Origin of the sequence: Streptomyces sp. NPDC044571 (assembly GCF_040647115.1) — a bacterium.
Classification (GTDB): domain Bacteria; phylum Actinomycetota; class Actinomycetes; order Streptomycetales; family Streptomycetaceae; genus Streptomyces.
On sequence record NZ_JBEZBN010000016.1, the window covers coordinates 44,194 to 99,265 of the forward strand.

Annotated in this window: 53 protein-coding genes, 9 tRNA genes, 1 other RNA gene and 1 pseudogene (1 of these 64 cut by a window edge); 32 read left to right on the top strand and 32 right to left on the bottom strand. The window is 72.1% G+C overall.

Annotation, left to right across the window (positions count from 1 at the left end; all coding sequences use genetic code 11):
* The 5 genes from AB0B01_RS11140 to AB0B01_RS11160 form a co-directional block, all read right to left on the bottom strand.
* A partial coding sequence (locus AB0B01_RS11140; RefSeq protein WP_361715762.1) for a DEAD/DEAH box helicase occupies window positions 1-2,001 on the bottom strand: 2,001 nt, incomplete at its 3' end.
* Window positions 2,002-2,266: 265 nt separating this feature from the next.
* Window positions 2,267-2,785 carry a hypothetical protein gene (locus AB0B01_RS11145; protein ID WP_361715765.1) on the bottom strand — a complete coding sequence of 173 codons (519 nt, stop codon included), beginning with the start codon at window positions 2,783-2,785 and terminating at the stop codon, window positions 2,267-2,269.
* A 170-nt stretch (window positions 2,786-2,955) separates the two neighbouring features.
* The gene (gene crcB / locus AB0B01_RS11150) at window positions 2,956-3,330 is read right to left on the bottom strand and encodes a fluoride efflux transporter CrcB (RefSeq protein WP_361715768.1); all 375 of its coding nucleotides are present in this window, start codon (window positions 3,328-3,330) and stop codon (window positions 2,956-2,958) included.
* Window positions 3,327-3,800 (bottom strand): CrcB family protein, encoded by a 474-nt coding sequence (locus tag AB0B01_RS11155; RefSeq protein ID WP_361715771.1) that lies wholly within the window; start codon window positions 3,798-3,800, stop codon window positions 3,327-3,329. The genes crcB and AB0B01_RS11155 overlap by 4 nt, the downstream gene beginning before the upstream one ends.
* Window positions 3,797-4,147: a metallopeptidase family protein gene (locus tag AB0B01_RS11160; RefSeq protein ID WP_361715774.1), complete on the bottom strand. Its 351-nt coding sequence runs from the start codon at window positions 4,145-4,147 to the stop codon at window positions 3,797-3,799. The genes AB0B01_RS11155 and AB0B01_RS11160 overlap by 4 nt, the downstream gene beginning before the upstream one ends.
* Window positions 4,148-4,251: 104 nt before the next feature.
* Here AB0B01_RS11160 and AB0B01_RS11165 point away from each other — a divergent pair.
* The 3 genes from AB0B01_RS11165 (at window position 4,252) to AB0B01_RS11175 (ending at window position 4,535) form a co-directional block, all read left to right on the top strand.
* Window positions 4,252-4,324, top strand: a tRNA-Glu gene (locus AB0B01_RS11165).
* 38 nt (window positions 4,325-4,362) lie between these two features.
* Window positions 4,363-4,436 (top strand) — tRNA-Asp (locus AB0B01_RS11170).
* A 22-nt stretch (window positions 4,437-4,458) separates the two neighbouring features.
* Window positions 4,459-4,535, top strand: a tRNA-Phe gene (locus AB0B01_RS11175).
* Between the two features lie 35 nt (window positions 4,536-4,570).
* On the opposite strand, the gene AB0B01_RS11180 is transcribed toward AB0B01_RS11175, so the two are convergent.
* Genes AB0B01_RS11180 through AB0B01_RS11190 form a run of 3 tightly spaced genes read right to left on the bottom strand, consistent with a single transcriptional unit; the run spans window position 4,571 to window position 6,658 of the window.
* A complete protein-coding gene (locus AB0B01_RS11180; protein ID WP_361715776.1) occupies window positions 4,571-5,422 on the bottom strand; it encodes a cytochrome c biogenesis CcdA family protein in 852 nt (283 codons plus the stop codon).
* Window positions 5,419-6,162: a thioredoxin domain-containing protein gene (locus AB0B01_RS11185; RefSeq protein WP_361715779.1), complete on the bottom strand. Its 744-nt coding sequence runs from the start codon at window positions 6,160-6,162 to the stop codon at window positions 5,419-5,421. The genes AB0B01_RS11180 and AB0B01_RS11185 overlap by 4 nt, the downstream gene beginning before the upstream one ends.
* Window positions 6,163-6,220: 58 nt before the next feature.
* Window positions 6,221-6,658, bottom strand: coding sequence for a hypothetical protein (locus AB0B01_RS11190; RefSeq protein ID WP_361715782.1), 438 nt, complete (start codon window positions 6,656-6,658; stop codon window positions 6,221-6,223).
* 111 nt (window positions 6,659-6,769) lie between these two features.
* Here AB0B01_RS11190 and hrpA point away from each other — a divergent pair, with 111 nt between their 5' ends.
* Window positions 6,770-10,693 carry an ATP-dependent RNA helicase HrpA gene (gene hrpA / locus AB0B01_RS11195; protein WP_361715785.1) on the top strand — a complete coding sequence of 1,308 codons (3,924 nt, stop codon included), beginning with the start codon at window positions 6,770-6,772 and terminating at the stop codon, window positions 10,691-10,693.
* Window positions 10,694-10,754: 61 nt separating this feature from the next.
* Window positions 10,755-10,828 (top strand) — tRNA-Asp (locus AB0B01_RS11200).
* A 471-nt stretch (window positions 10,829-11,299) separates the two neighbouring features.
* On the opposite strand, the gene bldC is transcribed toward AB0B01_RS11200, so the two are convergent.
* Both bldC and AB0B01_RS11210 read right to left on the bottom strand, forming a co-directional pair.
* Window positions 11,300-11,506, bottom strand: a complete 207-nt coding sequence (gene bldC, locus AB0B01_RS11205) for a developmental transcriptional regulator BldC (protein ID WP_003949541.1) — start codon at window positions 11,504-11,506, stop codon at window positions 11,300-11,302.
* 567 nt (window positions 11,507-12,073) lie between these two features.
* Complete coding sequence (locus AB0B01_RS11210) at window positions 12,074-12,928, bottom strand: hypothetical protein (protein ID WP_361715788.1); 855 nt, start codon at window positions 12,926-12,928, stop codon at window positions 12,074-12,076.
* Window positions 12,929-13,111: 183 nt separating this feature from the next.
* On the opposite strand from AB0B01_RS11210, the gene AB0B01_RS11215 reads away from it, so the two are divergent.
* Window positions 13,112-14,227, top strand: a complete 1,116-nt coding sequence (locus AB0B01_RS11215) for a Glu/Leu/Phe/Val dehydrogenase dimerization domain-containing protein (protein ID WP_361715791.1) — start codon at window positions 13,112-13,114, stop codon at window positions 14,225-14,227.
* A gap of 280 nt (window positions 14,228-14,507) precedes the next feature.
* Entirely contained in the window at window positions 14,508-14,771 is a 264-nt protein-coding gene (locus AB0B01_RS11220) for a DUF3073 domain-containing protein (protein WP_361715794.1), read from the top strand.
* 114 nt (window positions 14,772-14,885) lie between these two features.
* Here the strand turns inward: AB0B01_RS11220 and purM are convergent, their stop codons facing one another.
* Together purM and purF are read right to left on the bottom strand one after the other, a co-directional pair.
* A complete protein-coding gene (gene purM / locus AB0B01_RS11225; protein ID WP_361715797.1) occupies window positions 14,886-15,956 on the bottom strand; it encodes a phosphoribosylformylglycinamidine cyclo-ligase in 1,071 nt (356 codons plus the stop codon).
* A gap of 115 nt (window positions 15,957-16,071) precedes the next feature.
* On the bottom strand, window positions 16,072-17,589 hold the full coding sequence (gene purF, locus AB0B01_RS11230) for an amidophosphoribosyltransferase (protein WP_361715800.1): 1,518 nt from the start codon (window positions 17,587-17,589) through the stop codon (window positions 16,072-16,074).
* 148 nt (window positions 17,590-17,737) lie between these two features.
* On the opposite strand from purF, the gene AB0B01_RS11235 reads away from it, so the two are divergent.
* Window positions 17,738-17,833, top strand: coding sequence for a putative leader peptide (locus AB0B01_RS11235; RefSeq protein WP_361715803.1), 96 nt, complete (start codon window positions 17,738-17,740; stop codon window positions 17,831-17,833).
* Between the two features lie 114 nt (window positions 17,834-17,947).
* Entirely contained in the window at window positions 17,948-19,369 is a 1,422-nt protein-coding gene (locus tag AB0B01_RS11240; protein WP_361715806.1) for a sulfatase-like hydrolase/transferase, read from the top strand.
* A gap of 34 nt (window positions 19,370-19,403) precedes the next feature.
* Here the strand turns inward: AB0B01_RS11240 and AB0B01_RS11245 are convergent, their stop codons facing one another.
* From AB0B01_RS11245 to purS, 6 genes are all read right to left on the bottom strand, one after another.
* Window positions 19,404-20,240 carry an META domain-containing protein gene (locus tag AB0B01_RS11245; RefSeq protein ID WP_361715809.1) on the bottom strand — a complete coding sequence of 279 codons (837 nt, stop codon included), beginning with the start codon at window positions 20,238-20,240 and terminating at the stop codon, window positions 19,404-19,406.
* A gap of 36 nt (window positions 20,241-20,276) precedes the next feature.
* A complete protein-coding gene (locus AB0B01_RS11250; protein ID WP_361715812.1) occupies window positions 20,277-21,068 on the bottom strand; it encodes a sterol carrier family protein in 792 nt (263 codons plus the stop codon).
* A gap of 10 nt (window positions 21,069-21,078) precedes the next feature.
* A complete protein-coding gene (locus tag AB0B01_RS11255; protein WP_361715815.1) occupies window positions 21,079-22,275 on the bottom strand; it encodes a hypothetical protein in 1,197 nt (398 codons plus the stop codon).
* 170 nt (window positions 22,276-22,445) lie between these two features.
* Entirely contained in the window at window positions 22,446-24,695 is a 2,250-nt protein-coding gene (gene purL, locus AB0B01_RS11260) for a phosphoribosylformylglycinamidine synthase subunit PurL (RefSeq protein ID WP_361715818.1), read from the bottom strand.
* A complete protein-coding gene (gene purQ, locus AB0B01_RS11265; protein ID WP_361715821.1) occupies window positions 24,692-25,372 on the bottom strand; it encodes a phosphoribosylformylglycinamidine synthase subunit PurQ in 681 nt (226 codons plus the stop codon). The genes purL and purQ overlap by 4 nt, the downstream gene beginning before the upstream one ends.
* 2 nt (window positions 25,373-25,374) lie before the next feature.
* On the bottom strand, window positions 25,375-25,620 hold the full coding sequence (gene purS / locus AB0B01_RS11270) for a phosphoribosylformylglycinamidine synthase subunit PurS (protein ID WP_356845514.1): 246 nt from the start codon (window positions 25,618-25,620) through the stop codon (window positions 25,375-25,377).
* A 348-nt stretch (window positions 25,621-25,968) separates the two neighbouring features.
* Here purS and AB0B01_RS11275 point away from each other — a divergent pair, with 348 nt between their 5' ends.
* The 6 genes from AB0B01_RS11275 to AB0B01_RS11300 all read left to right on the top strand — a co-directional run bounded on the left by AB0B01_RS11275 (window position 25,969) and on the right by AB0B01_RS11300 (window position 28,644).
* Window positions 25,969-26,286 (top strand): Lsr2 family protein, encoded by a 318-nt coding sequence (locus AB0B01_RS11275; RefSeq protein ID WP_361715824.1) that lies wholly within the window; start codon window positions 25,969-25,971, stop codon window positions 26,284-26,286.
* Between the two features lie 88 nt (window positions 26,287-26,374).
* Window positions 26,375-26,446, top strand: a tRNA-Gly gene (locus AB0B01_RS11280).
* Window positions 26,447-26,528: 82 nt separating this feature from the next.
* A tRNA-Gly gene (locus AB0B01_RS11285) sits at window positions 26,529-26,601 on the top strand.
* A 101-nt stretch (window positions 26,602-26,702) separates the two neighbouring features.
* Window positions 26,703-27,938: a histidine kinase gene (locus AB0B01_RS11290; protein WP_361715827.1), complete on the top strand. Its 1,236-nt coding sequence runs from the start codon at window positions 26,703-26,705 to the stop codon at window positions 27,936-27,938.
* Window positions 27,935-28,546: a response regulator transcription factor gene (locus tag AB0B01_RS11295; protein WP_361715830.1), complete on the top strand. Its 612-nt coding sequence runs from the start codon at window positions 27,935-27,937 to the stop codon at window positions 28,544-28,546. The genes AB0B01_RS11290 and AB0B01_RS11295 overlap by 4 nt, the downstream gene beginning before the upstream one ends.
* Window positions 28,547-28,568: 22 nt before the next feature.
* Window positions 28,569-28,644 (top strand) — tRNA-Gly (locus AB0B01_RS11300).
* 95 nt (window positions 28,645-28,739) lie between these two features.
* On the opposite strand, the gene AB0B01_RS11305 is transcribed toward AB0B01_RS11300, so the two are convergent.
* From AB0B01_RS11305 to ffs, 6 genes are all read right to left on the bottom strand, one after another.
* A complete protein-coding gene (locus AB0B01_RS11305) occupies window positions 28,740-29,642 on the bottom strand; it encodes a phosphoribosylaminoimidazolesuccinocarboxamide synthase (RefSeq protein ID WP_361715833.1) in 903 nt (300 codons plus the stop codon).
* Between the two features lie 75 nt (window positions 29,643-29,717).
* Window positions 29,718-31,193 (bottom strand): N,N-dimethylformamidase beta subunit family domain-containing protein, encoded by a 1,476-nt coding sequence (locus tag AB0B01_RS11310; RefSeq protein WP_361715836.1) that lies wholly within the window; start codon window positions 31,191-31,193, stop codon window positions 29,718-29,720.
* A 186-nt stretch (window positions 31,194-31,379) separates the two neighbouring features.
* Window positions 31,380-33,032 (bottom strand): hypothetical protein, encoded by a 1,653-nt coding sequence (locus AB0B01_RS11315; protein WP_361715839.1) that lies wholly within the window; start codon window positions 33,030-33,032, stop codon window positions 31,380-31,382.
* Between the two features lie 288 nt (window positions 33,033-33,320).
* Window positions 33,321-34,574 carry a phosphoribosylamine--glycine ligase gene (gene purD, locus AB0B01_RS11320; protein ID WP_361715842.1) on the bottom strand — a complete coding sequence of 418 codons (1,254 nt, stop codon included), beginning with the start codon at window positions 34,572-34,574 and terminating at the stop codon, window positions 33,321-33,323.
* 60 nt (window positions 34,575-34,634) lie between these two features.
* Complete coding sequence (locus AB0B01_RS11325) at window positions 34,635-36,854, bottom strand: DNA polymerase III subunit gamma and tau (RefSeq protein WP_361715845.1); 2,220 nt, start codon at window positions 36,852-36,854, stop codon at window positions 34,635-34,637.
* A gap of 95 nt (window positions 36,855-36,949) precedes the next feature.
* Window positions 36,950-37,044, bottom strand: an RNA gene (gene ffs / locus AB0B01_RS11330) — signal recognition particle sRNA small type.
* Between the two features lie 119 nt (window positions 37,045-37,163).
* Between ffs and AB0B01_RS11335 the strand changes: the two genes are divergently transcribed.
* Window positions 37,164-37,251, top strand: a tRNA-Ser gene (locus AB0B01_RS11335).
* Between the two features lie 259 nt (window positions 37,252-37,510).
* A pseudogene (locus tag AB0B01_RS11340) lies at window positions 37,511-37,773 on the top strand (hypothetical protein).
* 22 nt (window positions 37,774-37,795) lie between these two features.
* Here AB0B01_RS11340 and AB0B01_RS11345 read toward each other — a convergent pair.
* Together AB0B01_RS11345 and AB0B01_RS11350 are read right to left on the bottom strand one after the other, a co-directional pair.
* Window positions 37,796-38,215: a TOBE domain-containing protein gene (locus AB0B01_RS11345; RefSeq protein WP_361715848.1), complete on the bottom strand. Its 420-nt coding sequence runs from the start codon at window positions 38,213-38,215 to the stop codon at window positions 37,796-37,798.
* A 91-nt stretch (window positions 38,216-38,306) separates the two neighbouring features.
* On the bottom strand, window positions 38,307-39,125 hold the full coding sequence (locus AB0B01_RS11350; protein ID WP_361715851.1) for a VOC family protein: 819 nt from the start codon (window positions 39,123-39,125) through the stop codon (window positions 38,307-38,309).
* A gap of 141 nt (window positions 39,126-39,266) precedes the next feature.
* Between AB0B01_RS11350 and AB0B01_RS11355 the strand changes: the two genes are divergently transcribed.
* A complete protein-coding gene (locus AB0B01_RS11355) occupies window positions 39,267-39,815 on the top strand; it encodes an HhH-GPD-type base excision DNA repair protein (protein ID WP_361715854.1) in 549 nt (182 codons plus the stop codon).
* A gap of 75 nt (window positions 39,816-39,890) precedes the next feature.
* Here the strand turns inward: AB0B01_RS11355 and opcA are convergent, their stop codons facing one another.
* Window positions 39,891-40,823 (bottom strand): glucose-6-phosphate dehydrogenase assembly protein OpcA, encoded by a 933-nt coding sequence (opcA, locus tag AB0B01_RS11360; protein WP_361715857.1) that lies wholly within the window; start codon window positions 40,821-40,823, stop codon window positions 39,891-39,893.
* Window positions 40,824-40,964: 141 nt separating this feature from the next.
* Entirely contained in the window at window positions 40,965-42,554 is a 1,590-nt protein-coding gene (locus AB0B01_RS11365) for a helicase HerA-like domain-containing protein (RefSeq protein ID WP_361715860.1), read from the bottom strand.
* Between the two features lie 88 nt (window positions 42,555-42,642).
* Here AB0B01_RS11365 and AB0B01_RS11370 point away from each other — a divergent pair, with 88 nt between their 5' ends.
* The gene (locus AB0B01_RS11370) at window positions 42,643-42,939 is read left to right on the top strand and encodes a type II toxin-antitoxin system VapB family antitoxin (protein WP_114058229.1); all 297 of its coding nucleotides are present in this window, start codon (window positions 42,643-42,645) and stop codon (window positions 42,937-42,939) included.
* A gap of 165 nt (window positions 42,940-43,104) precedes the next feature.
* Window positions 43,105-43,776 (top strand): LytR C-terminal domain-containing protein, encoded by a 672-nt coding sequence (locus AB0B01_RS11375; RefSeq protein WP_361715863.1) that lies wholly within the window; start codon window positions 43,105-43,107, stop codon window positions 43,774-43,776.
* Between the two features lie 128 nt (window positions 43,777-43,904).
* Here AB0B01_RS11375 and upp read toward each other — a convergent pair whose 3' ends face one another.
* On the bottom strand, window positions 43,905-44,540 hold the full coding sequence (gene upp, locus AB0B01_RS11380; RefSeq protein ID WP_361715866.1) for a uracil phosphoribosyltransferase: 636 nt from the start codon (window positions 44,538-44,540) through the stop codon (window positions 43,905-43,907).
* Between the two features lie 271 nt (window positions 44,541-44,811).
* Here upp and AB0B01_RS11385 point away from each other — a divergent pair, with 271 nt between their 5' ends.
* From AB0B01_RS11385 to AB0B01_RS11430, 10 genes are all read left to right on the top strand, one after another.
* Complete coding sequence (locus AB0B01_RS11385) at window positions 44,812-45,756, top strand: universal stress protein (protein WP_361715869.1); 945 nt, start codon at window positions 44,812-44,814, stop codon at window positions 45,754-45,756.
* A 107-nt stretch (window positions 45,757-45,863) separates the two neighbouring features.
* Entirely contained in the window at window positions 45,864-46,058 is a 195-nt protein-coding gene (locus AB0B01_RS11390) for a hypothetical protein (RefSeq protein ID WP_361715872.1), read from the top strand.
* 347 nt (window positions 46,059-46,405) lie between these two features.
* Window positions 46,406-46,954: a hypothetical protein gene (locus AB0B01_RS11395; RefSeq protein ID WP_361715875.1), complete on the top strand. Its 549-nt coding sequence runs from the start codon at window positions 46,406-46,408 to the stop codon at window positions 46,952-46,954.
* Window positions 46,955-46,962: 8 nt separating this feature from the next.
* Window positions 46,963-47,445: a tRNA adenosine(34) deaminase TadA gene (gene tadA, locus AB0B01_RS11400; protein WP_361715951.1), complete on the top strand. Its 483-nt coding sequence runs from the start codon at window positions 46,963-46,965 to the stop codon at window positions 47,443-47,445.
* Window positions 47,446-47,502: 57 nt separating this feature from the next.
* Window positions 47,503-47,587 (top strand) — tRNA-Ser (locus AB0B01_RS11405).
* Between the two features lie 252 nt (window positions 47,588-47,839).
* Complete coding sequence (locus AB0B01_RS11410) at window positions 47,840-48,130, top strand: hypothetical protein (RefSeq protein WP_361715878.1); 291 nt, start codon at window positions 47,840-47,842, stop codon at window positions 48,128-48,130.
* Window positions 48,131-48,384: 254 nt separating this feature from the next.
* Entirely contained in the window at window positions 48,385-48,546 is a 162-nt protein-coding gene (locus tag AB0B01_RS11415) for a hypothetical protein (protein WP_356845537.1), read from the top strand.
* Window positions 48,547-48,809: 263 nt separating this feature from the next.
* Window positions 48,810-49,880 carry an RNA polymerase sigma factor SigF gene (locus AB0B01_RS11420; RefSeq protein WP_361715882.1) on the top strand — a complete coding sequence of 357 codons (1,071 nt, stop codon included), beginning with the start codon at window positions 48,810-48,812 and terminating at the stop codon, window positions 49,878-49,880.
* Window positions 49,881-50,100: 220 nt separating this feature from the next.
* Window positions 50,101-50,949: an RNA polymerase sigma factor SigF gene (locus tag AB0B01_RS11425; protein ID WP_356845539.1), complete on the top strand. Its 849-nt coding sequence runs from the start codon at window positions 50,101-50,103 to the stop codon at window positions 50,947-50,949.
* 65 nt (window positions 50,950-51,014) lie between these two features.
* Complete coding sequence (locus AB0B01_RS11430; protein WP_361715885.1) at window positions 51,015-51,761, top strand: hypothetical protein; 747 nt, start codon at window positions 51,015-51,017, stop codon at window positions 51,759-51,761.
* A gap of 68 nt (window positions 51,762-51,829) precedes the next feature.
* Here the strand turns inward: AB0B01_RS11430 and AB0B01_RS11435 are convergent, their stop codons facing one another.
* On the bottom strand, window positions 51,830-52,072 hold the full coding sequence (locus AB0B01_RS11435; protein ID WP_361715888.1) for a hypothetical protein: 243 nt from the start codon (window positions 52,070-52,072) through the stop codon (window positions 51,830-51,832).
* 129 nt (window positions 52,073-52,201) lie between these two features.
* On the opposite strand from AB0B01_RS11435, the gene AB0B01_RS11440 reads away from it, so the two are divergent.
* Both AB0B01_RS11440 and AB0B01_RS11445 read left to right on the top strand, forming a co-directional pair.
* The gene (locus AB0B01_RS11440; protein ID WP_361715891.1) at window positions 52,202-52,621 is read left to right on the top strand and encodes a MarR family transcriptional regulator; all 420 of its coding nucleotides are present in this window, start codon (window positions 52,202-52,204) and stop codon (window positions 52,619-52,621) included.
* A gap of 23 nt (window positions 52,622-52,644) precedes the next feature.
* Entirely contained in the window at window positions 52,645-54,297 is a 1,653-nt protein-coding gene (locus AB0B01_RS11445) for an MDR family MFS transporter (RefSeq protein WP_361715894.1), read from the top strand.
* A 30-nt stretch (window positions 54,298-54,327) separates the two neighbouring features.
* On the opposite strand, the gene AB0B01_RS11450 is transcribed toward AB0B01_RS11445, so the two are convergent.
* Together AB0B01_RS11450 and AB0B01_RS11455 are read right to left on the bottom strand one after the other, a co-directional pair.
* A complete protein-coding gene (locus AB0B01_RS11450; protein WP_361715897.1) occupies window positions 54,328-54,981 on the bottom strand; it encodes a TetR/AcrR family transcriptional regulator in 654 nt (217 codons plus the stop codon).
* A gap of 89 nt (window positions 54,982-55,070) precedes the next feature.
* A protein-coding gene (locus tag AB0B01_RS11455) for a glycosyltransferase family 39 protein (RefSeq protein WP_361715900.1) crosses the window boundary here: on the bottom strand, window positions 55,071-55,072 show a 2-nt sliver of it. The gene runs 2,227 nt beyond the window's last position; only 2 of the gene's 2,229 nt are visible here; its start codon lies off the right edge, out of view — the gene reads right to left on this strand; the stop codon is cut by the window's right edge — 2 of its three bases fall inside, at window positions 55,071-55,072.

Below are 55,072 nucleotides of genomic sequence, written 5' to 3' on the forward strand. Positions count from 1 at the left end.
GAAGCCGCCACCGCGGTTGTCACGGTTGTCGTCGCGGCGGAAGCCACCCGACGGACGGTCGTCGCGACGGAAGCCGCCACGGTCACCACCGCGGTCGTCACGGTTGAAGCCGCCCGAGGGACGGTCGTCACGGCGGAAGCCGCCACCGCGGTTGTCACGGTTGTCGTCGCGGCGGAAGCCACCCGACGGACGGTCGTCGCGACGGAAGCCGCCACGGTCACCACCGCGGTCATCGCGGTTGAAGCCGCCCGACGGACGGTCGTCACGGCGGAAGCCGCCACCGCGGTTGTCACGGTTGTCGTCGCGGCGGAAGCCACCACGGTCACCGCGGTCACCGCGGTCGTCGCGGCGGTTGTCACGGCGCTCGTAGCCACCGCGGTCGTCGCGCGCCTGGAAGGACGGGCGCTCCTCCGCGACCGGCGCGGCGGCGGCCTGGGCCGCGACCTCGGCCTCAGCGGCCTCGGTCGCCTCGGCCACCGCGGCCTCCGGGTCCTCGCCGCGCTCGCGGGCGGAGCGGGCGACGAGGCGGTCGGCCTCCTCGCGCAGCTCGGCGGCACGGCGCGTCAGGCGCTCCAGCTGCTTGGTCAGGTCGGCGACCTCGCGCTCCGCCTGCTTCGCGGCGTTGCTCGCGGAGTCGGCCTGGACCTCGGTCAGCGACCGGGCACCGGTGATCTCGGCGACCTCCGGGTCGAAGGCGCCGGCGCCCTGGACGATGTGGCGCGAGGCGTCGACGCCCGCGTCCTCCATCAGGCGGAAGATCTGGCGGCGCTGGTGCGGCAGGGCCAGGGAGACCACGACGCCCGACTTGCCGGCGCGGGCGGTACGGCCCGAGCGGTGCAGGTAGTCCTTGTGGTCGCCGGCGGGGTCGACGTTGAGGACCAGGTCGATGCCGTCGACGTGGATGCCGCGGGCGGCGACGTCGGTGGCGACGAGCGCGTTGACGTAGCCGTCCTTGAAGTCGGCGAGGACGCGGGTACGGGCGCCCTGCGTCATGCCGCCGTGGAGCGCGTCGGCCTTCACGCCGGACTCGACGAGCTGCTCGGCGATGCGGTCGGCGCCCAGCTGGGTGCGGACGAAGATGATGGTGCGGCCCTTGCGGGCGGCGATGGCGGCCGTGACCGGCGCCTTGTCCTTCGGCTTCACGACGAGGACGTGGTGCGTCATGGTCGTGACGTTGCCCTGCGCGCTGTCGACCTCGTGCGTGACGGGGTTGGACAGGTAGCGCTTGACCAGGGTGCCGATCTCGTTCTCCATGGTGGCGGAGAAGAGCATGCGCTGGCCGCCGCCGGGGATCTGGTCGAGCAGCTCGGTGACCTCGGGCAGGAAGCCCAGGTCGGCCATCTGGTCGGCCTCGTCGAGGACGGCGATCTTGACGTTCTCCAGGGAGCAGGCGCCGCGGTTGATGATGTCGCGCAGACGGCCCGGGGTGGCGACGAGGACGTCGACACCGCGCTCCAGGGCGTAGATCTGGTTGCTCATGGAGGTGCCGCCGCAGACGACCTTCATCTTCAGGCCGAGCACGTCGCCGTAAGGCTGGAGGGCGTCCGCGACCTGCATCGCGAGCTCACGGGTCGGCGTGAGGATGATCGCGCGGGGCTTCTTCTTCTCGGTGTGGCCGCCGGCCAGCGAGGCCAGGGTCGGCAGACCGAAGGAGAGGGTCTTGCCGGAGCCGGTGCGGCCGCGGCCGAGGATGTCCTTGCCGGCCAGGGCGTCCGGGATGGTCGCGGCCTGGATCGGGAACGGGGTGGTGACACCGTTCTGCGCGAGCTTGCGCACGACACCCTCGGGCAGACCGAGGTCCGCGAAGGTGACGGTGGGCTCGGCGTCGGCCTCGTCGTCGATGGACTGGTCGGTCGTCACGTCGGCCTCAAGAGCCTCGATGATCTCGTCCGCCTCGGCGGCCTCGATGGCCTCGGTGACCACAAGGGCCTCGACGGCGTCGACGATCTCGTTCGAGTCGTTCTCGGGCATGACGGCACGGTCAGAACTGGAAATGGACATGCGAAATGCGAAACCTTCCGGAGTCTCGGCACGCGCCCAAACTCCGTGAATCGCAAATCGACCGCCTCAATGCGGTCAGCCACGGCTAGGGAGAGTACGCGCCACACGGCGCTCTTCGGATTCGGCGCCGGGCAATGGGATCAAACGATCTATAACCATACGCACCCTCCCGGGGGTCTGGCAAGTCGCCCGGCCTATACCCGCCCTGACCTGCACAGATCGCGCCGGTGCAGCACAGGCGGGGACCCGCGGCCCACGCCGCCGGCTACCCGGTGGGCGAGACGCTCGGGTCCGGCTGCGCGGGCGGCGTCGGGGAAGGAGTGGGGGAAGTCACGGGCGGCTCGGGCGTGGGCGGCTGCGGAGACGGGCCGGTGGCCCCTCCTCCGGAACTACCGGAACCTCCTGCTCCGGATCCTCCCGTGGAGGGCTGCTGGGGCCCCTGCCCGCCGGACCCGCCACCCGGGCCGGGCGAGGGCGAGGCCCCGGGGCGGCCGGCGGGCGCGCCCGGGCTCGGGGAGGCTCCGCTCGCGCCGGCCGCCTTGCCGGCCTCCCCGGGCTTGCCCGCCTCGGCCCCCGAACCGGCCTTCGAGCCGTGGCCGTTGCCGTGGATCCCCGAGCCCCGCCCGGAGGCGGAACCCCCGGCCGCCCCCGCGGCGCTCTTGCCGCCGGCCGAGGAGGAGGGCCCGGGCTGCGCGGCATCCTCCCCGACGCTCATGCAGCCCGCCGAGGCCGCGACCGCGAGCGCGGTGACGGCCAGTCGCAGGGAAGCGGACAACTGGCGCACGGGGCACCTCCGGAGGGCAGGCAGGGTCCGCGGTGAGCGGGTCAATGTGCCCAACTCCCTTTGACCCGTAAGAGACACGCCCCCGGCGAAACCCCGGACGCTCCTGCACGCCCCGCGCCCCGGACGCCCCCGGACGCCCCCGCGCTTCCCCCGCGCGCCCCCGGCCGCCCTCAGCCGAACAGCTGCCGGCCCACCTGTGACCCGAGGGTCACCGCCCCCAGCCCGGCCAGCACCGACGCCGCCACATTGGCCGCCGCGAGGAACCTCCAGCCGCGCTCCGCCAGCCGCAGCGTCTCGTACGAGAACGTGGAGTACGTACTGAGCGCCCCGCACAGCCCGGTCCCGAGCAGCAGGTGCCACCGCGAGGAGGCCGAACCGGCCAGCACCGCGCCCGTCAGCAGCCCGAGGGCCAGGCAGGCCGCGGCGTTCACCGCGAAGGTCCCCCACGGGAAGACCGAATCGTGCCGCTCCTGCACCGCCCGGTCCGCCAGGTAGCGCAGCGGCGCCCCCACGGCCGCGCCCGCCAGCACCAGCAGCCAGGTCACCCGCGCCCCCGCACCGCGAGCCGGGTCGCCGAGGCCGCCGCCCACACCGCGCCCAGGGCCGCCACCACCGTGACCCCGGCGTACGCCAGCGCACGCTCCGCCTCCCCCGCGTCCAGCAGCCGCGAGAAGTCCGCGGCGTAGGTCGAGAAGGTGGTGAAGCCCCCGAGCACCCCGACCCCGGCGAAGGGCCGGACCAGCGGATGCGGAGCCGCCCGGCCGCCCTCGCTGATCAGCACCATCAGGACCCCGATCAGCGCGCAGCCCGAGGTGTTGGTCCAGAAGGTCGCCCAGGGGAAGGCCCCGGGCCCGGCCGGCCACAGCAGCGCCAGCCCGTACCGGGCGGCCGCCCCCAGCATCCCGCCCGCCGCCACCGCCGCGAGGACCCGGCCCAGCGGCTCCGTCCGCTGCTCGGGCACATGGAGGTCGACGTCCGGGTCGATCGCCTCGGCCTCCGGCGCCGGCCGGGTCATCCGTAGCCCAGGGCGTGTAGCCGGTCGTCGTCGATCCCGAAGTGGTGGGCGATCTCGTGCACCACGGTGACCTCCGTCTCCACGATCACGCTCTCCCGGTCCTCGCACATCCGCAAGGTGGGGTTCCGGTAGATCGTGATCCGGTCCGGCAGCACCCCGGCGTACCACTCGCCGCGGTCGGTCAGCGGGGTCCCCTCGTAGAGCCCGAGGAGATCGGGAACCTCGGCGGGAGGCTCGTCCTCGACGAACACCGCCACGTTGTCCATCAGCCGCGTCAGCTCCGGCGGAATGCGGTCCAGGGCCTCTGCGACGAGCTCCTCGAACTCCTCGCGCGTCATCTCCAGCACGCGGTCATTGTCCCTCCGGGGCTAACCGTTTTGGCGATACCTCCCCGCATCCCATATGCTTCTCACGTCCCCGACGCGCTGGAAAGCGCCCAGGCGGGCCTTTAGCCCTCATCGTCTAGTGGCCCAGGACGCCGCCCTTTCAAGGCGGTAGCACGGGTTCGAATCCCGTTGGGGGTACGCATTACCGTGTGCAAGACTTGTCTCGCACACTGCAAGGTCCTGTGGAGCAGTTGGTTAGCTCGCCACCCTGTCAAGGTGGAGGTCGCGGGTTCAAGTCCCGTCAGGATCGCTGAGGCCGGAAGCGGTCTCGTGGCTGGGTAGCTCAGTTGGTACGAGCGATCGCCTGAAAAGCGATAGGTCGCCGGTTCGACCCCGGCCCCAGCCACCACAGGAAGGCCCCGTCTCCGGACGGGGCCTTCCGCGTTACTCCCTCCCTGCCGTCTCCCTCTCCGCCGTCTCCCGGCCCGCGCGCCGCCACCGCGCCAGGCCCGCGACCAGCGCCCCGACGGCGACCAGCCCGAGCAGGACCGGGTCCGGGACGGCCTCCGCGACCGCCCGGACCCGCTGCTCCACCGCGAAGGACTCGTCCACGTCGAGCAGCCCCGGCAGCGCACTCGCCCCGTCGTACGCGAGGAACAGCGCGCCCAGGGTGATGAAGAACAGCCCGGACAGCAGCGAGGTGGTGTGCAGCCCGAAGCGGCCCACCCGGACGGCCCGCCCGCGCAGCCAGCGCCGGCGCCCCAGGTCGAACCGCTCCCACAGCAGCGCCAGCACGAACAGCGGCACCGCCATGCCGAGCGCGTACACCGCCAGCAGCAGGCCCCCGTAGACCGGGCTGCCGCTGACCGCCGCCACCGTCAGGACGCTGCCCAGGATCGGTCCGGCGCAGAAACCGGCCAGCCCGTAGACCGCGCCGAGCGCGTACACCGACAGGGCGGTGGTCGGCCGGATCCGCCCCGACACCTGCGCGAGCCGCTTCGGGGCGAAGCCGAGGCCCAGGATCTGCCCGAGCCCGAGCCCGATGATCAGCCACCCGCCGCCGGTCACCAGCGCGTCGCGGTGGCCGTGGAAGAACCGGCCGGCGTACGAGCCGGCCGCGCCCAGCGGTACGAGGGTGCTCGCGAGGCCGGCGTAGAAGATCCCGGTCCGCGCGAGCAGCCGCGAGGCGGAGTCGATCGAGTACGCGAAGAAGGCCGGCAGCAGCAGCGCGCTGCACGGGCTGAGCAGGGCGAGGAGGCCGCCCAGCAGGGCGGCCAGGTACCCGATGTCGCTCACTTGCCGGCCTGCGCCTTCGCCGCGGCGATCGCGGCCTCGAAGGCGCCGAGCGGCTGGGCGCCCGCGAGGGGCCGTCCGTTGACCAGGAAGGACGGGGTGGAGCTGACGCCGATGCCGTACCCCTCCTCCTGGTCCTTGGCCAGGGCGGCAGCGGCCTCCCCGCCCGCCAGGTCCTTCTTGAAGCGCTCCAGGTCCGGGACGCCCGCCTCCTGGGCGAGCTCCACCAGCCGCGCCTCGCCGAAGCCCTTCTGCTTGGCGCCCTCGGCGTAGGCGGCGGCGTGGAACTGTGCGAAGCGGTCCTGCTGCCCTGCCGCCCAGGCGGCCCGGGCCGCGGCCTCGGACTCCGCGCCGAAGATCGGGAAGTTGCGCCACTCGATGCGCAGGGTGCCGTCGGCGACGTACTTCCTCATCAGTTCGGGTTCCGTGTCGCGGGCGAACTTGCCGCAGTAGCCGCACTTGAAGTCGGAGTACGCGATCAGCACGACGGGGGCGTCGGGCCGCCCGACGGCGAGCTTGTCCCCGGCTTCGCGCCGGGCGAGTTTCGTGAGCGGGGACTCGGCGGTCCGGGGCGCGGACGCGGCCGCGGGCCGGGCGGGAGTGTCCCCGGAGTCGGAGTCGGCGGCCTGCCAGGACACGAGCCCGAGGGCGGCGGCGGTGAGGGCGACCGCGGCGCAGATCAACAGCGGCTTGCGCCGGGCGGAAGCACGGGCGGAAGAGGACGCACGGGTGGAAGTGGGCATACGGGTGCTCCAGAGCTACGGGTGGTGGATCGGACCGGCGGACGTGCGACCGGCCCTCCTACACCCGCATCACGGACAGCTCCACGGGCCCCGGGGCAGGCCCTCCCGGCGCGCGTACGGGCGCCGGCGCGCGGGGCGCCGCTCCGGGCCCCGTGCCGCCCCAGGGCACCGGCCGGCTCGCGGCCGCGAGGCAGTGCTCCGCGTGCGATCCGGCCCGCGCGGGCACACCGGGCGTCCCGTCCGGCCCCTGCGCCGGAGCGCACCGCCCGCTCCCGCCCTGGGCCTCGCCCGCCTGGCCGCCCGCCCGCGCGCCGGTGGCGCCGCCGGCGGTGCCCGCACGGGCCGGGCCGTCCGCCCGCGCCGCCCCGGCGGCCACGGCGTGGGTGCCCGGGGCGGTCGACGCCGGGACGGGAGGCAGTGGGCCGCAGACGCAGAGCACGGCCAGTACGGCGGCCACGAGCAGCCCCCACACGCCGCGGTGCGACCTGCTCGGCATACGTGGGGCCTCTCACGGAAGGGGTCGGGGGGACTCGTCCCGAAATGGTACGGGTCCCCCCGACAAATGCGTTCGCCACCCGGCGGGACCAGGTGAGATCCTCGACCAGGTATGTCTACTTCCTTCGCCGCCCTGCAGACGCTTCTCGGTGAGATCTCCCTCCGCGACGCGCACCGCCTCGGCCGCCGCCTCGAAGGCGCCCGCCGCATCCGCAAGCCCGAGGCCAAGCAGGCCGTGCTCGACGAGATCGCCGCGGAGGCCGAGAAGGCCGCCGCGCGACTGGCCGGCCGTGCCTCGCGGATGCCGGAGGTCACGTATCCCGAGAACCTGCCCGTCAGCCAGAAGAAGGACGAGATCGCCGAGGCGATACGCGACCACCAGGTCGTGATCGTCGCGGGCGAGACCGGCTCCGGCAAGACCACGCAGATCCCCAAGATCTGCATGGAGCTGGGCCGCGGCGTCCGGGGGATGATCGGGCACACCCAGCCCCGCCGGATCGCCGCCCGCACCGTCGCGGAGCGCATCGCCGAGGAGCTGAAGTCCGAGATCGGCCAGACGGTCGGCTGGAAGGTCCGCTTCACCGACCAGGTGGACCAGGACGCGACCTTCGTGAAGCTGATGACCGACGGCATCCTGCTCGCCGAGATCCAGACGGACCGCGAGCTGCGCGCGTACGACACGATCATCATCGACGAGGCCCACGAGCGGTCCCTGAACATCGACTTCCTGCTGGGCTACCTGTCCCAGCTGCTGCCGAAGCGCCCCGACCTGAAGGTCGTGATCACCTCGGCGACCATCGACCCGGAGCGCTTCTCCCGGCACTTCGGGGACGCCCCGATCGTCGAGGTCAGCGGGCGCACCTACCCGGTGGAGGTCCGCTACCGCCCGCTCCTCGAAGAGGGGGGGGACGACAGCGACCGCGACCAGATCACCGCGATCTGCGACGCGGTCGACGAGCTCCAGGCCGAGGGGCCGGGCGACATCCTGGTCTTCCTCTCCGGCGAGCGCGAGATCCGCGACACGGCGGACGCCCTGATCAAGAAGAAGCTCCGCTTCACGGAAGTACTGCCGCTCTACGCCCGCCTCTCGCACGCTGAGCAGCACCGCGTCTTCCAGCAGCACACGGGCCGCCGGATCGTCCTCGCCACGAACGTCGCCGAGACCTCCCTGACCGTCCCCGGCATCAAGTACGTGATCGACCCGGGCACCGCCCGGATCTCCCGCTACAGCCACCGCACCAAGGTCCAGCGCCTGCCGATCGAGCGGATCTCGCAGGCCAGCGCCAACCAGCGCAAGGGCCGCTGCGGCCGCACCAGCGACGGCATCTGCATCCGGCTGTACTCCGAGGACGACTTCAAGGCCCGTCCCGAGTTCACGGACGCGGAGATCCTGCGCACGAACCTCGCCTCCGTGATCCTCCAGATGACGGCGGCCGGCCTCGGCGAGATCGAGAAGTTCCCCTTCATCGACCCGCCGGACCACCGCAACATCCGCGACGGCGTCCAGCTGCTCCAGGAGCTCGGCGCGCTGGACCCGTCCGAGAAGGACCCCAAGAAGCGGCTGACGCAGATGGGCCGCCAGCTCTCCCAGCTGCCCGTCGACCCCCGCCTGGCCCGCATGGTCGTCGAGGCCGCCAAGAACAACTGCGTCCGCGAGGTCATGGTCATCGCGGCGGCCCTGTCCATCCAGGACCCGCGCGAGCGCCCCTCGGACAAGCAGACCCAGGCCGACCAGCACCACGCCCGCTTCAAGGACGAGACCAGCGACTTCCTGTCGTTCCTGAACATGTGGCGCTACATCCGCGAGCAGCAGAAGGAGCGCGGCTCCTCCTCCTTCCGCCGGATGTGCAAGCAGGAGTACCTGAACTTCCTCCGCATCCGCGAGTGGCAGGACATCTACTCGCAGCTGCGTACGGTCGCCAAGACGATGGGCATCCACGTCAACGAGGCCGACGCCCCCGAGCAGCACGTCCACGTCTCGCTGCTGGCCGGCCTGCTGTCGCACATCGGGCTGAAGGACACCGACAAGAACGAGTACCTCGGCGCCCGCGGCGCCAAGTTCGCGGTCTTCCCGGGCTCGGCGCTGTTCAAGAAGCAGCCGAGGTTCCTGATGTCGGCGGAGCTGGTGGAGACCTCGCGCCTGTGGGCGCGGGTCAACGCCAAGGTGGAGCCGGAGTGGGTCGAGCCGCTCGCCCAGCACCTGATCAAGCGCACGTACAGCGAGCCGCACTGGGAGAAGGACCAGGCGGCCGTGATGGCGTACGAGAAGGTCACGCTGTACGGCGTGCCGATCGTCGCCCAGCGGAAGATCAACTACGGACGGATCGATCCCGAGGTCTCGCGCGAGCTGTTCATCCGCAACGCCCTGGTCGAGGGCGACTGGCGCACGCACCACAAGTTCTACGCCGACAACCGCAAGCTCCTCACCGAGGTGGAGGAGCTGGAGAACCGGGCGCGGCGCCGGGACATCGTCGTCGACGACGAGACCCTCTTCGACTTCTACGACCAGCGGATCCCCGAGCACGTGGTCTCCGGGGCCCACTTCGACTCCTGGTGGAAGCACAAGCGGCGCGAGGAGCCCGAACTCCTCGACTTCGAGCGCGAGATGCTGCTGACGGAGAAGGCGGCAGGGGTCACCAAGGCCGACTACCCGGACACCTGGCACCAGGGCCGGCTGAAGTTCCGGGTGACCTACCAGTTCGAGCCGGGCGCGGACGCGGACGGCGTGACCGTGCACATTCCGCTCCAGGTGCTCAACCAGGTCACCGACGAGGGCTTCGACTGGCAGATCCCCGGCCTGCGCGAGGAGGTGGTGACGGAGCTGATCCGCTCGCTGCCCAAGCCGATCCGGCGCAACTACGTGCCCGCGCCCAACTTCGCGGCCCGTTTCCTGGACACGGCGGTCCCCCTGCAGGAGCCGCTGCCGGTCACCCTGGCACGCGAACTCCAGCGCATGGTCGGGGTGCCGGTCTCGGCCGAGGACTTCGACCTCGCCCGCGTCCCGGACCACCTCAAGGTCACCTTCCGGATCGTCGACGAGCGCCGCAAGAAGATCGCCGAAGACAAGGACCTGGAGGCCCTGCGCCTGCGGCTCAAGCCGAAGGCCCGCCAGGCCCTGTCCAAGGCCGCCGCGGCCACCGCCGAGCGGGCGGGCGGGGAGTCCGTGGAGCGCTCGGGGCTGACCGACTGGACCATCGGCACCCTGACCCGGGTCTTCGAGACCCGGCGGGCGGGCCAGCCGGTGAAGGCGTACCCGGCGCTGGTGGACGAGGGGACGAGCGTCTCCGTACGCCTCTTCGACACGGAGGCCGAGCAGCAGCAGGCGATGTGGCTGGGCACCCGGCGGCTGATCCTGCTGAACATCCCGGTCAACCCGGCGAAGTTCGCCTCGGACCACCTCACCAACCAGCAGAAGCTCGCCCTGTCGCGCAACCCGCACGGCTCCATCCAGGCGCTGTTCGACGACTGCGCGACGGCCGCGGCCGACAAGCTGATCGCCGACCACGGCGGGCCGGCCTGGGACGAGGCGGGCTTCCGCAGGCTCTACGAGGCCGTCCGCGCCGACCTGGTGGACACGACCGTACGGGCGGTGGGCCAGGTGCAGCAGGTGCTGGCCGCCTGGCAGGCCTGTGAGCGCCGCCTGAAGGCCACGAACAGCCTCGCCCTGGTGGCCAACCTCCAGGACGTCAAAACGCAGCTGGCGGCCCTCGTACCGCCCGGCTTCGTGACGCTCACGGGACTGCGCCGGCTGCCCGACCTGATGCGCTATCTGGTGGCGGCCGACCGGCGGCTCCAGCAGATGCCCACGGCCGTCCAGCGGGACACCACGCGCATGGAGAAGGTCCACGAGATGCAGGACGAGTACGCCTGGCTGCTGGAACAGCTCCCGAAGGGGCGGCCGGTGCCGGCGGCGGTCACCGACATCCGCTGGATGATCGAGGAGCTGCGGGTCAGCTACTTCGCGCACGCGTTGGGGACGGCGTACCCCGTCTCCGACAAGCGGATCGTGAAGGCGGTGGACGCGCTCGCCCCGTAGGCCGGCCTGATCGGGTTCGACCGCACCGCCTGACCTGCTGTACAGTCTGACTCGCAGCCAAGGTCCTGTGGAGCAGTTGGTTAGCTCGCCACCCTGTCAAGGTGGAGGTCGCGGGTTCAAGTCCCGTCAGGATCGCATCAACAGCAGGGCCCGCACCCCCAGGGGATGCGGGCCCTGCTTCGTCGTGTCCGGCCGCTCGCCGCCCCTTCGGGCCGCCCGCCTGCCGAGGCCGTCCCGCTCGGCGCGCCCCGCCCGGCGCTCCGGAATATCCCCCGTCCGCGTGAGGCGCTCTGCGCCGCACGTCCCCTTACGGGTGCATTGCCGGATGTACAAGAGTGATCAACTGTGACGGGACTCACCACATGAGTTTTCGGGAGCCGCACATTTATCGCATCCCTACGCGCGCTCGATTTAATATGTGCAATGGCACCCTCCCTGCGAGGCCTCCGTCAGGGCATAAAAAAGATCGCGCTGGACCCGGCGGAGTCCAGCGCGATCGACGGCGGAGAACCTGTTGGGGCAGGTCCGGCCGTATGAAGCCATGTGGGTTTCATCGGATTGGGGGATCCGATAAACCCGTTAAAACAGGGGTGCTGTTGCGGGGTCTCAGGCCTCGCTGCGCTGCTGCGGAATTCCCGCAAGCAGTGCGCGAACCTCGGCCTCGCGGTAACGGCGGTGTCCACCCAGGGTGCGGATGGACGTGAGCTTGCCAGCCTTGGCCCAACGGGTGACCGTCTTCGGGTCCACGCGGAACATCGTGGCAACCTCAGCCGGGGTCAGCAGCGGCTCGGCATCAGGGGTGCGAGCGGTCATGAGCGGCCTCCTCGGGAGAACCGAACCATCTCGGTTCTTTCCTCTAAATTCTGCACCTTGGCCCGCGTTGCCCGAAATGGACATACGCGGGCCGAGTCGGTTATAGGACGAACGGCTTGTCCTCGGCACTACAACTACACCATCCGTCCAGCCTCGACGGCCAAACCGACGGAATTGCCCTCCGAGGTGTTCATCAGCGGCGGAAGCCCGATGGACCGTCCCATAACGGACAGTCACCTCACTGTAACGATCAGTCACAGAGCGATCAGGAGTCGTCAGACCCCCCGTAGAGTGCAAATGCCGAGCATTCCGCCCTTAGTTGGGCGGAAGGAACCCTCCCCGGACTCCTTGTCCTATTTTGGCACGAGGGTAGGGGAAGGGCGCAAGGGTGTGGTTAGTGCGGTCCGTCACGCTTGAGGCAATGGCCCGGATCGGGACGTAGGTCCCGGAACGAGGCCCCGAATATGCCGATCCCGCCTCCGATCAGCCACTTATGGCCGATCGACCGATACGCACGGTACGCGGGCGACGCGCCCTCGGCGCCGGAGTGTGGTCCGGATCACGCCGTCAGTTGGCGAACAACCGCTCCCGGACCTCCCGCCAGCGGTCCACCAGCTGCTCGTACGCTTCGGCCGCCCCCGCCTCGTCCCCCGCCCGGAGCGCCGCGATGCCCACCGCCACGTCGCGGGCCGAGCGGTCGGCCGCCAACCGGTCGGGTGAGAGGGCGTACACCAGGCCCCCGTAGTCCAGTTCCACCATCGAGCGCGGATGGAACTCCTCCAGCCAGCTCCCCACCTCCACCAGCCCCTCCGCGAGCACGTCGAAGCCGTCCGCCTCCCGCAGGGCGCGCAGCCCGCGCGCGAGCCGCCTGCGGGCCTGGACCATCGGCGTCCGGTAGCGCAGCCGTTCACCCGGCGCGTACTCCCGCTCCTCGTCGGAGACGAGCACGAACCAGCGCAGCGGCACCTGCCACACCGCGGTGCGGATCCACGGGCGCGCGTCCGGGTTCCGCTCGCGCCAGCGCTCGTACTCCTGCGCCGCCCGGCGCCTGGTACCCGGCGGCAGGGCCGCGTCCAGCACCGGCAGCGGGAAGTTCTCCACCAGCTCCTGCAGCGCCAGCCAGCCGCGCAGCCTGGTCCGCCACGGGCACACCAGCACCACCCCGTCCACCTCGGCGGTGAAGGCGTCGGCGCTCTCGTGCGCCGGCACCCCCACCACGGGCACCCGCACCAAATCGGAGAGCGACCGGCGCAGTTCGTCCTGGGCGGTCGGGACGGCCCCGCGCCGGGCGTAGGAGGCCCAATGCGTGCGCTCCGGCTCCGCGAAGGCCGCCAGGGGCTCGTAGACGCGCAGGTAGGAGGCGTACGGGACGGTCGGCGCCGAGCGTGCGGAGGGCAGCTTTGGGTCGGGTGATTCGGTCACGCTCACGTACTCCCCCGCGCCGCCCGGAGCTACTCCGGCGGACCCGCGTACTCCGGGAGTGTTCCGATCTCCGGACAGCTCGACTGCACACGCCCCAGAGGTCTTACGCTGCTCCCAGCACGCCCTCCCCCACCCGTAGGGCGGGCGTCATTCCGCCGCATCTCTTCCATGGGAGTCACCACCGTGACCGAAATGACCGACGGCGTCCTGCACACCCTGTTCCGTTCGGAGCAGGGCGGCCACGAACAAGTCGTGCTGTGCCAGGACCGAGCCTCCGGACTGAAGGCCGTCATCGCGATCCACTCCACCGCCCTGGGCCCCGCCCTCGGTGGCACGCGCTTCCACGCGTACGCCTCGGACGAGGAGGCCGTCCTGGACGCGCTGAACCTCTCCCGGGGCATGTCGTACAAGAACGCCATGGCCGGTCTCGACCTCGGCGGCGGCAAGGCCGTGATCATCGGCGACCCGGACGTCATCAAGACCGAGGAACTGCTGCTCGCCTACGGCCGCTTCGTCGAGTCCCTCGGCGGCCGCTACGTGACGGCCTGCGACGTCGGCACCTACGTGGCGGACATGGACATCGTGGCCCGGGAGACCCGCTGGGCCACCGGCCGCTCGCCGGAGAACGGCGGCGCCGGCGACTCCTCGGTGCTCACCGCCTTCGGCGTCTTCCAGGGCATGCGGGCCAGCGCCCAGCACCTGTGGGGCGACCCGACCCTGCGCGGCCGCAAGGTCGGCGTCGCGGGCGTCGGCAAGGTCGGCCACTACCTCGTCGAGCACCTGCTCGAAGACGGTGCCGAGGTCGTGATCACCGATGTCCGGGAGGAGTCCGTCCGCCGGGTCCTCGACAAGCACCCGCAGGTCACCGCCGTGGCCGACACGGATGCACTGATCCGCACCGAGGGCCTGGACATCTACGCTCCGTGCGCCCTCGGCGGTGCGCTGAACGACGAGACCGTGCCCGCCCTGACCGCCAAGGTCGTGTGCGGCGCCGCCAACAACCAGCTCGCCCACCCGGGTGTGGAGAAGGACCTCGCGGACCGCGGCATCCTCTACGCCCCCGACTACGTGGTGAACGCGGGCGGGGTCATCCAGGTCGCCGACGAGCTGCACGGCTTCGACTTCGACCGGTGCAAGACGAAGGCGACGAAGATCTTCGACACCACCCTGGAGATCTTTGCTCGCGCGAAGGTCGACGGGATCCCGCCGGCCGCGGCGGCCGACCGCATCGCCGAGCAGCGGATGGCCGAGGCCCGCGCCGCCCGCACCGCGAAGGCCGCCGTGACCCAGGCCCTGTAGGGCCCCTGCGTGCGCCCGCCGGGGTTGCGGCGAGACGGAACTCACTGCACTTCGGCGGGTCGCCCGCCAGGAACGGGTTAAAATCGCAGCTGACCAGCGAGGACGGGGCGCCTCGATGGTCCTGCACCGGGGCACGTCATGCGGGCGGCGTACCGTATGGCCGCGGAAGCAGGTACCGTTAAACCCCTACGGACGGTCTCTCCACGGAGAGCCCGCTCCGAACCATGAACGCGTGTCAGACTCTGGGGCCGTCGAGCCCCGTCACCGAGGGGGTCGAGCCATGGGGCGCGGCCGGGCCAAGGCCAAGCAGACAAAGGTCGCCCGCCAGCTGAAGTACAACAGCGGCGGGACTGACCTCTCGCGTCTGGCCAACGAGCTGGGCGCATCGCCGACGGAACCGCTGCTGCCTGTCAGCGAGCCGGTCGAAGTCGATGACGATCTGGACGACGACGACCCGTACGCCAAGTACGCGGATCTGTACAACGACGACGACGAGGACGAGGACGAAGAGTCCGGCCCGTCGAACCAGCGTCGCGGCGCTTGACGCCTGGCGTCTGCACCTCTCGGACGGCAGCACGTAGCTGACCCCCGGCTGAGCAGCCAGAACAACACGGAACCCGGTCCAGGGCCTCGCCCCGGACCGGGTTTCCGTGCTGTCTCAGCTCGCGTACGAACCGGTCAGGGTCGCGCCCTCGGTGTGGTCGCCGCGGTCCAGGATCTCGCCGGCGACCCAGGAGTCCACGCCCCGGTCGGCCAGTGCCGTGAGGGCCACGTCCACCGACTCCTGCGGGACGACGGCCATCATGCCGACGCCCATGTTCAGGGTCTTCTCCAGCTCCAGCTGCTCGACCTGACCGGCCTTGCCCACCAGGTCGAAGACCGCGCCGGGGGCCCAGGTCGAACGGTCGACGGTGGCGTGCAGGTGGTCCGGGATCACCCGGGCCAGGTTCGCCGCGAGGCCGCCGCCGGTGATGTGCGAGTAGGCGTGCACCTCGGCCGTCCGGGTGAGGGCCAGGCAGTCCAGCGAGTAGATCTTGGTCGGCTCCAGCAGTTCCTCGCCGAGGGTCCGGCCGAATTCCTCGATGTGGCGGTCGAGGGACATCCCGGCCCGGTCGAAGAGGACATGCCGAACCAGCGAGTACCCGTTCGAGTGAAGGCCGGAGGACGCCATGGCGATGACCGCGTCACCCGTACGGATGCGATCCGCGCCGAGCAGGCGGTCGTACTCGACCACACCGGTGCCGGCGCCCGCGACGTCGAAGTCGTCCGGACCCAGCAGACCCGGGTGCTCGGCGGTCTCGCCGCCGACCAGTGCGCAGCCGGCGAGGACGCAGCCCTCGGCGATGCCCTTGACGATCTGCGCGACCCGCTCCGGGTGGACCTTGCCGACGCAGATGTAATCGGTCATGAAGAGCGGCTCGGCACCGCACACGACGATGTCGTCCATGACCATCGCGACCAGGTCGTGGCCGATGGTGTCGTACACGCCCATCTGGCGCGCGATGTCGACCTTGGTGCCGACCCCGTCGGTGGCGGAGGCGAGCAGCGGGCGCTCGTAGCGCTTGAGGGCGGAGGCGTCGAAGAGGCCGGCGAAGCCGCCGAGGCCGCCGAGGACCTCGGGGCGCTGCGTCTTCTTCACCCACTCCTTCATCAGCTCGACGGCGCGGTCTCCCGCTTCGATGTCGACACCTGCTGCTGCGTAGCTGGCACCGGTGGTCTTCTCTGTCATGACAGGAGAGAGCTTTCGTGTCGTTACTGCTGTGGTGCCGGGCCCCCGCACTGTGGTGCGTTCCTGTGGTCTGGAAGAAGGGGCCCGGCGCAGGCTGAGCGGGAGGTGCGGGCCGTTACGGCCGGCGGAGCGCGTCGGCGGCGTCGGTGCCGCCCGCGAGCTCGCTCTCCAGGAGCTGCTTGCCCAGAAGCTGCGGGTCGGGCAGCTCCATGGGGTACTCGCCGTCGAAGCAGGCACGGCAGAGGTTGGGCTTCTGGATGGTCGTCGCCTCGATCATCGCGTCGAGCGAGATGTACGAGAGCGAGTCCGCGCCGAGCGACGTGGCGATCTCGTCCACCGTCATGCCGTTGGCGATCAGCTCGGCCCGGGTGGCGAAGTCGATGCCGAAGAAGCACGGCCACTTCACCGGCGGCGAGGAGATCCGGATGTGGACCTCGGCCGCGCCGGCCTCGCGGAGCATCTTGACCAGGGCGCGCTGGGTGTTGCCGCGGACGATCGAGTCGTCGACGACCACGAGGCGCTTGCCGCGGATGACTTCCTTGAGCGGGTTGAGCTTCAGGCGGATGCCGAGCTGGCGGATCGTCTGCGAGGGCTGGATGAAGGTCCGGCCCACGTAGGCGTTCTTGACCAGGCCGGAGCCGTACGGGATCCCGCTGGCCTCGGCGTAGCCGACGGCGGCGGGCGTGCCGGACTCCGGCGTCGCTATCACCAGGTCGGCCTCGACCGGGGCTTCCTTGGCCAGCCGGCGGCCCATCTCGACACGCGAGAGGTAGACGTTGCGACCGGCGATGTCGGTGTCCGGGCGGGCCAGGTACACGTACTCGAAGACACAGCCCTTGGGCTTTGCTTCCGCGAAGCGGGAGGTGCGCAGGCCGTTCTCGTCGATCGCGATGAGCTCGCCCGGCTCGACCTCGCGGACGAAGCTGGCGCCGCAGATGTCGAGGGCGGCGGTCTCACTCGCGACCACCCAGCCGCGCTCCAGGCGGCCGAGGACCAGCGGGCGGATGCCCTGCGGGTCACGGGCGGTGTAGAGGGTCCCCTCGTCCATGAAGACCAGCGAGAACGCACCCTTGACCTGGGGGAGGACCTTGGCGGCCGACTCCTCGATGGTCAGGGGCTTGCCGTCCTCGTCGGTCTGCCCCGCGAGCAGGGCGGTGACCAGGTCGGTGTCGTTGGTGGCCGCCACCTGGGTGGCGCGGCCGTCCTGACGGGGGAGGTCGGCGACCATCTCGGCGAGCTCGGCGGTGTTCACCAGGTTGCCGTTGTGACCCAGGGCGATCGAGCCGTGGGCGGTCGCGCGGAACGTGGGCTGCGCGTTCTCCCAGACGGAGGCTCCGGTGGTCGAGTAGCGGGCGTGACCGACCGCGATATGACCCTGGAGCGAGCCGAGAGAGGTTTCGTCGAAGACCTGGGAAACGAGGCCCATGTCCTTGAAGACGAGGATCTGGGAACCGTTGCTCACAGCGATTCCCGCGGACTCTTGTCCACGGTGCTGCAGCGCATACAGTCCGAAGTAGGTGAGCTTGGCGACCTCTTCACCCGGAGCCCAGACACCGAAGACGCCGCAAGCGTCCTGGGGGCCCTTTTCGCCGGGGAGCAGGTCGTGGTTGAGTCGTCCATCACCACGAGGCACATCTCCGAGTGTAGGCGAGATCGACCACTGGTCCGAATTGGGGACGGCCGGGAAATCTCACAGCACCGAGGGTGACCGGGCGGCTCCGTCTCGGTATTCGGATCACCTTGTTGACATCTACGAGGGCATTCGGACAGGCTCTCGGCCCATGCAGCCTCACGGTGACCGTGCCGTCACCCTCGTCGAGCGCCGCCACGTAGACCTGGTCCGTGTCGCGAGCGCCATCTGTCGCTGTCCTGCGTAACCGCAACTCTCCCTTTTCCTTTCTCTTTTCCGCTCCGCCCCCCTGCCCCGCCGCGCCGCGCGCCGTCCCGCGCCCCCGCCGGGCCGGGTCGGCGGGCCGTGTCTTGGAGTAGCTGTGTCTTCGTACGACCACCACCTGTCCCGGCGTGCCTTCGGCAGCGCCGTCGGAGTGACCGCGGCCGCGGCCGCCGCGGGTCTCGGCGCCGCCGGGCCGGCCCGGGCCGCCCAGGAGGCCGGACCCGGAGAGCGGGAGTTCCGGGCGGCGCGGGGCCGCCCCGGGCGCCGGCCGAACATCCTGTTCATCCTCGGTGACGACCTCGGCTGGGCCGACCTGTCCTCGTACGGCTCCCCGCACATCAAGACCCCGAACCTGGACCGCCTCGCCCGCCAGGGGGTCCGCTTCACCGATGCCTACGCGGGCTCCGCGACCTGCTCGCCGACCCGGTTCAGCCTCTACACGGGCCGCTACCCGGGCCGGACCAAGGGCGGCCTCGCGGAGCCCATCGCCGACCGGAGCGCCGGTCTGGAGCCCACCCATCCGACGCTGGCCTCGCTGCTGCGCGACTCCGGCTACGCGACCGCCCTGATCGGCAAGTGGCACTGCGGCTACCTGCCCGACTACAGCCCGACCCGCTCGGGCTGGGACGAGTTCTTCGGCAACTTCGGCGGGGCCCTGGAGTACTACTCCAAGTTGGGGCTGGGCGGCGAGTACGACCTCTACGAGGGCGACGCCGCGTACAAGGACCTGCGCTACTACACCCGGATCCTGACCGAGCGGGCGAGCGCATACGTCTCCCGCGACCACGGCGGCAGGCCCTGGCTGCTGAACATGAACTACACCACCCCGCACTGGCCGTGGATCGCGGACGGGGACACCGAGGAGAGCGCCGAGGTCGAGCGCCGGATCAAGGCCGGCGACGCACGGGCCCTGTGGCACCAGGACGGCGGCTCGGTCGAGAAGTACCGGCAGATGGTGGAGGACCTGGACCGCTCGGTCGGCGAGGTGCTGAAGGCGCTGAAGCGCTCGGGCCAGGAGAACGACACCCTGGTGTTCTTCGCCAGCGACAACGGCGGCGAGCGCTTCTCGTACAACTGGCCGCTCTCGGGCAACAAGGCCTCGCTCCAGGAGGGCGGGATCCGGGTGCCGACCCTCGTGCGCTGGCCCGCCCGCGTCGACGGCGGCCAGGTCAGCCACGTCCCGGTCGTCACCCCGGACTGGACGGCGACCCTGCTGGAGCTGGCCGGGGCCCGGCCGCACCCGGCCTACCCGCTGGACGGCGTGAGCCTGGCCGGATACCTGCTGCGCGGGGAGGAGCCCCCCGCGCACGACCTGTTCTGGCGGGTGCGCGGGGAGCGGGCGCTGCGCCGCGGGGACTGGAAGTACTACCGCGGCAAGGGGGGCCGGGACCAGCTGTTCCACCTGGCCGGGGACCTCCGCGAGCAGGCCGACAAGGCGGCCCTGGAACCCGCCCTGTTGGGGCGGCTGCGGGCGGCCTGGGAGAAGACGGACGCGGGCCTGCTCCCGTACCCCGGCTGATCCGGCCCGGGCCGCGGCCGGCCGCTCCGGCCGGTCACTCCGCGGCGGAGGCCGCCCGGGCGGTCAGGCCCGTGCCGTCCGGGGCGGTCAGGGTCAGCGTGCGGGCCTGGACCTTCCAGGTGAGCGGGCCGCTGCCGAAGAGCCCGGTCAGCTCACGCTCGACCTCGCCGGCCGGGCCGAGGCAGGCCATCCGGGTCGTCGTGAGCGGCCCGAAGGTGACCTTCGGACCGTCGACGCCGGCCGGGGCGCTGAACCGGTTGCAGCCCAGGCGGCCGCTCGCGGTCCCGTCCGCGGCGAGGGAGAAGCCGGCCTGGCCCGCCGCCTCGGCCGGGAGGGAGGACACGCTCTCGCCGCTGATCAGGGACTCCACGGTCCACTCGGTGGCGGTGAGCGGGGCGTCGGGCGTGCGCGGGACCCGGGTCATGGTGAGGGAGCTCCCGTCGGGCGTCTTCAGGGCCAGCTGGTCGGCGGTGGGCGCGTCCACGGTCAGCCGCCCCCGGAACAGCCGGGCGAAGGCCGTCTCGAACGGCATGTCCGCGCAGGCCATGGTGGTGGAGGAGCCGGGGGTCACGGTCATGACGGCCGGGCCGGTGCCCTTCTCCCGGGTGACCGCGGCCGTGAAGCCGTTGCAGCCGTAGTTCCCCGTCGCCTCGGTCCGGTGGTCGGCGCTCGGCGCGAACTCCAGCTGCGCGGCGGGGGGTGCGGTCAGGGTCTTCCCGTCCGCGGTCAGGCGCTGGACGGCCCAGGAGCCGTCGAGGACGGGGCCCGGGCGGGTGCCGTGCACCGCGCCGTCACCGCCGCAGGCGGTCGTGGTGGCGGCGAGGGCGAGTACGGCGGCCAGGGCGGCGGGCAGGTGCCGGAGCGTGGGCATGTCCCTGGGACGGGTGCCGGGCCGAGCCGGTTCCGCTCAGCTCATCACCGGCAGCAGCGCCGACAGGTCGGCCCGCTCCCCGCTGGCCCTGACCCGGGCGTCCCGTACGGCGGTGGTCCAGTCCGCGCGGCCGGTGGCCAGCCGGATCCAGGTCAGCGGGTCGGTCTCCACCACGTTGGGCGGGGTGCCGCGGGTGTGGCGGGGGCCCTCGATGCACTGGACCACCGCGAAGGGCGGGATCCGTACCTCGACCGAGCCGCCCGGCGCCTTGAGCGCCAGGGCGTCGGCGAGCAGCCGGGTGCAGGCGGCCAGGGCCTGCCGCTCGATCGGGATGTCCAGTCCGGCGGCCCGGTTGAGGTCGTCGGTGTGGACCACCAGCTCCACGCAGCGGGTGACCAGGAAGTCGGCGAGGGTCATGTCACCCACCCACAGGTCCAGCACACGGCTGCCGGGGTTCGCGTCCAGCGCCTTGGCCATCCGGGCCGCCGCCCGCTCGTACAGCTCGGGCAGCGGCGCCCCGCCGAGGCTCTCCCGGGCGGCCTCGGAGATCTTCCCGGCGAGGGAGGCGGTGGCGAAGGGCCATTCGACCGCGCTGAGTTCGACGACGGCGCCGGGCGGCCGGGCCAGGCCGGAGGCCAGCGAGTCCGCGATCCAGGCGACGTGCGCGGCGAGATCGGCCACGCTCCAGTCGCCGACCCCGCTGGGCCGTTCCAGCTGCTCCGGCCCCAACTCCCCCACCGCCCGGGTGACATGCCCGAACTGCGCGGTGACGGCCGCACGGATCTTCGCGGGATCGTAGCGTCGCGGCTTCTTCTTGGCAGGCGGCATGGCCCCGACCCTACTCGGGCCCGGGCAGCACGAGTCCGGTGCAGCCGCGCCGCGTCGCGGTGTCGGTGGCGTAGGCCTTGAACAGCTCGTCCAGGCGCGGCCCGAGGACCGGCCGGTAGGTGTACGGGACGACCATGGTGAGGGTGGCGGGGCGCCCCTCGCAGGTCATCGAGCCGTAGAGCACGTCCTTGGTGCGGCCCGCCCTGCCGGGGACCACCGGTTCCGGGCTGCGACCACCGGGCACGGTGACCGCGGCCGCGTCTTCGCCGAAGTACGACCGGGTCCGCAGCCACCAGGGCGAGTGCCGCAGGGACGTGACGGCGTCCTCCCGTTCCTCACGGGCGAGGAAGCCGAGGGCCCGCTCGCTCCCTCCGGGGCTCATCGCGAGCAGGCAGCCCTCCTCGCGGGCGGCTCCTCCCACCGGGACGCCGGCGGCCCGGTCGGGCAACCGCTCGCGGTCCACCGTCCGCAGGTGGGCGGCGTACCAGCCGCAGCTGTCCGCCCGCTCGCCCACCGGCCCGAGGGCGGTCACGGGCTCGGGCAGCCGGTCCGGGAGTTCGGGCAGCCGCGTCCGGCAGCCGTACTCCTCGGCGGCGCGTTCGGCGGCCCGGCGGGCCAGGCGGGCCAGGATCGGGCGGTCCTCGGCCTCGTGCCGGGTGCCGGGGGAGATCGCCGTCACGATCAGCGAGGTCGTACCGACCTTGGCCGGCTGCTCGCAGCGGGCCACGACGGTGACGTCATCGGGCCCGTAGTCACCGAGCCGGCCGTCCCCGAGCGGCATCCGGTCGGGAAGCGTGGTCCGGGCGGTGGCGTCGTCCTTCGAGCCGGCGCGCAGGGTGGCGAACGGGGGCTTCCAGCCTTCGTCGGCCGTGTGCAGGTCACGTGCCTGGGGCAGTCCCTTCAGGGCCAGCGTGAAATGGCCGTACTTGAACTCCTGGCCGAGGCGGTCCTCCTCCAGGCGGCTCAGCACACAGCGGTCGGGAATGGTGTCGAAGTCGACGGTGCTCGGGTCCTCGCCGCCGAGGACCACCCGGTCGGCGCCGCCGTCCAGCCGCATGACCTCGTCGGGGTCAACCAGTCCGGCGCAGGCCCGGGTGGTCAGCGCGCGACTCGCCGTACGCGCCTGCCCCGTCGCGTACGCGTCGTACAGCGCCCACCCTCCGAAGGCCAGACCGCCCACGCCCGCGAGGACCAGCAGCAGGTTCACCGCGTTGCGCCGGCGGCCCCGGTCCGGCAGCGGGCCCCGCGCGACGGCTCCAGTGGTTCGAACATCGCGCCCCCGTTCGCGTCCCTGCAACGACCCCGGCGACGCTACCAACACCGCGAGCCCCCGGCCGGAGGGAAACCGGCCGGGGGCTCGTGGGAAGAGCGGCGGGATCAGGCCAGCAGGGCCGGGATCGTCGCCTCGTGGGCCTCGCGGAGTTCCGTCAGGGGGAGCGTGAACTCGCCCTGGACCTCGATCTCCTCGCCGTCCACCACACCGATGCGGGTGGCCGGCAGACCCCGCGCACCGCACATGTCGGTGAAGCGGAGCTCCTCGCTGCGCGGGACGGCCACGATGGCCCGGCCCGCCGACTCGGAGAAGAGGAAGGTGAAGGCGTCCAGACCCTCCGGAACCACGATCCGCGCACCGTTGCCGCCGCGCAGGCAGGACTCGGTGAGCGCCTGGATCACGCCGCCGTCGGACAGGTCGTGCGCGGCGTCGATCATGCCGTCGCGCGAGGCGGAGATCAGGATCTCCGCGAGCAGCTTCTCGCGGGCCAGGTCCACCTTGGGCGGCAGGCCGCCCAGGTGGTCGTGGACGACCTGCGACCAGGCCGAGCCGCCGAACTCCTCGGCCGTGTCACCGAGCAGGTACAGCAGCTGGCCGGCCTCCGCGAACGCCATCGGCGTACGGCGGTTGACGTCGTCGATCACGCCGAGGACCGCCACCACCGGGGTCGGGTGGATCGCGGTGTCGCCCGTCTGGTTGTAGAGCGAGACGTTGCCGCCCGTCACCGGGGTGCCCAGCTCCAGGCAGCCGTCGGCGAGACCGCGGGTGGCCTCGGCGAACTGCCACATGACGCCCGGGTCCTCGGGGGAGCCGAAGTTCAGGCAGTCGGAGATGGCCAGCGGCTTGGCGCCGGTCGCGGCGACGTTGCGGTACGCCTCCGCCAGCGCCAGCTGCGCGCCCGTGTACGGGTCGAGCTTGGCGTAGCGGCCGTTGCCGTCGGTGGCCATGGCCACGCCGAGGTTGGACTCCTCGTCGATGCGGACCATGCCCGCGTCCTCGGGCTGCGCGAGGACGGTGTTGCCCTGCACGAAACGGTCGTACTGGTCGGTGACCCAGGACTTCGAGGCCTGGTTCGGGGACGAGACCAGGGCCAGGACCTGCGCGCGGAGCTCCTCGGAGGTCTGCGGGCGGGGCAGCTTGCCCGCGTCGTCGGCCTGGAGGGCGTCCTGCCAGTCGGGGCGAGCGTACGGGCGGTGGTAGACCGGGCCCTCGTGGGCGACGGTACCCGGGGGCACGTCCACGATCTGCTCGCCGTGCCAGAAGATCTCCAGGCGCTCGCCGTCGGTCACCTCACCGATGACGGTGGCGATGACGTCCCACTTCTCGCAGATCTCCATGAAGCGGTCGACGTGCTGCGGCTCGACGATCGCGCACATGCGCTCCTGCGACTCGCTCATGAGGATCTCCTCGGGCGAGAGCGTCGCGTCGCGCAGCGGGACGGTGTCCAGCTCGACGCGCATGCCGCCGGAGCCCGCGGAGGCCAGCTCGGAGGTGGCGCAGGAGAGCCCGGCGCCGCCGAGGTCCTGGATGCCCGCGACCAGCTTCTCCTTGAAGATCTCCAGGGTGCACTCGATGAGGAGCTTCTCCTGGAAGGGGTCGCCGACCTGGACGGCGGGGCGCTTGGTCGGCTTGGTGTCGTCGAAGGTCTCGGACGCGAGGACCGAGACGCCGCCGATGCCGTCGCCGCCGGTACGGGCGCCGTAGAGGATGACCTTGTTGCCGGGGCCGGAGGCCTTGGCGAGGTGGATGTCCTCGTGCTTCATCACGCCGATGCAGCCGGCGTTGACCAGCGGGTTGCCCTGGTAGCAGGCGTCGAAGACGACCTCGCCGCCGATGTTCGGCAGGCCGAGGCAGTTGCCGTAGCCGCCGATGCCCGCGACCACGCCCGGCAGGACGCGCTTGGTGTCGGGGTGGTCGGCGGCGCCGAAGCGCAGCGGGTCCACGACGGCGACCGGGCGGGCGCCCATGGCGAGGATGTCGCGGACGATGCCGCCGACGCCGGTGGCCGCGCCCTGGTAGGGCTCGATGTACGACGGGTGGTTGTGCGACTCGACCTTGAAGGTGACCGCGTAGCCCTGGCCGACGTCGACGACGCCGGCGTTCTCGCCGATGCCGACGAGCATGGCGTCGTTCTGCGGGGCCTTCTCGCCGAACTGCTTCAGGTGGACCTTGCTGCTCTTGTACGAGCAGTGCTCGGACCACATGACCGAGTACATGGCGAGCTCGGCGCCCGTGGGGCGGCGGCCGAGGATCTCCCGGATGCGGGCGTACTCGTCCTCCTTGAGGCCGAGTTCCTTCCAGGGCTGCGCCGAGTCCGGGGTCTCGGCGGCGTGCTTGACGGTGTCCAGAGTCATGCGGAGACCAGCTTCTTCAGGATCGAGGTGAAGAATCCGAGGCCGTCGGTGCGGCCCGTCCCGATCAGCGGCTCGACCGCGTGCTCGGGGTGCGGCATGAGGCCGACGACGTTGCCCGCGGCGTTGGTGATGCCGGCGATGTCGCGCAGCGACCCGTTCGGGTTCATGTCGACGTACCGGAAGGCCACGCGGCCTTCGGCCTCCAGTTCGTCCAGCACCCGCTCGTCGGCGACGTAGCGGCCGTCCATGTTCTTGAGCGGTACGGAGATCTCCTGGCCGGCGGAGTAGTCGCCGGTCCACGAGGTCTCCGCGTTCTCCACCCGCAGCTTCTGGTCGCGGCAGATGAAGTGCAGGTGGTTGTTCCGGAGCATCGCCCCCGGCAGCAGGTGGGCCTCGGTGAGGACCTGGAAGCCGTTGCAGATGCCGAGGACCGGCATGCCGGCCTTGGCCTGGTCGATGATGGTCTCCATCACCGGCGAGAACCGGGAGATGGCTCCGGCGCGCAGGTAGTCCCCGTAGGAGAAGCCGCCCGCGAGGACGACCGCGTCGACCTGGTGCAGGTCCTTGTCGCGGTGCCACAGCGAGACAGGCTCGGCCCCCGCGAGGCGGACGGCGCGCAGCGAGTCACGGTCGTCGAGCGTTCCGGGGAACGTGACGACTCCGATGCGAGTGGTCACCGTCAGGCCTCGACCTTCACGGTGAAGTCTTCGATGACGGTGTTGGCGAGGAACGTTTCGGCCATCTTGTGGATGCGGTCGAGGGCGGTCTGGTCGACCGGGCCCTCCACCTCAAGCTCGAAGCGCTTCCCCTGACGGACGTCGGCGATCCCCTCGAAGCCCAGGCGCGGCAGTGCACGCTGCACCGCCTGGCCCTGAGGGTCGAGGATCTCCGGCTTGAGCATGACGTCGACTACGACGCGTGCCATCGGGCACTCCCGTGGGTGTTGGTGCGGAGGCGGTTCCCTCAGCGTACCCGTCCGAAATTTCTACGCGGGTAGATATCCCGGCCCCGTGATCGCCGCGCGGTTTCGGCTTCACCAACGCTTCGCAAAATCCGCCGGAAAACCTCTCACCCGGGATTGCGGCGGGACACGCGGAGAGAATTAACTGGGCTTCGCAATGCAATGGGAATCGCGGTACAAAGGAATCCCCCGGGACGGCGGCATTTGTCGCCCCACGACGGGGAACGAAAGTTGCATTGCTCCGAAACATCCATACAGGCGACATCACCGCACGTCAACGGGTGGCGACGTCGCGCGAAGGGACCGATATCCGTGGCGCAGCGCGTAGTAGTCACGATCTCCGACGACATCGACGGCGGAGAAGCGACGGAAACGGTCGTGTTCGGGATCGACGGTAAGTCGTACGAGATCGACCTCAATGTGGCCAACGCAAAGAAACTGCGGAAGACCCTCGCCCCCTTCGTGGCCGCCGGCCGCCGGCAGGCCCGCTCCGGCAAGGCCTTCAAGCACACCTCCATCGCCCCGGACCCCGCCGTCGTCCGGGCCTGGGCCCGCTCCCACCAGATGGACGTGCCGCCCCGCGGCCGCATCCCGAAGCGGGTCTACGAGGCCTACAACGAGGCTCACTGACGGCCGATTTGCCATCCACCCCCTCCGATCCGCTAGTGTGTGGATCACGCCGAGGGGCCAGACCGCAGGTCACAGCCTCGAAGGTCGTGCGGGTGTAGTTCAGTAGCAGAACATCCTCCTTCCAGGAGGAAGGCGCAGTGTGCGATTCCTGTCACCCGCTCTGCACGCTTTACCGACCACTCCGGTGGATCAGGTAGAGTGATGCTCGCATCGCCCACCGGCCATTCGGCCGGAGCGAGTATGCGGACGTAGCTCAGTTGGTAGAGCACCACCTTGCCAAGGTGGATGTCGCGAGTTCGAGTCTCGTCGTCCGCTCAGAGGACAAAGGCCCTGATCATCGATCAGGGCCTTTGTCGTGTGCCCCGATACGCTGATGCGCCGCAGTGACCGGCAAAGGTGATCGGGGGACGGGGACCGTGTCGAAGCTGACCGGATGGTGGAGGAAACGCGGCAGCGCGGGGAAAGTCGAGCTCTACACCCGCTGGTCGTTCCACTCCTTCGCCGCGATCGAGGCCTTCGCGCTTCTGATCGGGCTCGCACCCGAGGGCTCGACGGCCGCCACCGGGGCCCTGTTCCTGCCCCTGGTCGCCCAGGTCACCCTGTCCGCGGTGCTGTCCTCGAAGGCCCTGGACTGGGTGATCGGGCGGCGCGAGCGCCCCGTACGGCTGGCCGTCGCGCTGGGCCTGCTGACCGGCACGCTGTCGATCGCCGTACTCTCCCTGCGCTCCGCCGGCATCCTCGTCCACGAGGGCGTGGCCCCCGTCCTCGTCATCAACACCACCGGCTTCGCGACGGGAGCACTGACCCTGACCCTGGCCAAGGCCCGGCACATGGCCGCCGTCGCCCCCGCCGCGGTGGCCGCCACGGCAGGCGGGGCAGCGGCCGTGGGCCTGCCCGCCGGCGAGGTGGCCGGCTACGCGCTCGGCATCCTCTTCAGCAGCCTGCTGTTCACCCTGGCCTGCGGCTTCTCCTCCTGGCTGCTGAAGACGGTGTACGAGCTCGACCGCGCCCGGGAGCTCCAGGCGCAGCTGGCGGTGGCGGAGGAGCGGCTCCGCTTCGGGCGGGACCTGCACGACGTCATGGGCCGCAACCTCGCGGTGATCGCGCTCAAGAGCGAGCTGGCCGTGCAGCTGGCCCGGCGCGGACGCCCCGAGGCGGTGGACCAGATGATCGAGGTGCAGCGGATCGCCCGGGAGTCGCAGCGCGAGGTCCGCGACGTCGTACGCGGCTACCGGGAGGCGGATCTCACGGTGGAACTGGAGGGGGCGCGCGGGGTGCTGAGCGCGGCCGGGATGGACTGCCGGGTCGAGGTCGAGGAAGGCCCCCGGCCGACCCCCGCGGTGCAGTCGGCCCTGGGCTGGGTCGTCCGGGAGGCCACCACGAACGTCCTGCGGCACGGTGAGGCGCGCAGCTGCGTGATCCGGCTGGCGGCGGCCGGGGCGGGCGCGGTGACCCTGCTGGTGGAGAACGACGGGGCGCCCGGGGCTGCGCGGGTCCCGGCCGGGCCCCCCGGTTCGGGGCTCGCCGGGCTGCGCGAGCGGCTCGCCGTGGTGGACGGCACCTTGGAGGCCGGGCCCACCGGCGACGGCCGGTTCCGCGTACTGGCCCGCGTACCGGCCCCCGGCGCGCCCGGGCGGGAGGTGCGGTCGTGAACCCCGTGCGCGTGCTGCTGGCCGACGACGAGCACCTGATCCGCGGCGCGCTCGCCGCTCTGCTGGCGCTGGAGGACGATCTGCTGGTCGTCGCCGAGGCGGCCTCCGGTCCCGAGGCCCTCGCGATGGCGCGGGCGCACCGGCCCGACGTGGCGGTGCTGGACCTGCAGATGCCGGGGGCGGACGGTGTGAGTGTGGCCACATCCCTGAGGACCGAACTCCCGGGCTGCCGGGTCATGATCGTGACCAGCCACGGGCGTCCCGGGCATCTGAAGCGGGCCCTCGCGGCCGGCGTACGGGCCTTCGTACCGAAGACGGTGTCGGCGCAGCGGCTGGCCGAGCTGATCCGGACCGTCCACGCCGGAGGGCGTTACGTGGACCCGGAGTTGGCGGCCGACGCGATCAGCGCGGGGGACTCGCCGCTGACCGCACGCGAGGCCGAGGTCCTGGAACTCGCGGGGGACGGGGCGCCGATCGCGGAGATCGCGGAGCGGGCCCGGCTCTCGCAGGGAACCGTACGCAACTACCTGTCGTCGGCGGCCACGAAGCTGGGCGCGGAGAACCGGCACACGGCAGTGCGTCTCGCACGGGAGCGGGGTTGGGTATAGTAGATCCCGCGTTACGGCGCATGCGGACATAGCTCAGTTGGTAGAGCACCACCTTGCCAAGGTGGATGTCGCGAGTTCGAGTCTCGTTGTCCGCTCCACGAGGAGAAGCCCCCGGTCCTGCGACCGGGGGCTTCTTCGCGTTCTTCTTCCGGTTCCGGCGGGGTCCCGCCCCGGGAGGGGCGGGACCGGTGCCTCAGGACCAGGGGAGGCCGGTGAGCCGTTCGTACGCCTCGACGTACTTGGCGCGGGTCTGCGCGACGACCTCCTCGGGGAGGGCCGGCGGCGGCACTTCGGCCGTGCGGTCCCAGCCGGAGGCCGGGGAGGCCAGCCAGTTGCGGACGAACTGCTTGTCGAAGGAGGGCTGGGTGCGGCCCGGCTCCCACTCGTCGGCCGGCCAGAAGCGCGAGGAGTCCGGGGTGAGCACCTCGTCCGCGGCGATCAGGGTGCCCTCGGCGTCGAAGCCGAACTCGAACTTGGTGTCGGCGAGGATGATCCCGCGCTCGCGGGCGATGTCCCGGGCGCGGCCGTACACGTCGAGGGTGGTGCGGCGCAGCAGGGCGGCCGTCTCGGCACCGGTGGTGCGCGCGACCTCCTCGTAGGAGACGTTCTCGTCGTGCTCGCCGACCTCGGCCTTGGCGGCCGGGGTGAAGATCGGGGCGGGCAGCTCGGATCCGTCGACGAGGCCCTCGGGCAGGGCCAGGCCGCAGACCGTCCGCGTCCGGTTGTACTCGACGAGGCCGGAGCCGGTGAGGTAGCCGCGGGCCACGCACTCGACCGGCACCATGTCGAGGTTCCGGCAGATGAGCGTCCGCCCGGCCCAGTCGGCGGGTGCGCCGGCCGGCAGGTCGGTGCTGATGACGTGGTTCGGGACGAGGTCGGCGAGCTGGTCGAACCACCACAGGGAGAGCTGCGTCAGGACGCGCCCCTTGTCCGGGATCTCGGTGGGGAGCACCCAGTCGAAGGCGGACATCCGGTCGCTGGCGACCATGACGAGGCGGCCGTCCTCGTCACGGTAGAGGTCGCGCACCTTGCCGGTGTGGAGGTGGACGAGGCCCGGCACCTGAACCGGCTCGGGCTTTTCGACGAATCCGGACACGGGGTCTCCCTGTGGTTCTGTACGAGCGCAGCCCCATTGTCCCGTACGGGGCCGGGTGCGGCCCTGGCGGGGGGCTCAGTCGCGCTTGCAGATCCGGTCGAGGAGGTTGGCGGTGGCCCGCTGGACCCGTTCGTCGACGTGGCCCGGCCGGTCCAGGGCCGGTGACCAGGCGAAGGTGCCCGACGCGAAGACCAGGGCGCCGCTCGGGGCCCGGTACAGGGAGGTCTCCTGGTGCCGTTTGGTGCCCTCGGTGTCGAGATACGGGGAGTGCGCGAGCAGGATCCGGTCCTGGTGCTCGGGGAGCTGGATGCGCGGGAAGTACCGGTCGGCCTCTCCGGCGACCAGGCCCGGGAGCTCGTCGTTCTCGGCTGCGCCGGTGGAGTCCCAGAGCCAGTGGGTGGCATTGCGCACGATCAGCGGCGCGGGCTCGGGGACCCGGCCCGCGTACTGGATGCCGAGCAGCTGCTGCTCCGGGCGGTCGACCTCGCGCCACAGGCTCGGGCGGCCCGGGCCGCGGCGTTTTCGGCAGGTCAGGAGCCGGTCCTCGATCCCTGAGGGGGAGGGCGCGAGCTCGACCTGCCAGTACATGGTGTTGGCGGAGAGGAAGACGAGCGAGGTGCCGTGGTCGCGGGCGCGCTCGACGGTGCGGCGCATGGGAGCGGACCAGTACTCGTCGTGGCCGGGGAAGACCAGGCCGCGGTAGCGGGTCGGGTCGACCCGGCCCGCGTGCAGGTCCCGCGCGTCGGCGTAGGCCAGGTCGTAGCCGTAGCGCTCGGCCCAGCGGATGAAGTCGTAGGCGTGCCCGACATGGAGGGGCAGGCCCGCGCCCGCGTAGGGGCGGTCGAAGGAGACGGTGACGGCGGCGTCCCGCTCGCCGAGCAGCCGGCCCTCCTCGTCCCAGGCGTGGTAGAGGCTCGCGCCGGTCCGGCCGTCCTCCGGGTAGAGGTTGTAGGCCTGCCAGGTGATGTCGGGCAGGAGCAGGAGCAGGTCGGCCGGGTGGTCGTCCCGCACGGTGAAGGGGATGTGCGAGCGGTAGCCGTCGGTGGTGGTCAGGACGGCCACGTACGCGCCGGGGTTCCAGTAGGAGGGGACCTGGAGCCGCCAGGACAGCCACCAGTGGTGGCAGGAGACGGTGCGGTCGGCGGTGAGCGGGGCCGGCTGGACGATGCCGGAGAGCCGGGGGCTGGTGGTGATCTTGGAGGCGCCGTCGCCGCCGTAGTGGCCGATGCGGTAGACGTCCACGGAGAACTGCTGGGGCGGGTCCACGGTGATGTGGAAGTCGATGGCCTCGCCGGGCGCGACGGCTCCGGCGGAGGAGAAGCCCTTGATCTGCCGGTGCACGTCGTCGGCGGTCCGCGGTCCGCCGGTGCTGCCGGCGGGCGGCTGCCCGGGGGCCAGCGCGGGGTCCACGTACCAGGGCACGACCTGCCCGGTGTCGTCGAAGTAGAGCTCGCTGCCGCGCAGCCACGGCAGGGGCCCCTGGCCGAAGGGGTCGTTCACCGCGTGCGCGAGGGCACCTGACTCCCACCGCCGGATCGGGTCCGCACCCATACCGCTCCCCTCCCTCGCTCCCCCGGATCGCTTGTTCCCGGACCATCGCGCGGCACACTGTCGAGGACTTCGAACTGCTACCGGTCCCAGCACATCACATAACGCGCTCAGTCCGTCACCGTTCGTCGCGAATTGACGCTTCGCACCGCGGTGCGCGGGCGGGAGTGAGCTCGGGGATCCCGGGCGTCAGACCAGGCGGACCGGCTTCTCGGGGCGTACGCCGAGGTCCGCCAGCCAGTCGCGCAGCGGCTCGGGGTCGCCCTCTTCCACCAGGGACAGCACGTGCGGCGCGAGGTCGGTGCGACGCTCGCCGCCGATCAGGAGGATGGGGCCGTCCAGCCAGTCCAGACCCGGATCCGCCCCCACGAAGTCCACGGCCGCGGCACACACCATGGCCGTGACGTGGTCGGCCAGCAGGTCCCGCCCGCTCCGCGGTGGCTGCAGCGGGAACAGCGGCACCGTGTCCGCCCCGCGCGCCTTCGCCGTCCCGGCGTCGGAGCCCGCACCGGCTCCCGCTCCCGCTCCCGCGGAACGTTCCTCCCGGGCGAGATCGCCGCTGAGGCGGCCGGCCAGCGCCTCCCCGGCCGCGCCGACGCCTCCGGGAGCCGCGAGGTAGCCGAGCACCCGGTCCAGCGTCGGCCCCGGGCCCGCCGGGACGGCGAGGGCGTCCAGCGCGGCATGCAGCCGGGCCGCCTCGGCCCGCCACTTGCGGTCCACGACCTCCTCCGGATACGCCGCCCACTCCACCGGCGACCAGTCCGGTCCCGCTTCGGCCGGGCCTCCGTGGAACAGCCGCGCGGCCAGCAGCGAGGCGGCCTCGTCGACCGCGCCCGGCTGCTCCAGCAGATCGCACGCGGGCCGTTCGCCCAGCCGCGCGGTGAACCCGTCGGCCAGCCGGTCCCGGCGCGACAGCTCCGTCAGCGCGGAGACGACCCCGGCATCGAGGTGCGCGGGCCAACGGCCCATCCGCCAGGCCGGCAGTGCGACCCGGGTCAGCAGGCGGTCCCAGCCCGCGTAGGCGAGGCCGACCTGCTCCTGGGCGACGATCCGCAGCCCGTAGTCCACCCCCTGCGCCCGGTCCGAGGCGGCCGCGGCCACCCCGCGCTCCATCTCGGCGGCGTCCTCCCGGCACAGCCGCAGCAGCAGCCGGGCCGGGCGGGCGATCCAGCCCAGGCCGGGCCGACTGCCCACGTCCACGGCTGCGTCGAGCCCGCGCACGAAGCCACGGGCGTCGGCTATGTCCGGATGCGCCGAAGGACCCGTACCGGCGACGACCGGCGCGAGCACCGCCCGCAGCTCCGCGACCCGCATCCACCACAGGAACGGCGAGCCGATCACCAGCACGGGCGCCGCACCCGGCGCGGACTCCGGCCCGGCGGGTCCGGTCGTGCCGGCGGAGGTGCGGGCGCGGCCGCGGCGGTGCGCCGCGTGCGTGCGGTCCTCCAGCCAGCTGTCGCAGTCCGGGGTCAGAGCTATGGCGGAGGGCGCGGGCACGTCCATCCGGTCGGCGAGGTCGCGCACGAGCCGGTACAGATCGGGCGCGGCCGCCTCGGTCAGCGGCACCGTCGGCGTGACGGCGGGTCGGGCGCGCAGCACCACCGCGGCGAACACGCCGCCGACGAGCAGCACGATCCCGGCGAGCACGCATACGACGAGGGTGACCACCGGCCAGGGTGCACCGGTCAGCCGCCCCGTCATCCGGGCGCTCACGAGCACCGCCGCGAGGGCGGCGGGCGCCACGGCGACGGCCAGCGCCCTGCTGCGCACCCGCAGCACGGCCAAGGCCCGGGAGCGCGCGGACGGCGCGCCCACTTCGACGATCGAACCGTTTCCGGACACGGCCGGACCTCACCCCCTCTGCCCTGCGGCGGTTTTACTCACTCCCCCACTGTGACACCCGCCACTGACATCGCAATGCCGGTGGGCCAAGTGCCGGAATGCTTGCGCCGCACCCTAGTTGGGGAGCGCGCGGCAGTCAGCCGGACCGGGTGACGATCACCCGATGGAATGGCTTTGGGTAAAGGTGGCTGCGTTCGAACGCGGCTGGATGCACTCGCACGCGGACACGCGCGCGGGCCCGGTGCACACGGGGGTGCGCACCGGGCCCGCGGCTGCGACTCCTGCTGCTCAGCGGCCTTCGGCCGCCTTGGCCGCAATGTCCGTACGGTGCTGGGATCCGTCCAGCCGGATCCGCGCAACGGCCTTATACGCCTTCTCTCGGGCCTGCGCCAGATCCGAACCGGTCGCCGTCACCGACAGCACGCGACCGCCCGCGCTGACGACCGCGTCGCCCTCGCGCCGGGTCCCGGCGTGCAGCACGTACGCGTCGGGGCCGTCCTGCGCGGCCACCTCGGCGAGGCCCTCGATCGGGTCGCCGGTCCGCGGGGTGTCCGGGTAGTTGTGGGAGGCGATGACCACCGTGACGGCAGCGTCGTCGCGCCAGCTGAGCGGCGGCTCGGCGTCCAGGGTGCCGCGGGCGGCGTTCAGCAGCACGCCCGCGAGCGGGGTGCGCAGCCGGGCCAGGACCACCTGGGTCTCGGGGTCGCCGAAGCGGGCGTTGAACTCGATGACGCGGACGCCGCGCGAGGTGATCGCGAGGCCCGCGTAGAGCAGTCCCGAGAACGGCGTGCCGCGGTGGCGCAGCTCGTCGACGGTCGGCTGGAGCACGGTCTCCATGACCTCGTCGACCAGCTTGGCGTCGGCCCAGGGCAGGGGGGAGTACGCGCCCATGCCGCCGGTGTTGGGGCCCTGGTCGCCGTCGAGCGCGCGCTTGAAGTCCTGCGCGGGCTGGAGCGGCAGCACGGTGACGCCGTCGGTGATGGCGAAGAGGGAGACCTCGGGGCCGTCGAGGTACTCCTCGATGACGACGCGGTCGCAGCCGAGCGCGTGGGCACGGGCCGCCTCCCGGTCCTCGGTGACCACGACGCCCTTGCCGGCCGCGAGCCCGTCGTCCTTGACGACGTACGGGGCGCCGAAGGCGTCGAGGGCCGCGTCGATCTCCTCCGCGGTGGTGCAGACGTAGCTGCGGGCGGTCGGGACGCCCGCGGCGGCCATCACGTCCTTGGCGAACGCCTTGGAGCCCTCCAGCTGCGCGGCCTCGGCGGAGGGGCCGAATACGGGGATGCCGGCTGCGCGGACGGCGTCGGAGACCCCGGCCACCAGCGGCGCCTCCGGGCCGACGACGACCAGGTCGACGCCGAGCTCGGTGGCGAGGCGGGCCACGGCCGCGCCGTCGAGGGCGTCGACCGGGCGCAGCTCCGCCACCTCGGCGATGCCGGCGTTGCCGGGGGCGCAGTAGAGCGCGTTGACGTCGGGGTCGAGGGACAGAGAGCGGCACAGGGCGTGTTCGCGGGCGCCGCCGCCGATGACGAGGACCTTCACGCCATGCAGCCTAGCCCGCGCGACCGGATGCCCTTCGTGCGGCCACCCAATGAGACGGCCCTACTCGTTCGTGTATTCCTCTATAACGGTGGCTCCGAGCTCACGCACGATGAGGTCGTGTCCGGTCAGGGCGCTCTCGACGAGATCGGGATCGTCCTCCTCCGGTACGTCGTCCTCGGGGGCGACCGGAGGGGGAGCCTGCTGGACGGGGGGCTGCGGCGCGGGAGCCGACTGGTGGGGCTGCTGCTGCGGCTGAGGCTGTTGCGGCGCCTGGGGCGACTGCTGGGGCGGCTGCGCGGGTGCGGGAGCCTGCGGGGCGGCGGGCCGGCTGTACGCCGGAGCGGGCGGCGCGGCGTACGAGGACGCCTGCGGAAGGGGCTGACCGCCGCCTCCGACGACCGCTTCGATCTTCCAGTGGACCTGGAACTGCTCGGCGAGGACCGCCTTGAGCACGTCCTCACTGCCGCTGCTCGCGAAGTTGTCGCGGGCGCCGACATTGGGGAAGCCGAGCTGGAGGGTCGTCCCGTCGAAGCCGGTGACCTGGGCGTTCTGGCTGAGCAGGATCCAGGTGAAGCGGCGGCGGTTCTTGACGGCCTCCAGGATCCCGGGCCACATCGCCTGCACCTGCCCGGCGCCGGCGGCCATGCCGGGTCCGGCCGCGGACGCCGCCGCGGGGGCGGCGGCCGCCGGGGCCGGAGTCGCGGCGGATGCGGGAGGCGTGGGGGCGGGGGCGCCCTGGCCGGGCGCGGCGGCGCTGGGCCAGGCCCCCCGGGCGGCGGTCGCGGAGCCGCCCCCGGCCGGCGCGGCGGAGCCCTGCGCGGGAGCCGCGGCCCCCGGCCAGGCACCGGGTGCGGGCGCGCCCGCACCGGGCTGCGCGGCCCCGGGCCAGGCACCGGGTGCAGCGGCCGCGGGGGCCGGAGCGGGCGTCGGAGTCGGAGCAGGGGCGGGCGCGGACTCGGGCTCGGGCTCGGGCTCGGGCGCGCTCGGTGCGGGCGCGGGGTGTACGGGCGGCGCGGCCACGGGAGCCATGGCATGCGCCTCGGGCCCGGGCACGTACCCCATCGCGGGCGGAGCGGCGGCCGGGGCGGCGGCGGGGACCATGACGCCGGGCGCGAGACCGCCGCCGGTCCGCTCCAGCCGGTCGAGCCGGGCCTGCACGGACCGCTCGTCGTCGAAGGCGGCGGGCAGCAGCACCCGCGCGCAGATCAGCTCCAGCTGCAGCCGCGGCGAGGTGGCGCCCCGCATCTCGGTGAGCCCGGTGTTGACGAGATCGGCGGCCCGGCTCAGCTCCGCGGCCCCGAACACCGAGGCCTGGGCCTGCATCCGCTCCACCACGTCGGCGGGGGCGTCGATGAGCCCCTTCTCACCGGCGTCGGGCACGGCGGCCAGGATCACCAGGTCCCGCAGCCGCTCCAGCAGGTCGGCGACGAACCGGCGCGGGTCGTTGCCGCCCTCGACCACCCGGTCGACGACCTCGAAGGCGGCGGCGCCGTCCCCGGCGGCGAAGGCGTCGACGACGGCGTCGAGCAGCGAACCGTCGGTGTACCCGAGCAGGGAGGTGGCCATGGCGTAGGTCACGCCCTCCTCCGCGGCCCCGGCGAGCAGCTGGTCCATGACGGACATGGAGTCGCGCACGGACCCGGCGCCGGCCCGGACGACGAGCGGCAGCACGCCGTCCTCGACCTTGGCCCCCTCGCGCCCGCAGACCTCGCCCAGGTAGTCGCGCAGGGTGCCGGGCGGCACGAGCCGGAAGGGGTAGTGGTGCGTACGGGACCGGATGGTCCCGATCACCTTCTCGGGCTCGGTCGTGGCGAAGATGAACTTGAGGTGCTCCGGAGGCTCCTCGACCACCTTCAGGAGGGCGTTGAAGCCCGCCGAGGTGACCATGTGGGCCTCGTCGATGATGTAGATCTTGTAGCGGCTGGAGGCGGGCCCGAAGAAGGCCTTCTCCCGCAGGTCACGGGCGTCGTCCACACCACCGTGCGAGGCGGCGTCGATCTCGATCACGTCGATGGACCCGGGCCCGTTGCGCGCCAGGTCCCGGCACGACTGGCACTCCCCGCAAGGCGTGGGCGTGGGACCTTGCTCACAGTTCAGGCAGCGGGCCAGGATGCGCGCGCTGGTGGTCTTGCCGCAGCCGCGCGGGCCGCTGAACAGGTACGCGTGATTGACCCGGTTGTTCCGCAGGGCCTGCATCAGGGGGACAGTGACATGCTCCTGTCCGATGACCTCGGCGAACGACTCGGGGCGGTAGCGGCGGTACAGCGCAAGGGACGACACGTCTACGAGGTTATCCGGGCCCACCGACAAAGGCGGCCCGCCGGCCAGGGCGGTCTGCCGGCCAAGGGCGGCCCGCCGGCCCCCGCCCCGGAACGCAAGGCGCCCCCCACGCACCCGCCAGAGCCCACTTACCCTTGCTGCCTTCCGGCCCTGGGGGAGTTGGGTGAGATAGCGCCACGTGAGGGGCTGGCCCCACCCTAGCGGATGGATGCCCCCGGAATCGAGCCGGACCCCGCCCGGACCCCCGCCCGATCCCCGCCCGGCGATCACGTTCGCGAGCACCCCTCAACGTCTTGTATTGTTTGCGGCGGAGGATTCGCCTAGTGGCCTAGGGCGCACGCTTGGAAAGCGTGTTGGGGGCAACCCCTCACGAGTTCGAATCTCGTATCCTCCGCCAGTGCCTCACCGGGCACTTGAAGGCCCCGACCGGGAAACCGGCCGGGGCCTTCTGCGTTGCTCCGTCTCACTGGCCGCACCGCGTGATGTCCGTGGTGACACGCGGAGGGCCACGGCCACGAGGCGTCCCGAGGGGCCCGGCTCCTCGGGGCGGCCTGCAAGGTGAAAACGCTGAGTTCTGCAACATTTGCCAGTCTTACGTGAAGATGAACCTCGCAGATGAGTTTCCGGAAGGACGGCCGCCGGGCATCACTCGGGCCATGGCCGAACTCATGCTGCACGGGGGCCTGGACCACCCGGCGACCCTGAACGTCGCGGACCTGCGCGCGTGGGGACAGCACCGAGCCGCGGTCACCTTCGACTGCGGGACCAACGGTCCCCAGCACCATGTGTTCGAGGGCGCGCTGCTGCGCGAGGTCGTCTCGGACGGGTGGTCCCGGCCGACCGGTGCGGGGCGCGCTGCGTCAGCGCGGTCACCCGCGTGTGGTTCGGCGCACTGCCGCCGCCGACCCCCGGGGTGTGAGGGCCCGGCGGGGCCCGACGGCTCAGGCGGTCGCGAGGGCGATCTCGGTGGACTTGATCAGCGCGACCACCGGTGACCCGGCCTCCAGGCCGAGCGCGTCCACGGCGTCCCGGGTGATCGCGGCGGTCAGACCGCCCCCGTCGACGTCCACCTTGACGGAGGCCATGGCGGCGCCGGCGGTGATGTCGGAGACGGTGCCGCGGAGCTGGTTGCGGATGCTGATGCCGTCCACGGGGCCGGTGGCGAGCGCGACTTCGGTGGCCTTCACGAGGGCGGTGACGGCGGAGCCGTCGGCGATGCCGAGGTCCTTCACGGCATCCTTGGTGATGGCGGCGGTGATGTTCTGGCCGCCCTCCAGTCGCACCTTGACCGTGGCCATGGCCTGGCCGGCGGTGATGGCGGTGACGGTGCCGGCGAACTGGTTGCGCATGCTCAGGCTCATGTGTGCTCGACCTCTTGCGTAGGGGTGTCGTCGTCCGGTCCGCAGGAAGGGCCCGCCGCGCCGTGCGGGGAGCGGCAGGCCCGCGCGGAGGTCAGGCGTCCGTCATCTTCGGCATCTCGCCCGTCGTCTTCCCCATGTCGATCACCGCGAACGCCGCTCCCTGCTGGTCCGTCAGCGCGGCGAACCGGCCGAACGGGCTGTCCATCGGCCCGAAATGGAGCGTCCCACCGCGCGACTGCGCCGTGGCGACGGCGTCATCGCAGTCCGGGACGGCGAAGAAGACCTGGATGTACGGAGGGATCTCCGGCGGGAACTCGTCACCCATCCGCATCCGGCCGAGCACCGGGTTCTGCGGGCCGCCGACGCTGTAGATCTTGTAGTCCATCCCGGCCGCCTCGGGGTCGTCGCCGGGCTCCATCCGCTGGACGCCGTACGGGAAGACCTCCTTCAGGAACGCGTCGGCCTTCTCCGGGTCCCGCGTGAAGACCTCCGCCCACGCGTACGCGCCCGGCTCTCCGGTCTTCTCGAAGCCCCTGTGCTCGCCCGGCTGCCACACGCCGAACACCGCTCCACTCGGCTCCTTCGCCAACACCATCGTGCCGAAGCTGCCCACCTGCATCGGCTCCATCATCAGCTGCCCGCCCGCCGACTTGATCTTCTCGGCGGTCGCCTCGGCATCGGGCGAGGCGAAGTACAGACACCACTGCGAGGGCGCGTCGCCCCCCGGCATCGGCGGGACCACGGCCGCGACCGCCTTGCCGTCGGAGTAGGCCTGGGTGTAGTTGCCGTACTCGCTGCTCGCGTCACCGAACGTCCAGCCCAGCACCTCGCCGTAGAAGCTCTTGGCGCCCTCCACGTCCTTGAACATCGCGTCCACCCAGCAGGGAGCGCCTTCGGGGAACTCAGCCATGATCGATCGGCTCCTGTGTCGTCGTGTCGTTCCGTATGTGATGCGGGTCGTGTGACGCGGGTCGCGTTCCGCGTGCTTCTCACGCTAGGCGGGCGGTGCGGCGACCGCGCGGGGAACGCGCCCGCGCGGGACGCTGGAGGCATGGACATCACGATGCGGCTGGCCCAGCAGCCGGAGGCCGACGCGCTTCTCGGCCGCAGCCCCCTCGCCGCGCTCGTCGGCATGCTGTTGGACCAGCAGGTGCCGATGGAGTGGGCCTTCTCGGGGCCGTACACGATCGCCCGGCGACTCGGCGCGGACGACCTGGACGCCCACACCATCGCCGCGTACGACCCGGAGGCCTTCGCCGCGCTGCTCTCCGAGAAGCCGGCCGTGCACCGCTACCCGGGATCGATGGCGAAGCGCGTCCAGCAGCTGTGCGCGTACCTCGTCGAGCACTACGACGGGGATGCGGAGGCCCTCTGGCGCGGGGTGGGGACCGGGAAGGAGCTGCTGGAGCGGCTCAAGGCGCTGCCCGGCTTCGGCGAGCAGAAGGCGCAGATCTTCCTGGCCCTGCTGGGCAAGCAGCTGGGCGTCCGACCCACGGGCTGGCGCGAGGCCGCCGGCGGCTACGGGCAGGCGAACGTCTACCGCTCGGCAGCCGACATCACCGGGCCGGAATCGCTGGCCAAAGTACGGGCGCACAAATAGGAGATGAAGGCCGCCGCCAAGGCGCGGAAAACCGCGGATTGATGGGGAGGAGGGCCGGCCCCCGTACGACGACCGCTACGCGGAGAGCGCCGCCCGGGCCGGCCTCCTGCGCAGCGCCGACGCGTAGACCTCGTCCGCGTCGAGGCGCCGCAGCTCCTCCGCGACCAGCTCGGCCTTGCTGCGGATCTTCAGGGCCACCTTGCGGTCCGGGCTGCCCGGCAGGACGAGGGTGGCGAGGGACCCGTTCGGGCGGTCCACCTGGATCTCCCCGCCCGTGGTCTCCAGCCGGACCCGCGTGATCACCGGCCCGTCCGTGGTGATCCGCTCCACCGGCACCCCGAGGCGGTTCTCCAGCCAGCGCGCCAGCAGCTCGGCGCTCGGGTTGTCGGCCTCGCTCTCCACCGCCCCGGCCGTCACCGGCAGCGGCTTCTGGTCCAGCGCGGCGGCCAGCAGGGACCGCCAGGGCGTCAGCCGGGTCCAGGCCAGGTCGGTGTCCCCGGGTGCGTAGACCCCGGCCCGCCCGTCCAGTACGCCGACGGGGTCCGCCGCCGCTTCGGCGTCCGTGATCCGGCGCTGCGCCAGCGCGCCCAGCGGATCCCGGGCGGGGTCGTCGGGGGCGTCGGCCGGCCACCAGGCCACCACCGGCGCGTCCGGCACCAGCAGGGGCAGGACCACGGAACCGGCCTGGGCGGTGAGCGCCCCGTGCAGCCGCAGCACCACGATCTCCCCGCTCCCGGCGTCCGAGCCGACCCGCAGCTCGGCGTCCAGGCGGGTCTGGCGGAGCTTGAGCGGGCCGCGCGAGGTGCGCTTGATCACCGCGATGATCCGGCACGGGTGCTCGCGGGAGGCCTCGGAGGCCGCGCGGACGGCGTCGTACGCGTTCTCCTCGTCGGTGGCGATGACGAGCGTCAGCACCAGGCCCATGGTGGGGCTGCCGATGGCCCGGCGGGCGTCGAGCAGGGCCCGGTTGACCTTGCTGGAGGTGGTGTCGGTGAGTTCGGTCCGCATGGTCGAAGTCTGTCAGCGGCCGGCCGCCCGGCAGCACCCGGTCCGGGGACTCCCGCGGCCGAATACGTCACCTGTGCCCGGTGGCCGGCCCAGACCGCCTCGACCTGCCCGAACGGCCCGCCCCCCCGAAGCGCGGGTACGTCATCGGCGCCGCTTCGCCGTTCCGAAGACCGACCGGGAGATCTCCCGGCCCAGCTGGCTTCCGATCGAGCGCGCCAGCGAGCGGAACATGCCGCTCCCGACGACCTGTTCGGCCAGCGACCGCTCCTTCGGCGCGCTGCGCCCCGACTTCGCGGCCGCCCTCTGCTCCTCCTCGGCCTGCTTCTCGGCCTCCGCCGCGGCCGCGGCCTGCTCCGCCGCCGCCTCCGCCGCCGCCTGCTCGGCGCTGATCTTCTCGTACGCAGACTCCCGGTCCACCGGCTGCCCGTAACGGGCGTACAGCGCCGAGGACTTCACCGCCTGGTCCAGCGCCGCCGGCCCGATCGGGCCCATCAGCGACTGCGGGGCGCGCAGCCGGGTCGCCGCCACCGGGGTCGGCACGCCCTTCTCGCTCAGTACGGTGATCACCGCCTCGCCTGTCCCGAGCCCGGTGAGCAGCTCCTCCAGGTCGTACGGCGAGTTGGGGAAGGTCTTCACGGTCGCCTTCAGCGCCTTCGCGTCGTCGGGCGTGAAGGCGCGCAGGGCGTGCTGGATCCGGTTGCCGAGCTGGCCGAGCACATCCGCCGGCACGTCCTTGGGGGTCTGCGTCACGAAGAACACGCCGATCCCCTTGGAGCGGATCAGGCGCACGGTCTGGGTGATGGACTCCAGGAAGGCCTTCGAGGCGCCGTGGAAGAGCAGGTGCGCCTCGTCGAAGAAGAAGACCAGCTTGGGCCGCTCCAGATCGCCGACTTCGGGCAGGTCGGTGTAGAGGTCGGCCAGCAGCCACATCAGGAAGGTGGAGAACAGCTGCGGCTTGTCCTGGACCGCCGGGAGTTCCAGTACGGAGACCAGCCCGCGCCCGTCCGGCGCCGTACGCAGGAATTCGCCGGTGTCGAACTCGGGCTCCCCGAAGAACTCGGCGGCGCCCTGCTGCTCGAAGGCGGTCAGCGCCCGCAGGATCACCCCGGCCGTCACCGTGGACAGCCCCCCGATGCCCTTGAGCTCGGCCTTGCCCTGGTCGGAGACGAGGAAGGCGACGACCGCTCGCAGGTCCTTGAGGTCGATCAGCTCCAGGCCCTTGGAATCGGCGTAATGGAAGATCAGGCCGAGGGACTGCTCCTGCGTCCGGTTGAGCTGGAGCACCTTCGACATCAGGACCGGGCCGAAACTCGTCACCGTGGCCCGTACCGGAATGCCGGTGCCGATCCCGCCCAGCGCGTAGAACTCGCTGGGGTATCCGGTGCCCTGCCACTCCTGGGCGACCTCCGCGGCCCGCCCGGTTACGCGGTCGCCCGGGGTGCCCGGCACCGAGATGCCCGACACGTCGCCTTTGATGTCCGCGAGGAACACCGGGACGCCGTTCGCCGAGAGTTGCTCCGCAATGAGCTGGAGGGTCTTGGTCTTGCCCGTTCCGGTGGCGCCGGCGACCAGGCCGTGCCGGTTGAGCACGGACAGCGGGATGCGGATCTGCCGGTCGGGCAGACAGGCCCCGTCCCAGAGCAGGGCCCCCAGGTCGAGCGCGGGCCCGGTGAAGGCGTACCCGGCGGCGATCCGGTCGGCCGGGGACCCGGGGTCGGTGCTCTCGCTCATTCATCACTCCCGAATTGGACCTGTGTGCCACTTTTGCACCGGGATAGCGAGGCTGCGCCCGCAGGCACCGGCCCGGTAGGCTTTCCGTGTGATCTTCAAGCGCATCGGAAACGGGCGGCCGTACCCCGACCACGGCAGGGAAACCACCCGGCAGTGGGCGGATGTCGCCCCGCGCCCGGTCCGGCTCGACCAGTTGGTGACCACCAAGGGACAGCTGGACCTTGAGACGCTGCTCGCCGAGGACTCGACCTTCTACGGGGACCTCTTCGCCCACGTCGTGAAGTGGCAGGGCGACCTCTACCTGGAGGACGGCCTGCACCGCGCCGTACGCGCGGCCCTCCAGCAGCGCCAGGTCCTGCACGCGCGCGTCCTCGAAATGGACTGACCGCCAGGACGTGTCCGGCTGCCCGCCCGTCCGTACGCTTCCCGGCGCCTTCCCGGCGCCTTCCCGGCGCTTCCGGTTCGCGCGGATTGCGCCTTTCGGGTCGGTCTTGCCCTATCAACACATCATTTGGTGGGCATCGGCAGCGGGCGGTACTACGCTGCGCCCATGAGCATGCTCACTCCCCCCGGCATGGGCGGAAAGTACCGCGTCACGGGAGCGGCCTATCCCCGCATGAGCCGGCCCCGGCGGCGCCGTCGGATCGTCCTCACCGCGCTCGGAGCGGTCCTCGGCCTCGCCCTGCTCGGCTACGGGACCCTGCAGCTCATGGACGTCTTCCGCGGCGGGAGCGGCGGAAAACGCCATGCCGCCGCAGGCCGGGACTGCCCGACGGCGACACCGGCCAAGCCGAAGGCGGGGGGCGCCGCGGCAGCCGCGGCCAACGCCTCCGCCGCACCCGCCGTCACCCTCCCCGAGCCCGGCCAGATCACGGTCAACGTCTACAACGCGACGCCGCGCGCCGGACTCGCCAAGGCCGTCGGGGACGAGCTCAAGAAGCGCGGCTTCACCGTCGGCAAGGTCGGCAACGCCCCCGCCGACTTCGACAAGAAGGTGCCGGGCACCGGGATACTGCTCGGCTCCCCCACGACCGACAAGGGCGCCTACTCCGTCCTGGGCACCCAGATCGAGGGCGACACGCAACAGACCGACGCCCGCGAGGGCGCGGACATCGACCTGATCCTCGGCGACTCCTTCAAGGAGCTGAGCCCCAAGGAGACCGCGGACCGGGAACTGGCCGTGCTGGCCCACCCGCAGCCCGCGCCCGCCAAGACCTGCTGACGCGCCGACCACGCCGACCACGCCGACCACGCAGCCGAGCAGCCGAGCGGCCGCGCCGCCAACGGAACGCCGCAGGGCCCCCCTCCGGGGCGGCCCTGCGGCGTTCCTGTCGTCCTGACCGGCTCTGCCTACTCGGCCGAGCCGTACATGCGGTCTCCCGCGTCGCCCAGCCCCGGCACGATGTAGCCGTGCTCGTTGAGCCGCTCGTCCACCGCGGCCGTCACCACCGTCACCGGCGTGCCCGCGAGCTCGCGCTCCATGACCTCGACGCCCTCCGGCGCGGCCAGCAGCACCACGGCCGTGACGTCGTCGGCGCCGCGCTTGATCAGCTCCTGGATCGCCGCGACGAGGGTGCCGCCGGTGGCCAGCATCGGGTCGACGACGTAGACCTGGCGTCCGGAGAGGTCCTCCGGCATGCGCGTCGCGTAGGTGGAGGCCTCCAGGGTCTCCTCGTTGCGGACCATGCCGAGGAAGCCCACCTCGGCGGTCGGCAGCAGCCGCACCATGCCGTCCAGCATGCCCAGGCCGGCGCGCAGGATCGGCACGACCAGCGGGCGCGGGTACGAGAGCTTCACACCCGTGGTCGGGCCGACCGGGGTGGTGATGTCGGACTGCTCGGTGCGGACGTCGCGGGTGGCCTCGTACGCGAGGAGGGTCACCAGCTCGTCGGCGAGCCGACGAAAGGTGGGGGAGTCGGTGCGCTTGTCGCGCAGGGTGGTCAGTTTGTGCGCCACCAACGGGTGATCGACGACCTGCAAACGCACAACATCCTCCAAGACTCAGCTGTCGGGTTCCGACCTGCGACCTGCAAAAACGGCCGCATGTTTCCGCGACCCACAGGCAAAAGGCTACGCGGTGCGCGCACCCGCGCGCGTACGAACGGTCGGCCGCGCGGTGGCGAGGGCGGCGGGCCGGGGTGGCGGGCGGGGCGGCGGGCAGCGGTGGCGGGCGGGCGGGGCGGCGGCGGTGGCCTGGGGGCGGCCCCGCGCGGGCCCGCGTATTGCGGCCCGCCCGCACGCCCAGCAGGCTGGACGGATGAGGAACGCACCGGTGATCGCGGCCGTCGACGGATCCGAGCACAGCCTGGCGGCCCTGGAATGGGCCCGGACCGCGGCCCTGCGCCACCGCACCGGGCTCCTGGTCGCCCACGTGCTCCCCGGCAGCTCCCAGCTGTACGCGGCCCGCCGCTCCGCCCTGGCCGACGCCTCCGAGCCCGAGCAGTACGCCGACCCGGTCGCCGAGCAGATCCGCGACCTGCTCGCCGGGACCAAGGCCGCCGACCTGCCGGACGAGGTGCGGTACGAGGCGCTGGAGGGCTCCGTCCCCGAGGCCCTGCGGGTGGTCGGCGCCGAGGCCCGGATGCTGGTCATGGGCTCCCGGGGCCGCGGCGGCTTCGCGGCCCTGCTGCTCGGCTCGAACAGCCGCGCCGTGGCCACGACGGCCCCCTGCCCGGTGGTGGTCGTTCCGCACGCGGCGCGCGGTGTGGAGGCCGCCTCGGAGCCCTCGGCCGGGCGGGTGGTGCTCGGCCTGCACGCCGCCGAGACCGCCGACGACGTAGTGGACTTCGCCTTCGCGGAGGCGGCCGCACGGGGGACCACCGTCCAGGTGGTCTCCGCGTACGCGGTCCCGCCCGCGCCGGCCCTCGTGGTCGACAGCCCCTTCATGGTGATCCCGCCGGAGGGCCTCGCCGACGACGGCGACGCGGTGCCGGCGGAGCGGGAGATGCTGAGGTCCCAGACGGAGCGGCTGGCACCGTGGCGGACCCGCTATCCCGACGTAGCGGTCGAGCAGGCCGCCGTCCCCGGGGACGCCGCGGGCCGGCTGGTGACCGCCTCCCGGTCGGCGGCGCTGGTGGTGGTGGGACGCCACCATCCGCGGCGCAGTGTCGGGTCCCTGATGATCGGATCGGTGGCGCACGCCGTCCTGCACCACGCGCACGGCCCCGTGGCCGTCGTACCGACCCTGTCGGACAGCGTCTGACCTGCACGGGGGTGGCATCAATCGGCCTGTCCGGGGGAAAGTGGAGGCAGGGGGTCTGCTTCGCGCCTGCGGAGGAGGACGACCGGACCAGCCAGGGGTGGTGGCCGATGCCCGACACGCAGCCGAGCCAACAGAATGACGAGTCCGAGGCGACGGAGACGGCGGCGCAGCGAAGGGCGCGCCGGGCCCAGTTCCTGCGCGACCTGATGGAGGCGCGGGCCCTGCGCGACCGCGTCCAGCCCCGCCGCGCCCGCGCGGCCCGCATGCGTCAGCAGATGCGCATGCGCACCTTCCGCTGGTAGCGGCCGGCACCCGGAGCGCGACACGGCCGAGCTGCCGGGTCGATCCGTACCGGGCCGTACGGCCCCCGGCGGAGCGGCCCGTACGGCCCGCCGAAGGGCCGCCGCGCCGGGGGGACGCGGGTGGATCGGCGGCGGCCGACAGGCCGCCCCGCCGCACCCCCGCACCCCGCGGAGCGCACGGCACGGCACGACGCAAGCGCGGAAGACCTCTCGCAACGCCGCCGTTTCTGCCACGATGCCGATTGGGCGGGGCACGAAACGGTGAGCAGGACGGCCGTTCCAACCCTCCCCACCTCCGGCCGGGGGGACCTCCAACCGGCACGCCTATGACCAGTGGGAGAGTCACGGTGTACTTCGCCGCACTGCTCGCGCGCACCGAAGACGGGTGGGAAGCGAGCGACATGGAACTCGACGACGTCGAGTCCCTCAGTGATCTGATCGATCTCGCCCGTGCCGCCGCTGTCGACGACGACACGGTGGTCGCCCTCATCGAGCAGGAGGACGCCTGGTTCGGCGTCGTCCGCGTGGACGGCGAGGAGGACCCGCGGTACTTCGTGTCGAACGCCTCCGCGGCCTCCCGCAGCTCCTACGGCTCGATGCTGACCGACGAGCTGCTGGGCAGCGACGAGGAGGACGACGAACTCGACGAACTGGACCTGGACGGCACCGAGGACGGCGAGGAGGACACCATCTCGGCGTTCACCGACCTGGGGGACGGCGAGGACGAGGAGGTCGGGTCGGGCGCGGAGCCGGTCCCGGCCGGTCCGCTCGGTGACCCCCGGCTGCTCGACGACCTCGGCGTCAGCCACAAACAACTGATGGCCCTCGACGGGGACGCCCTCTCGGAGATCGCCGATTCCCTCGGCGCCACCGAGGTGCTGGAGGCCGTCCGCTAGTGATCGCCATGCACCACCCCACGCACGGTCCCGATCCCGTACGGGACCCGTGGCGGGACTCCATGCGCCTGGCGCTCCAGGAGGCCGCCCGGGCGGTGCCGGCCGGCGATGTGCCGGTCGGCGCCGTCGTGCTGGGCCCGGACGGGGGGCTCCTCGCCACCGGGTACAACGAGCGGGAGGCCACCGGCGACCCGACGGCGCACGCCGAGGTACTGGCGCTGCGGCGGGCGGCCGCCCGGCTGGGGGAATGGCGGCTCGCGGGGTGCACCCTGGTGGTGACCCTGGAGCCGTGCGTGATGTGCGCGGGCGCGCTCGTCCAGTCGCGGGTGGCGCGCGTCGTGTACGGGGCCGCGGACGAGAAGGCGGGCGCGGCGGGCTCGCTGTGGGACCTCGTACGGGACCGCAGGCTCAACCACCGTCCCGAAGTGGTGCGCGGCGTGCTCGGCGAGGAGTGCGCGCGACAGCTGACGGACTTCTTCAGGGACCTCTGAGGCGGCTCGGCGACACCGATTTCAGCGGATGCCGATCCTTAGGCTAGGATCCATCTCGGTAGTGTGTCCGAGTGGCCGAAGGAGCTCGCCTCGAAAGCGAGTATGGGGCAACCCATCGGGGGTTCAAATCCCTCCACTACCGCTTCTACCGAGAGCCCCGCCCCGCAAGGGACGGGGCTCTCGGCGTCTTTGCGCTCGCGGCGTCTTTGCGCTCGCGGCGTCTTTGCGCTCGCGGCGTCTTTGCGCTCGCGGCGGCGTTCCCGTACGGGCGCGGCCGTTCGGGGCAGCCGGTGCGAACGGGCGCCGGGCCGGACGGCCGCCGGTGCGTACTCCGCTCCGGTGAGGGCGGGGGCGGCCGCGCGTGACCGGCCGCCCGCTCGGCCGTTGTCACGGCATGACCAAGACCCAGCGCATGCTCGCCGCCTTCGCCCTCGCGGGGGCCGCCGCGGGCCTCGCCGCACCGGCCGCCTCCGCCGCCCCCCTGGCCCCGCTCGCCCTCCCGGACCTGCCGCAGGCGGCGCCGAACATGCCGGAAGGGGCCACGCCCGGCTCCGTGCAGGAGATCGGCTCCATGGTCACCCCCGGGCTGAACCAGCTCGGCCAGCTGATGAACCTGCCGAACCACCTGGCGCCCGTGATCGCCCCCGTCGAGCCCGTCCTGGGCCTGGCCGGCGCCATCCAGTAGCCGTCCGGGCCGCCCGCCGGCGCTTCCGCCTCCGTACACCGAAGGCCCCGACCGGGGTCGGGGCCTCACCCACCGGTTTCCTGCCAGAACCGGTGGGTTCGTCTTCCATACTGCGCCGCGCGCACCCGCGCACCCAGCGGCAAAAGGCCCGGGACGCCGGGCCGTTGGTCCATAAAGCCCGGGTGAGTGCCCGGAGATGACCGGTTAGACTCACCCGACTGCGCAAAGCCCGGTTGGGGAGGCCGACACCGCTCATGGAAACCAAGAAGATGATCATGGGTGGACTGTTGGTGTTCGTCCTCTTCGTGATCATCACCCAGCCGGTCAAGGCTGCCGACATCGTCAAAATAGGCTTCCAGGGCATTTCGGACGCCGCCCACGGCATCGGCGCGTTCATGACCGAACTGGTGCGCTGACCCGTACGCTGAAGCGGCTTCCGGACTTCCGGCCCCCCACTCCGACGGGTGGGGGGTTTTGCGTTACCGGCGCACACCCGCGCCGCCCGGGCCGGCCTTGTCGTGGCCCCACCCAAAACACCCCATTATGCCCAACTTGCCCTCAACACGGCGATATACGGTGCTTGCACACAGTGCACATGTCTTGTGATGCTATGACCGCTTTTGACGGATGAGTTACATGAAGGGGTGGCGTGACCGTGCCGGCCAGTACAGCGCCTCAGGTGCCACCCCAGCAGGACCCCCAGCACGGACCTCAGCACGGCTCCCAGCACGGGAGCGAGCAGATCCACCAGATCCACCAGGTCCAGCAGACCCGGCAGGCCGAGAAGAGGGTCGAGCAGCAGACCGAGCACGGGAGCGAGCACGACGCCCAGGTCCCGCCCCAGCATGAGGCCCAGTCGCACCCCCAACCGCACCCCCAGCCGGATGCCCCGGCCGGAGCGGCCCGGGCGGCCGACACCCCGCACGCCCGGCCGGAGGCGCTCCCGCAGGCCCCCGCGGAGCCGCCGACCGCCCCCAGGCCGCAGGGCCGGGGCGCCGACACCCGGGCCCTCACCCAGGTCCTGTTCGGGCAGCTGAAGGGCCTCCAGCCGGGCACCAGCGAGCACAACCGGGTGCGCGGGGCCCTGATCGAGGCCAACCTCCCGCTCGTCCGCTACGCAGCCGCCCGCTTCCGCAGCCGCAACGAGCCGATGGAGGACGTGGTCCAGGTCGGCACGATCGGGCTCATCAACGCCATCGACCGCTTCGACCCCGACCGCGGGGTGCAGTTCCCCACCTTCGCCATGCCGACCGTCGTGGGCGAGATCAAGCGGTACTTCCGCGACAACGTCCGAACCGTCCACGTGCCGCGCCGGCTCCACGAGCTGTGGGTGCAGGTGAACGCCGCCACCGAGGACCTCACCACCCTGCACGGCCGGACCCCGACCACCCCCGAGATCGCCGAGCGGCTGCGGATCACGGAGGAGGAGGTGCTGTCGTGCATCGAGGCCGGCCGCAGCTACCACGCCACCTCACTGGAGGCCGCCCAGGAGGGTGACGGCCTGCCCGGGCTGCTGGACCGCCTCGGCTACGAGGACCCCGAGCTCGCCGGTGTCGAGCACCGCGACCTCGTACGGCACCTCCTCGTACAGCTGCCCGAGCGTGAACAAAGGATCCTGCTGCTGCGGTACTACAACAATCTGACGCAGTCGCAGATCAGCGCGGAGCTCGGGGTCTCCCAGATGCACGTGTCCCGGCTGCTCGCGCGGAGCTTCGCGCGCCTGCGATCCGCAAACAGGATCGAGGCTTAACCGGAACGAGTGGAGATCGCTCCACCGTTTCCCGACAGAACGGGCTCATTCCGCTCTGTCGCTGGAGATATATGTCGACATGGCGCTACAGCGCGTTGCCGACATGTGACATTCTGCTGGAACCGCGTTTGCCGCAGCCCCGCCTCCGGTATTCAGGTGGAGGCTGCGTTCCTCCGACGGGCGCGCCCAACGCGACCGTCCGCGACCTCAAGGGGGTGGCATGTCCGTAGATCAGGGCAGCTCCAAGGTGCTCACGCTCGTCAAGAGCGAGGCGCCGGCAGCACCTGCAGCGTTCGACCGCTCGGAAGCCATCGACACCCGCACCCTCTCCCGCTCCCTCTTCCAGCGACTTGCCGCCCTGGACGCGGACAGTCCCGAACGGGCGTACGTACGCGACACCCTGATCGAGCTGAACCTGCCCCTCGTGCGGTACGCGGCCGCCCGCTTCCGCAGCCGCAACGAGCCGATGGAGGACATCGTCCAGGTCGGCACGATCGGCCTGATCAAGGCGATCGACCGGTTCGACTGCGAACGCGGGGTGGAGTTCCCGACGTTCGCCATGCCGACGGTCGTGGGCGAGATCAAACGATTCTTTAGGGACACGTCCTGGTCCGTGCGCGTCCCGCGCCGCCTCCAGGAACTGCGCCTCGCCCTCACCAAGGCCAGCGACGAGCTCGCACAGAAGCTCGACCGCTCGCCGACGGTGCCCGAACTGGCCGCCGTGCTCGGGGTGTCGGAGGAGGACGTGGTCGACGGTCTCGCCGTCGGCAACGCCTACACCGCCTCCTCGCTCGACTCGCCCTCCCCCGAGGACGAGGGCGGGGAGGGCTCCCTCGCGGACCGCCTCGGCTACGAGGACAGCGCCCTCGAAGGCGTCGAGTACCGCGAGTCGCTGAAGCCGCTGCTCGCCAAACTCCCGCCCCGGGAGCGGCAGATCATCATGCTGCGGTTCTTCGCGAACATGACCCAGTCGCAGATCGGCGAGGAGGTCGGCATCTCCCAGATGCACGTCTCGCGGCTGCTGACGCGCACGCTCGCGCAGCTGCGGGTGGGCCTGATCGGCGAGTGAGGGCGGCGCCCGGCCGGTGAGCGTACGGGGTTCCCATCTGACGCGGAGTCAGTGACACTACGGCGATGCGAATGGGACCGCGCGCGTTCACCCTCCTCGCCCTGTGCTGCACGGCCGCCGCCGCCGGCCTGACCGGATGCGGCGGCCCCGTACGCGACGGCTACGCGGCCGCGGGCGCGGTGGCCCCCGGCCCGGAGCGGATCGCGGGCGACAACGTCGCCCCGCAGGCCCCGGTGGAGTTCCAGCCGCTCTCCGGCCCGTCGGCGGCGGGCGGATCCCCGTCCTCCTCGCGTACGGCGCCCGGTGCACCGGAGGTCCAGCCCCCGGCCGGCTCCGCCCAGGGCGGAGCCGCGAGCACCGCGCCCGGCGCCCCGCTGCCACCCTCCACCGCCCCCGGGGCGAGGCCGACCTCAACGCCGCCCGCCACCCCCGGCGCCCCGCCGGGCGGCACCCCGGGGACCACCCCCGGCACCACCCCGGGAGCCACACCGCCGCCCGCGTCCACTCCGGCGCGGCTGACGCCCGGCCCGCTGACCCGCGCTCCGGCGGCGGACCGCTGGTGCGAGCGGGTGACCGTGGGATTCACCAACACCGGCAGCACGGCGGCCCGTTCGGGCACGGTCGGCTTCGAGACGCACATCATCGGCGCCCTCGGCATCGACTGGGCGACGATCACCACGTCCCAGCCGCTGCCCGCGCCCATCCCGGGTGGCACGACGAGGACGCAGACCTACACGGTCTGCGTGGAGTCCTGGCGGGTCCCCCTGGGCATGCACGTGGAGACCCGCCGGGCCGCGGTCACCTGGAGCTGAGCGCCGTGCGCCCAGGGCTCGGCCCGAGGGCTTGCCCCAGGGCTCGGCCCCGGGCTTGCCCCAAGGGCTCAGCGCAGGGCCAGCCAGGCGACCGCGCCGATGAGGAGCACGAGGCCGAGGGCCAGACCCAGACGGGCCCCGGTCTTCGAGCCGGCCGGCTTCGCCTGCCGCCGCGAGCCGGGGGCGGCGGCCCGCACGGGCTCGGCCTCCTCGACGAACGCCCGGAACATCTGGGTGCTGCCCGCGGGGTCGTAGTTGCCCTCGGGACCCTGGGAGTTGTGGTTCGAGTTCGAGTACTGGTTCGCAGCCATGGGTCAGGACCCTAGCGGGTTTTCCGATTCCTTTACCGCCTCACCCCCGGATTCATTTGCCTGTAGCAACCAATCGCTTCTATGGTTGCCCTAAGCAACAACTAGCGAAGAGGGAGAGGGGGACACCCGGTGACCACCGCCACCCGCTACGAGGAGCTGGCCCGCCAGCTCACCGGCATCGGCGCGGTCAAGCGTGATCTCGCCCGCATGCTCCCCGCGGACTGCCCGCCCGGCTCCGCCGCCGTGCTCACGGTGCTCGACCGCCACGGCGAGATGCGGCTCAGCCGCCTCGCCGACCACATGGCCGTCGACATCTCCGTGACCAGCCGCCACGTGGCCCACGTCGCCGACCGCGGGTGGATCACCCGTGACATCGACCCCGGAGACGGCCGCTGCCGGATCCTGCGGCTCACCCCGGCCGGCCGCGCGCTGCTCGCCGAGCTCGGCGCCCGGTACACCGGCGCCCTCGAAAGAGCGCTCGCCGACTGGTCCGCCCACGACATCGACGTACTGAACACCCTGCTGTCCCGGCTCCGATCGAGCTTCTAGACACTTCCGGACGAAGGAACCACATGGCTACCCCCACACCCACCGGTGTGCGGGCAGGCGGCCCGTCGGAGACCACTTCCGACGGCGTGCCCGCGCCCGCCCCCGCCCCCATGACCCACCCGCAGATCATGAAGGCGCTGTCCGGGCTCATGCTCGGCATGTTCGTGGCGATCCTGTCGTCCACGATCGTCTCCAACGCCCTGCCGCAGATCATCAGCGACCTCGGCGGCACCCAGTCCTCGTACACCTGGGTCGTCACCGCGGCCCTGCTGTCGATGACGGCGGCGACCCCGCTCTGGGGCAAGCTCTCCGACCTCTTCAGCAAGAAGCTGCTGGTCCAGATATCCCTGGTCATCTACGTCCTCGGCTCCGTGGTCGCCGGCATGTCGCAGAACACCGGCATGCTCATCGCCTGCCGCGTGGTCCAGGGCATAGGCGTCGGCGGCCTGTCCGCCCTCGCCCAGATCGTGATGGCCGCGATGATCTCCCCGCGCGAGCGCGGCCGGTACAGCGGCTACCTCGGCGCGGTGTTCGCCGTCGCCACCGTCGGCGGTCCGCTGCTCGGCGGCGTCATCACCGACACCGAGTGGCTGGGCTGGCGCTGGTGCTTCTACGTCGGCGTCCCGTTCGCGATCATCGCCCTGATCGTCCTGCAGAAGACGCTGCGCCTCCCGGTCGTCCGCCGCGACGTGAAGGTCGACTGGCTCGGCGCCTTCCTGATCAGCGGGGCCGTGTCCCTGCTGCTGATCTGGGTCACCCAGGCCGGGGACTCGTACGGCTGGCTGTCCTGGACCACCGTGGCGATGACCGGCGGCGCGGTGGTGCTCGGCGTGCTCTTCGTGCTCGTGGAGTCCCGGGCGAGCGACCCGATCATCCCGCTGCGCCTGTTCCGCAACAAGACCATCAGCCTCGCCTCGGCCGCCTCGCTGTTCGTCGGCATCGCGATGTTCTCGGGCACGGTGTTTTTCAGCCAGTTCTTCCAGTTGGCCCGGGGCGAGTCCCCGACGATGTCCGGAATCCTGACGATTCCGATGATCGGCGGGCTCTTCGTCTCCTCCACGGTTTCCGGCCAGGTGATCACCAAGACCGGCAAGTGGAAGGCCTGGCTCGTCTCCGGCGGTGTCCTGCTGACGGCCGGGCTCGGCCTGCTGGGCACTCTGCGGTACGACACCCCGTACTGGCACATCGCGGTCTACATGGCGCTGACCGGCCTCGGTCTCGGCATGATGATGCAGAACCTGGTCCTCGCCACCCAGAACCAGGTGGCCCCGGAGGACCTGGGCGCGGCCAGCTCCGTCGTCACCTTCTTCCGCTCGCTCGGCGGCGCCATGGGCGTCTCGGCGCTCGGCGCGGTCATGGCCAACCGGGTCACCCACTACGTCAAGGACGGGCTGGCCGCACTCGGCCCGAAGGCGGCGGCCATGGGCCACGGCGGCACCGCCGGGGGCGGGATCCCCGACCTGGACAAGCTCCCGGCGCCGTTCCGCCAGGTCATCGAGTCCGCGTACGGGCACGGCGTCGGCGATGTCTTCCTCTACTCCGCTCCCTGTGCGCTCCTCGGGCTGATCCTGGTGCTGTTCATCAAGGAGGTCGCCCTGAAGTCGAAGCCGGCGGTGCACACCCCGGCGGCAGCCTCGACGCCGGCCGCCACGTCGGCCGCAGCGACAGCCGAATAGCCGCTCCGCGGGGCAGTGGGGAGCGGCCCGCTAGGCCCGGCCCCGGGCCGGCAGGCCGTTCCGTGCGGCGGCCTTCGCCTCGATGCCGGCGATCAGGACGTCGAGCGCCAGGCCGAAGTCTCCCTCGGTCGACCCCAGGACCGTGCCCCCGCAGCCGTGCAGGAACTGCGACACGGCCAGGTGGGCGCCGGTCCGGGCGCCGTCCGTCAGGCCGGTGGCATCGAGCAGACGCTGCAGCGCCGCGTCGAAGGCCCGGGCGTGCGGGCCGATGTTCGGGTACGCCGCGGTCAGCGGAGCCACCCAGGGGTGGTCCGCCAACAGCCGCCGGTAGCCGAAGGCGAGCAGACGCAGCCGGCCGGGCCAGCCCTCGGGGGCCGACCCGGCCGGACCGGTCTGCGGCGGAATGAGCTCGCCCAGCGCCCGGTCGAGGGCGAGTTCGAGCAGGTCGTGCTTGGTGTCCACGTACCAGTACAGGGACATCGCGGTGACCCCGAGCCCGGCCGCCAGGCGCCGCATCGAGAACCGGGCCAGTCCTTCGGCGTCGAGCAGCCGTACCGTCGCGCAGGTGATCCGCTCCCGGTCCAGGCCGGACGGCGCCTCACTGCGGCGTCTGGCGGGGGCGGCCGGCCGGGAGGCCAGCCACACACTGGTTCGGTTCGTGCCGGAATCGGCCGCGGTCACCATGGAGGCACCCTCCTCACAACAGCTGGATCAGCCCGGAATGCCCGGTCCGCCCACTTGATGCTAGAGGTGCCCCTCGCGTTCCGCCTGGTTC

Bases quoted from the DNA above. Each gene is read 5' to 3' on its own strand.
- AB0B01_RS11155 (WP_361715771.1), bottom strand. From the start codon at position 3,800: ATGACCCGGCCGGCGCCGGAGGCCGAGGCGATCGACCCGGACGTCGAC.
- AB0B01_RS11185 (WP_361715779.1), bottom strand. From the start codon at position 6,162: ATGCCCACTTCCACCCGTGCGTCCTCTTCCGCCCGTGCTTCCGCCCGG.
- AB0B01_RS11190 (WP_361715782.1), bottom strand. From the start codon at position 6,658: ATGCCGAGCAGGTCGCACCGCGGCGTGTGGGGGCTGCTCGTGGCCGCC.
- hrpA (WP_361715785.1), top strand. From the start codon at position 6,770: ATGTCTACTTCCTTCGCCGCCCTGCAGACGCTTCTCGGTGAGATCTCC.
- bldC (WP_003949541.1), bottom strand. From the start codon at position 11,506: ATGACCGCTCGCACCCCTGATGCCGAGCCGCTGCTGACCCCGGCTGAG.
- AB0B01_RS11220 (WP_361715794.1), top strand. From the start codon at position 14,508: ATGGGGCGCGGCCGGGCCAAGGCCAAGCAGACAAAGGTCGCCCGCCAG.
- purM (WP_361715797.1), bottom strand. From the start codon at position 15,956: ATGACAGAGAAGACCACCGGTGCCAGCTACGCAGCAGCAGGTGTCGAC.
- AB0B01_RS11235 (WP_361715803.1), top strand. From the start codon at position 17,738: ATGCAGCCTCACGGTGACCGTGCCGTCACCCTCGTCGAGCGCCGCCAC.
- AB0B01_RS11245 (WP_361715809.1), bottom strand. From the start codon at position 20,240: ATGCCCACGCTCCGGCACCTGCCCGCCGCCCTGGCCGCCGTACTCGCC.
- AB0B01_RS11250 (WP_361715812.1), bottom strand. From the start codon at position 21,068: ATGCCGCCTGCCAAGAAGAAGCCGCGACGCTACGATCCCGCGAAGATC.
- purL (WP_361715818.1), bottom strand. From the start codon at position 24,695: ATGACTCTGGACACCGTCAAGCACGCCGCCGAGACCCCGGACTCGGCG.
- purS (WP_356845514.1), bottom strand. From the start codon at position 25,620: ATGGCACGCGTCGTAGTCGACGTCATGCTCAAGCCGGAGATCCTCGAC.
- AB0B01_RS11310 (WP_361715836.1), bottom strand. From the start codon at position 31,193: ATGGGTGCGGACCCGATCCGGCGGTGGGAGTCAGGTGCCCTCGCGCAC.
- AB0B01_RS11345 (WP_361715848.1), bottom strand. From the start codon at position 38,215: ATGAGCCTGAGCATGCGCAACCAGTTCGCCGGCACCGTCACCGCCATC.
- AB0B01_RS11350 (WP_361715851.1), bottom strand. From the start codon at position 39,125: ATGGCTGAGTTCCCCGAAGGCGCTCCCTGCTGGGTGGACGCGATGTTC.
- AB0B01_RS11355 (WP_361715854.1), top strand. From the start codon at position 39,267: ATGGACATCACGATGCGGCTGGCCCAGCAGCCGGAGGCCGACGCGCTT.
- opcA (WP_361715857.1), bottom strand. From the start codon at position 40,823: ATGCGGACCGAACTCACCGACACCACCTCCAGCAAGGTCAACCGGGCC.
- AB0B01_RS11365 (WP_361715860.1), bottom strand. From the start codon at position 42,554: ATGAGCGAGAGCACCGACCCCGGGTCCCCGGCCGACCGGATCGCCGCC.
- AB0B01_RS11375 (WP_361715863.1), top strand. From the start codon at position 43,105: ATGAGCATGCTCACTCCCCCCGGCATGGGCGGAAAGTACCGCGTCACG.
- AB0B01_RS11385 (WP_361715869.1), top strand. From the start codon at position 44,812: ATGAGGAACGCACCGGTGATCGCGGCCGTCGACGGATCCGAGCACAGC.
- AB0B01_RS11390 (WP_361715872.1), top strand. From the start codon at position 45,864: ATGCCCGACACGCAGCCGAGCCAACAGAATGACGAGTCCGAGGCGACG.
- tadA (WP_361715951.1), top strand. From the start codon at position 46,963: ATGCACCACCCCACGCACGGTCCCGATCCCGTACGGGACCCGTGGCGG.
- AB0B01_RS11410 (WP_361715878.1), top strand. From the start codon at position 47,840: ATGACCAAGACCCAGCGCATGCTCGCCGCCTTCGCCCTCGCGGGGGCC.
- AB0B01_RS11415 (WP_356845537.1), top strand. From the start codon at position 48,385: ATGGAAACCAAGAAGATGATCATGGGTGGACTGTTGGTGTTCGTCCTC.
- AB0B01_RS11425 (WP_356845539.1), top strand. From the start codon at position 50,101: ATGTCCGTAGATCAGGGCAGCTCCAAGGTGCTCACGCTCGTCAAGAGC.
- AB0B01_RS11430 (WP_361715885.1), top strand. From the start codon at position 51,015: ATGCGAATGGGACCGCGCGCGTTCACCCTCCTCGCCCTGTGCTGCACG.
- AB0B01_RS11435 (WP_361715888.1), bottom strand. From the start codon at position 52,072: ATGGCTGCGAACCAGTACTCGAACTCGAACCACAACTCCCAGGGTCCC.
- AB0B01_RS11445 (WP_361715894.1), top strand. From the start codon at position 52,645: ATGGCTACCCCCACACCCACCGGTGTGCGGGCAGGCGGCCCGTCGGAG.
- AB0B01_RS11450 (WP_361715897.1), bottom strand. From the start codon at position 54,981: ATGGTGACCGCGGCCGATTCCGGCACGAACCGAACCAGTGTGTGGCTG.